52 protein-coding genes (2 of these 52 running past the window's edge) are annotated in these 56,833 nt (G+C 69.6%); 20 read left to right on the top strand and 32 right to left on the bottom strand.

Annotated elements, in window-relative coordinates:
- The 4 genes from OG504_RS12775 to OG504_RS12760 all read right to left on the bottom strand — a co-directional run.
- Window positions 1–194 carry the beginning of an ester cyclase gene (locus OG504_RS12775; protein ID WP_405989923.1) on the bottom strand. The gene continues 268 nt to the left of window position 1, outside the view, so 194 of the gene's 462 nt are visible here — the first part of the coding sequence; the start codon lies at window positions 192–194; the stop codon falls past the left edge of the window.
- A 3-nt stretch (window positions 195–197) separates the two neighbouring features.
- Window positions 198–998, bottom strand: coding sequence for an alpha/beta hydrolase (locus OG504_RS12770; protein ID WP_329260491.1), 801 nt, complete (start codon window positions 996–998; stop codon window positions 198–200).
- Between the two features lie 77 nt (window positions 999–1,075).
- Window positions 1,076–3,772, bottom strand: a complete 2,697-nt coding sequence (locus tag OG504_RS12765; RefSeq protein ID WP_405989922.1) for an AAA family ATPase — start codon at window positions 3,770–3,772, stop codon at window positions 1,076–1,078.
- Between the two features lie 104 nt (window positions 3,773–3,876).
- On the bottom strand, window positions 3,877–4,833 hold the full coding sequence (locus tag OG504_RS12760) for a helix-turn-helix domain-containing protein (RefSeq protein ID WP_405989921.1): 957 nt from the start codon (window positions 4,831–4,833) through the stop codon (window positions 3,877–3,879).
- Between the two features lie 201 nt (window positions 4,834–5,034).
- Here OG504_RS12760 and OG504_RS12755 point away from each other — a divergent pair, with 201 nt between their 5' ends.
- Genes OG504_RS12755 through OG504_RS12745 form a run of 3 tightly spaced genes read left to right on the top strand, consistent with a single transcriptional unit; the run spans window position 5,035 to window position 9,109 of the window.
- Complete coding sequence (locus OG504_RS12755) at window positions 5,035–7,770, top strand: helix-turn-helix transcriptional regulator (RefSeq protein WP_405989920.1); 2,736 nt, start codon at window positions 5,035–5,037, stop codon at window positions 7,768–7,770.
- Complete coding sequence (locus OG504_RS12750; RefSeq protein ID WP_405989919.1) at window positions 7,767–8,717, top strand: carotenoid biosynthesis protein; 951 nt, start codon at window positions 7,767–7,769, stop codon at window positions 8,715–8,717. Before OG504_RS12755 ends, OG504_RS12750 begins: the two co-directional genes overlap by 4 nt.
- Window positions 8,702–9,109 carry a nuclear transport factor 2 family protein gene (locus OG504_RS12745; protein WP_329260504.1) on the top strand — a complete coding sequence of 136 codons (408 nt, stop codon included), beginning with the start codon at window positions 8,702–8,704 and terminating at the stop codon, window positions 9,107–9,109. The genes OG504_RS12750 and OG504_RS12745 overlap by 16 nt, the downstream gene beginning before the upstream one ends.
- Here the strand turns inward: OG504_RS12745 and OG504_RS12740 are convergent.
- The 4 genes from OG504_RS12740 to OG504_RS12725 are packed head-to-tail and all read right to left on the bottom strand — an operon-like array spanning window position 9,067 to window position 12,842.
- Window positions 9,067–10,095 (bottom strand): helix-turn-helix domain-containing protein, encoded by a 1,029-nt coding sequence (locus OG504_RS12740; RefSeq protein WP_405989918.1) that lies wholly within the window; start codon window positions 10,093–10,095, stop codon window positions 9,067–9,069. The two genes, OG504_RS12745 and OG504_RS12740, sit on opposite strands and share 43 nt — an antisense overlap.
- Before the next feature lie 55 nt (window positions 10,096–10,150).
- The gene (locus OG504_RS12735) at window positions 10,151–11,107 is read right to left on the bottom strand and encodes an NADP-dependent oxidoreductase (protein WP_405989917.1); all 957 of its coding nucleotides are present in this window, start codon (window positions 11,105–11,107) and stop codon (window positions 10,151–10,153) included.
- A 45-nt stretch (window positions 11,108–11,152) separates the two neighbouring features.
- Complete coding sequence (locus OG504_RS12730; RefSeq protein ID WP_405989916.1) at window positions 11,153–11,932, bottom strand: SDR family NAD(P)-dependent oxidoreductase; 780 nt, start codon at window positions 11,930–11,932, stop codon at window positions 11,153–11,155.
- Window positions 11,933–11,972: 40 nt separating this feature from the next.
- Entirely contained in the window at window positions 11,973–12,842 is an 870-nt protein-coding gene (locus OG504_RS12725; protein ID WP_405989915.1) for an alpha/beta fold hydrolase, read from the bottom strand.
- A gap of 269 nt (window positions 12,843–13,111) precedes the next feature.
- Here OG504_RS12725 and OG504_RS12720 point away from each other — a divergent pair, with 269 nt between their 5' ends.
- The 3 genes from OG504_RS12720 to OG504_RS12710 all read left to right on the top strand — a co-directional run bounded on the left by OG504_RS12720 (window position 13,112) and on the right by OG504_RS12710 (window position 19,087).
- Window positions 13,112–15,859 (top strand): AAA family ATPase, encoded by a 2,748-nt coding sequence (locus OG504_RS12720; protein WP_405989914.1) that lies wholly within the window; start codon window positions 13,112–13,114, stop codon window positions 15,857–15,859.
- A 567-nt stretch (window positions 15,860–16,426) separates the two neighbouring features.
- A complete protein-coding gene (locus tag OG504_RS12715; protein WP_398851170.1) occupies window positions 16,427–16,840 on the top strand; it encodes a hypothetical protein in 414 nt (137 codons plus the stop codon).
- Window positions 16,841–17,746: 906 nt separating this feature from the next.
- Window positions 17,747–19,087 (top strand): helix-turn-helix domain-containing protein, encoded by a 1,341-nt coding sequence (locus tag OG504_RS12710; protein WP_405989913.1) that lies wholly within the window; start codon window positions 17,747–17,749, stop codon window positions 19,085–19,087.
- Window positions 19,088–19,310: 223 nt separating this feature from the next.
- Here OG504_RS12710 and OG504_RS12705 read toward each other — a convergent pair whose 3' ends face one another.
- From OG504_RS12705 to OG504_RS12665, 9 genes are all read right to left on the bottom strand, one after another.
- Window positions 19,311–19,673 carry a glutamate ligase domain-containing protein gene (locus tag OG504_RS12705; RefSeq protein WP_398851168.1) on the bottom strand — a complete coding sequence of 121 codons (363 nt, stop codon included), beginning with the start codon at window positions 19,671–19,673 and terminating at the stop codon, window positions 19,311–19,313.
- Window positions 19,673–20,194 (bottom strand): C39 family peptidase, encoded by a 522-nt coding sequence (locus OG504_RS12700; RefSeq protein WP_405989912.1) that lies wholly within the window; start codon window positions 20,192–20,194, stop codon window positions 19,673–19,675. The genes OG504_RS12705 and OG504_RS12700 overlap by 1 nt, the downstream gene beginning before the upstream one ends.
- A 37-nt stretch (window positions 20,195–20,231) precedes the next feature.
- The gene (locus OG504_RS12695; RefSeq protein ID WP_405989911.1) at window positions 20,232–21,323 is read right to left on the bottom strand and encodes an ATP-grasp domain-containing protein; all 1,092 of its coding nucleotides are present in this window, start codon (window positions 21,321–21,323) and stop codon (window positions 20,232–20,234) included.
- Complete coding sequence (gene dapF, locus OG504_RS12690) at window positions 21,320–22,120, bottom strand: diaminopimelate epimerase (protein WP_405989910.1); 801 nt, start codon at window positions 22,118–22,120, stop codon at window positions 21,320–21,322. Before dapF ends, OG504_RS12695 begins: the two co-directional genes overlap by 4 nt.
- 386 nt (window positions 22,121–22,506) lie before the next feature.
- Window positions 22,507–23,049, bottom strand: a complete 543-nt coding sequence (locus OG504_RS12685) for an NUDIX hydrolase (RefSeq protein WP_398851164.1) — start codon at window positions 23,047–23,049, stop codon at window positions 22,507–22,509.
- Window positions 23,046–23,435: a hypothetical protein gene (locus OG504_RS12680; protein WP_398851163.1), complete on the bottom strand. Its 390-nt coding sequence runs from the start codon at window positions 23,433–23,435 to the stop codon at window positions 23,046–23,048. Before OG504_RS12680 ends, OG504_RS12685 begins: the two co-directional genes overlap by 4 nt.
- 96 nt (window positions 23,436–23,531) lie before the next feature.
- Window positions 23,532–24,377: a helix-turn-helix domain-containing protein gene (locus OG504_RS12675; RefSeq protein ID WP_398851162.1), complete on the bottom strand. Its 846-nt coding sequence runs from the start codon at window positions 24,375–24,377 to the stop codon at window positions 23,532–23,534.
- 27 nt (window positions 24,378–24,404) lie between these two features.
- On the bottom strand, window positions 24,405–24,926 hold the full coding sequence (locus tag OG504_RS12670) for a DUF6879 family protein (RefSeq protein ID WP_405989909.1): 522 nt from the start codon (window positions 24,924–24,926) through the stop codon (window positions 24,405–24,407).
- Window positions 24,904–25,134, bottom strand: coding sequence for a hypothetical protein (locus tag OG504_RS12665; protein WP_067022411.1), 231 nt, complete (start codon window positions 25,132–25,134; stop codon window positions 24,904–24,906). Before OG504_RS12665 ends, OG504_RS12670 begins: the two co-directional genes overlap by 23 nt.
- A gap of 542 nt (window positions 25,135–25,676) precedes the next feature.
- Here OG504_RS12665 and OG504_RS12660 point away from each other — a divergent pair.
- From OG504_RS12660 to OG504_RS12650, 3 genes are all read left to right on the top strand, one after another.
- Window positions 25,677–26,363, top strand: a complete 687-nt coding sequence (locus OG504_RS12660; RefSeq protein WP_405996319.1) for a DUF317 domain-containing protein — start codon at window positions 25,677–25,679, stop codon at window positions 26,361–26,363.
- 120 nt (window positions 26,364–26,483) lie between these two features.
- A complete protein-coding gene (locus OG504_RS12655) occupies window positions 26,484–26,936 on the top strand; it encodes a hypothetical protein (RefSeq protein WP_405989908.1) in 453 nt (150 codons plus the stop codon).
- A 107-nt stretch (window positions 26,937–27,043) separates the two neighbouring features.
- Window positions 27,044–27,715 carry a hypothetical protein gene (locus OG504_RS12650; protein WP_405989907.1) on the top strand — a complete coding sequence of 224 codons (672 nt, stop codon included), beginning with the start codon at window positions 27,044–27,046 and terminating at the stop codon, window positions 27,713–27,715.
- Window positions 27,716–27,775: 60 nt separating this feature from the next.
- On the opposite strand, the gene OG504_RS12645 is transcribed toward OG504_RS12650, so the two are convergent.
- The 5 genes from OG504_RS12645 to OG504_RS12625 form a co-directional block, all read right to left on the bottom strand.
- Entirely contained in the window at window positions 27,776–29,485 is a 1,710-nt protein-coding gene (locus tag OG504_RS12645) for a relaxase/mobilization nuclease domain-containing protein (RefSeq protein ID WP_405989906.1), read from the bottom strand.
- Entirely contained in the window at window positions 29,482–30,060 is a 579-nt protein-coding gene (locus OG504_RS12640; protein ID WP_405989905.1) for a mobilization protein, read from the bottom strand. Before OG504_RS12640 ends, OG504_RS12645 begins: the two co-directional genes overlap by 4 nt.
- 78 nt (window positions 30,061–30,138) lie before the next feature.
- Window positions 30,139–31,458, bottom strand: a complete 1,320-nt coding sequence (locus tag OG504_RS12635; protein WP_405989904.1) for a hypothetical protein — start codon at window positions 31,456–31,458, stop codon at window positions 30,139–30,141.
- A gap of 92 nt (window positions 31,459–31,550) precedes the next feature.
- Entirely contained in the window at window positions 31,551–32,246 is a 696-nt protein-coding gene (locus OG504_RS12630; protein ID WP_405996318.1) for an ATP-binding protein, read from the bottom strand.
- Window positions 32,243–33,172 carry a hypothetical protein gene (locus OG504_RS12625; RefSeq protein ID WP_405989903.1) on the bottom strand — a complete coding sequence of 310 codons (930 nt, stop codon included), beginning with the start codon at window positions 33,170–33,172 and terminating at the stop codon, window positions 32,243–32,245. The genes OG504_RS12630 and OG504_RS12625 overlap by 4 nt, the downstream gene beginning before the upstream one ends.
- A 513-nt stretch (window positions 33,173–33,685) precedes the next feature.
- Between OG504_RS12625 and OG504_RS12620 the strand changes: the two genes are divergently transcribed.
- From OG504_RS12620 to OG504_RS12610, 3 genes are all read left to right on the top strand, one after another.
- The gene (locus tag OG504_RS12620) at window positions 33,686–33,943 is read left to right on the top strand and encodes a helix-turn-helix domain-containing protein (RefSeq protein ID WP_405989902.1); all 258 of its coding nucleotides are present in this window, start codon (window positions 33,686–33,688) and stop codon (window positions 33,941–33,943) included.
- A gap of 234 nt (window positions 33,944–34,177) precedes the next feature.
- Window positions 34,178–34,501, top strand: coding sequence for a helix-turn-helix transcriptional regulator (locus OG504_RS12615; protein ID WP_405989901.1), 324 nt, complete (start codon window positions 34,178–34,180; stop codon window positions 34,499–34,501).
- A gap of 47 nt (window positions 34,502–34,548) precedes the next feature.
- Window positions 34,549–35,778: a tyrosine-type recombinase/integrase gene (locus OG504_RS12610; RefSeq protein ID WP_393758354.1), complete on the top strand. Its 1,230-nt coding sequence runs from the start codon at window positions 34,549–34,551 to the stop codon at window positions 35,776–35,778.
- Window positions 35,779–36,064: 286 nt separating this feature from the next.
- On the opposite strand, the gene OG504_RS12605 is transcribed toward OG504_RS12610, so the two are convergent.
- Window positions 36,065–37,234 carry a magnesium and cobalt transport protein CorA gene (locus OG504_RS12605; RefSeq protein ID WP_405989900.1) on the bottom strand — a complete coding sequence of 390 codons (1,170 nt, stop codon included), beginning with the start codon at window positions 37,232–37,234 and terminating at the stop codon, window positions 36,065–36,067.
- A gap of 159 nt (window positions 37,235–37,393) precedes the next feature.
- Between OG504_RS12605 and OG504_RS12600 the strand changes: the two genes are divergently transcribed.
- Window positions 37,394–38,506 carry a winged helix DNA-binding domain-containing protein gene (locus OG504_RS12600; RefSeq protein WP_405989899.1) on the top strand — a complete coding sequence of 371 codons (1,113 nt, stop codon included), beginning with the start codon at window positions 37,394–37,396 and terminating at the stop codon, window positions 38,504–38,506.
- Window positions 38,507–38,521: 15 nt separating this feature from the next.
- Here the strand turns inward: OG504_RS12600 and OG504_RS12595 are convergent, their stop codons facing one another.
- From OG504_RS12595 to OG504_RS12580, 4 genes are all read right to left on the bottom strand, one after another.
- Window positions 38,522–39,169 carry a LysE family translocator gene (locus OG504_RS12595; protein WP_405989898.1) on the bottom strand — a complete coding sequence of 216 codons (648 nt, stop codon included), beginning with the start codon at window positions 39,167–39,169 and terminating at the stop codon, window positions 38,522–38,524.
- Between the two features lie 160 nt (window positions 39,170–39,329).
- Complete coding sequence (locus OG504_RS12590; protein WP_405989897.1) at window positions 39,330–40,121, bottom strand: S1 family peptidase; 792 nt, start codon at window positions 40,119–40,121, stop codon at window positions 39,330–39,332.
- A gap of 201 nt (window positions 40,122–40,322) precedes the next feature.
- Window positions 40,323–43,139, bottom strand: a complete 2,817-nt coding sequence (locus tag OG504_RS12585) for an ATP-binding protein (protein WP_405989896.1) — start codon at window positions 43,137–43,139, stop codon at window positions 40,323–40,325.
- A gap of 183 nt (window positions 43,140–43,322) precedes the next feature.
- Window positions 43,323–44,156: a response regulator transcription factor gene (locus OG504_RS12580; protein ID WP_405989895.1), complete on the bottom strand. Its 834-nt coding sequence runs from the start codon at window positions 44,154–44,156 to the stop codon at window positions 43,323–43,325.
- Between the two features lie 125 nt (window positions 44,157–44,281).
- Here OG504_RS12580 and OG504_RS12575 point away from each other — a divergent pair, with 125 nt between their 5' ends.
- Complete coding sequence (locus tag OG504_RS12575; RefSeq protein ID WP_405989894.1) at window positions 44,282–45,952, top strand: AMP-binding protein; 1,671 nt, start codon at window positions 44,282–44,284, stop codon at window positions 45,950–45,952.
- A gap of 20 nt (window positions 45,953–45,972) precedes the next feature.
- Window positions 45,973–47,580: an AMP-binding protein gene (locus OG504_RS12570; RefSeq protein ID WP_405996317.1), complete on the top strand. Its 1,608-nt coding sequence runs from the start codon at window positions 45,973–45,975 to the stop codon at window positions 47,578–47,580.
- Window positions 47,581–48,294: 714 nt separating this feature from the next.
- Here OG504_RS12570 and OG504_RS12565 read toward each other — a convergent pair.
- Window positions 48,295–49,002, bottom strand: coding sequence for a hypothetical protein (locus OG504_RS12565; protein ID WP_405989893.1), 708 nt, complete (start codon window positions 49,000–49,002; stop codon window positions 48,295–48,297).
- Window positions 49,003–49,161: 159 nt separating this feature from the next.
- Here OG504_RS12565 and gcl point away from each other — a divergent pair, with 159 nt between their 5' ends.
- Window positions 49,162–50,946, top strand: coding sequence for a glyoxylate carboligase (gene gcl, locus OG504_RS12560; protein WP_405989892.1), 1,785 nt, complete (start codon window positions 49,162–49,164; stop codon window positions 50,944–50,946).
- A 327-nt stretch (window positions 50,947–51,273) separates the two neighbouring features.
- On the opposite strand, the gene OG504_RS12555 is transcribed toward gcl, so the two are convergent.
- The 4 genes from OG504_RS12555 to OG504_RS12540 form a co-directional block, all read right to left on the bottom strand.
- Window positions 51,274–51,510 (bottom strand): hypothetical protein, encoded by a 237-nt coding sequence (locus OG504_RS12555; protein WP_405989891.1) that lies wholly within the window; start codon window positions 51,508–51,510, stop codon window positions 51,274–51,276.
- 395 nt (window positions 51,511–51,905) lie between these two features.
- Window positions 51,906–53,396 carry a catalase gene (locus tag OG504_RS12550; protein ID WP_405989890.1) on the bottom strand — a complete coding sequence of 497 codons (1,491 nt, stop codon included), beginning with the start codon at window positions 53,394–53,396 and terminating at the stop codon, window positions 51,906–51,908.
- 116 nt (window positions 53,397–53,512) lie between these two features.
- Window positions 53,513–54,403: a 2-hydroxy-3-oxopropionate reductase gene (locus tag OG504_RS12545; RefSeq protein WP_405989889.1), complete on the bottom strand. Its 891-nt coding sequence runs from the start codon at window positions 54,401–54,403 to the stop codon at window positions 53,513–53,515.
- 39 nt (window positions 54,404–54,442) lie between these two features.
- On the bottom strand, window positions 54,443–55,273 hold the full coding sequence (locus tag OG504_RS12540) for a TIM barrel protein (protein WP_405989888.1): 831 nt from the start codon (window positions 55,271–55,273) through the stop codon (window positions 54,443–54,445).
- 148 nt (window positions 55,274–55,421) lie between these two features.
- Here OG504_RS12540 and OG504_RS12535 point away from each other — a divergent pair, with 148 nt between their 5' ends.
- From OG504_RS12535 to uraH, 4 genes are all read left to right on the top strand, one after another.
- On the top strand, window positions 55,422–55,673 hold the full coding sequence (locus OG504_RS12535) for a hypothetical protein (RefSeq protein ID WP_033279483.1): 252 nt from the start codon (window positions 55,422–55,424) through the stop codon (window positions 55,671–55,673).
- On the top strand, window positions 55,670–56,038 hold the full coding sequence (locus OG504_RS12530) for a helix-turn-helix domain-containing protein (protein ID WP_405989887.1): 369 nt from the start codon (window positions 55,670–55,672) through the stop codon (window positions 56,036–56,038). Before OG504_RS12535 ends, OG504_RS12530 begins: the two co-directional genes overlap by 4 nt.
- 122 nt (window positions 56,039–56,160) lie before the next feature.
- A complete protein-coding gene (gene uraD, locus OG504_RS12525) occupies window positions 56,161–56,679 on the top strand; it encodes a 2-oxo-4-hydroxy-4-carboxy-5-ureidoimidazoline decarboxylase (RefSeq protein ID WP_405989886.1) in 519 nt (172 codons plus the stop codon).
- Window positions 56,676–56,833 carry the start of a hydroxyisourate hydrolase gene (uraH, locus tag OG504_RS12520; RefSeq protein ID WP_405989885.1) on the top strand. The gene runs 244 nt beyond the window's last position, so the window shows 158 of its 402 coding nt (coding positions 1–158); it begins with the start codon at window positions 56,676–56,678; the stop codon falls past the right edge of the window. The genes uraD and uraH overlap by 4 nt, the downstream gene beginning before the upstream one ends.

The raw sequence follows: 56,833 nt of genomic DNA, 5'->3' as shown, positions 1-56,833 counted from the left end.
GGGAACCCGGTCAGCCGGTTGGCGACATTGCGCCTGGGGCCCTCGGTTCCCACTGTCCGCCCGTTGGTGCGGAAGTCGTGGGTGAAGATCTCGTCGGCGAGACCGACGTTCCCGGTGGCACCCTCCGTCAGCCAGCGCCGGGCGATCGCGGTGTTCCGTTCCTCCTCGCCGTGAGATTCCTCTGTGGGGGACATCGGCTACAGCCCCTGCTTGGCGAGCCAGCCGAGGCAGGTGTCCGCGACCGCGTGCCAGCCGTTGTCGACGGTGAGTGAGTGGCCCCGGTCGGGGAACTCGACGAGATCGGTCACCGCGGTCGAGTGGCGGTACTGCTTGAGCGTGGACTTGGTGATGGCCTCCGGAACCGTGTGGTCCTGGCCTCCCATGATCAGCAGCAGCGGCCCGCGGTCGTCGTTGCCGGTGTCGACCGCTGCGGGTGAGTGCGGGGCGAAGTTGGCGCCGGCGGCCTCGAATAGCGGCTTGCCCGGCGCCGGGATGGTCCACTGGTCGTAGAGCGCGTCCGACTCCTCGGCACCGACCGCGTTCCCGAAGGCGAACCGGAACTGGTCGGCCGTCAGGGACACCGCCCGGTGTTTGTTGGCCGGGTTGGCGAACACCGGGAAGGTCGCGCGCAGCGCGGACAGTGGGAGCGGCAGTACGCCCTTGATCTGGGCCGCGTCGATGGCGATCGCGGCGGCTGCGAGATTCCGGCCCAGGAGCTTCTCGGCGATCATGCCGCCGAAGGAATGGCCGATCAGGATCGGCGGCTCCGGAAGCTCGTCGATGATGTCCGCGTAGTGCTCCACCACGTCGTCGATACCGTGGTCGGCGATGCTGTCCGGATGCGCGCGGGCGAGTTCGACGGTGTCCGCCACACCCGGCCAGCCGGGTGCGACCGGGCGGTAACCCGCCTCCTCGAACAATTCCTCCCAGGGTGTCCAGGAGGAAGCGTGCAGCCAGAGGCCGTGGATGAAGACGACGGGTGTGCCGTTGCCGGTCATGGCGGGGTCCTTTCGCCGGGAGACGCGCCGGTATGTCGCTGTGCCTGCATGGTCACCGGCGGGGCGCGACCCCGGCTTCAGTCATGCGACTGTCCGTTCCTCCGGGCATCACGGAGCCGCTGCCGGTACATCGCCACGACGTCCGGCGGAAGGTGGAGCTGTTGCGCGATCTCCGTGTCCGGCAGACCGCCGGCGAGGAGCGCGCCGATCCGCCGCTCCCGCTCGGGTATGCCCGTCTGTCCGACCGTGGCGGGCCAGGCGGGCCGGGTGCCCACGGCCATCAGTTCCAGCCTGGTCCGGTCGCCCCAGGTGGCCGAACCCGCCCGGTCGAACGTGGCCTGCGCGGTGGCGAACAGCGCCGCCGCCTCGTCCGGACGGCCGTGACGGCGCAGCCAGGCACCGTAGGCGAGCTCGGTCCTCGCTCGAACCAGGGGCCATACGGAGAGGTCCTCGCGCAGTGCGGCCGAGTAGAGGTTCTCGGCGTCTTTCTCGGCGGCCAGTACGGCCCGCGCGTACGGCAGATGGGCGTGCAGGATCGGGGCAGGGGTCGTGAGCGCGATCTCCTCCATCTCCGCCAGCACCCGCCGGGCGTCCTCGCGGTCGCAGGCCCGGTCGGCTGCTTCGGCGAGGAACGTCAGACCGGTGAACCGCTCCCGCTGGTGGAAGCTCGGATCGGCCGGGTCGAACGCGCGGCGCAGCGCCCGGTAGGCGTCCTCGTTCCGACCGGCCGACAACCAGGCCACGCCCCGGGCCAACTGGACGCAGGACAGCAGGTCGTTGAGCCCGCGGCGGCCCGCCTCCAGTTCGGCTTCGGCCGCCAGCCGCAGGGCAACCTCCGCGTCGCCCCGCAGCGCGTGCAGGACCGAGCCGCACGCGAGAGTGCCGGTCCGCCAGGTCGGCTGCCCGGTCTCCTCCGACAGCCGCTCGCCCTCCCGCGCGCAGGCCGCCGCCCGGTCCAGGTCCCCCAGATCCAGATGGACCATGACCTGCATGCTGAGCACGTGGGAGAGCAGACCGAGCCTGCCCTGCTCGCGCAGCGCCGTCTCCGCCCGCCGCAGCAGCCCGGCGGACAGCGCCTCATGACCGACCGCGTGCGCGGCCATGCCCAGCAGGCGCAGCGCGTCGGCGTCCACGCGACCGTCCGGCGGCACCCGGGACAGCGCCTCGATCGACACCGCACAGCGAAGCACGGGTTCGGCCACGGCCAGGGCCGCGGTGCGGCGGGGGTCGTCGTCCACACCGTCGAGCCCTTCCGCTACGGCCACCACCCGGGCCCGTGCCGCCGGACCGGTGTCGCCCCACCAGCAACGCAGGGCCGCGCCGAGCAGGAGGTTCAGGGCCAGGTCGTGGTCGTCGGCCTCGGCGGACCGCAGCGCGATGTCGCACAGGTCGAAGACCCGCCGGGCGTCGCCGGGGACACCGTCGTCGAAGATCTCGCTGAGCCACTCCTTGCGGGCCAGGTCCAGTTCGGACAGGTCGGTGCGGGCCGCGGCCCGGAGCAACTGGTCGACGAGGTCGGCCCGCCCGAGCCCGAAGGCGTGCTCGGCCGCCGTCAGCAGCCGGTGGCCGCGCCGGGCGGATCCCCTCGTCAACCGCGCGGACCGTTCCAGGTCACCGATGGCCGACATGACCGCTCCCCGGCCAAGCGCCAGCGCGGCGTTGGCCTCCAACTCGTCGGCGATCTGGTCGTCGGGGCCGACGATCGACTGCGCGCGGTGCCGCGTACGCCGGTACGGCTCGTCGACCAGCGCCTCGGCGAGCGCCGCGTTGGCCGCCTGGAGCCGGGCCAGGCACTCGGCCTGCAGTACGCCGGAGCGCATCAGCGGGTGCCGGAACTCCACGGCGCCGTCGCGTACTTCGACCAGTCCCACCGTCTCCGCCGGGACAAGCACCGTCCGTGCGACACCGCTGCCCCGGAGCACCGAGGTGGCCGCCAGGATCTCGGCCAAGGCGCCGACCGAATCCACCGCGGCGACGAGCAGCGCGTCGCGGGTCGGCCCGGGCAGCTCGCGGACCCGGCCCGCGAACGCCCGCTCCAGCCGGTCGGGCAGGCTCAGCGGACGGAGCCCGTCGGTCGGCGACAGGCGGAGCGCGTCGGGGAGTTCCAGCAGCGCGAGCGGATTGCCGAGGGCCTCGCCCTGGATCCGCTGCCGTTCGGCCGGGCTCAGACCGGGGGCGTGGGCCGACAGGATGCGTGCGGCTGCCTCCCGGTCCACCCCGCCCACCGTGAGCCGCGGGAATCCGGCGGTCAGGAACGGGCCGGGGTGACCGGTGCGCATCGCGGCCACCACCACGACCGGGCCCACCGCACGGCGGCCGAGGAACGCCAGGACCTCGTGGGTCTGCGGGTCCAGCCACTGGATGTCGTCGGCCAGTACGACGACCGGCCGGTCCTCGGCCACGGAGGCCAGCAGGTTCACGACGGCCAGCGCGATGAGGTACGGCTCGGGTGGCGGCCCCTCGGCCAGCCCGAACGCCGGAAGCAGCGCCGCGCGCTCGGTCCTGGGCAGCAGGGGCACCAAGTCGATTACCGGGCGCAGCAGTTGGTGCAGCCCGGCGAAGGGCAGGGTGGCCTCGGACTCCACGCCGACCACGGTGAGCACCCGGAACTCCCTTGTGCGGGCCGTGTGTTGGGCGGCGCGCAGGAGAGCCGACTTGCCGATGCCGGGATCGCCGAGCAGCAGCAGGACCCCGGGCCGCAGTGGTGTCCCGTCGAGGAGCGCGTTCAGCACGTCCGTCTCGCGCCGCCTGCCGACAAGCACGCCGCTGCCCATGGGTCTCCTCGTCCGGTCGCCATTGACGGGACGAGGCTACGGACACCGCGCGGGTGCCAGCTTCAGTCATGCGACTGAAGCCGCCGACGGGTGGCCGCCCGCCCTCAGCCGGACAGGGCCGCGCGTCGCCACTCGCTCGGTGACAGCCCGTAGGCCGCGCGGAACCGGCGGCTGAAGTGGGCGGGATCGCGGAATCCCCACTGCCGGGCGATCGCGGAGACGCTTCGCCGGGAGCTGTCGGGACGGGCCAGTTCCTCCCGCGCGCCGTGGAGCCGCAGGCCGATGATCCACTGTTCGAGGCTGAGATCGGCCTGGGCACAGATCTTGTACAGGTGGCGTACGGAGATGTTGTGCGCGGCGGCGATGGAGACCGGTCCCAGCTCGGGATCGGTGAGGTGGCTCCGCGCGTGGGCGCGTATGCGGGTGAGGAGCGTTTCGGCGAGCACAGGGCGGGAGTACCGCTCGTCCTCCGCGGCCGAGGCGAGCAGCGCCATGGCCAGTTCGGTGACCGTGGTGCCCAGGGTCACCGCGGCCGGGTGGTCGCTGAGCCGCGCCGCGTCCTGGGTGATCTGGCTGATGTGGTCGGTGACCAGGCGGTACAGGGGACTCGTCGGGAGGTGCTGGGCAGCCCGCCGGACGACGTCGACCGGAAGGCCGAGCGCCTCGATGGGGACCTGCACGCAGCCCACGGCTCCCTCGCCGGACCAGCTGAAGTCGTAGGGCGCGGACAGGTCCATCACCAGCATCTCCCTGGGCGGGACGAGCCGCCGGCAGGCCAGTTGCTCCTGACGTCCGTCGGCGAGCTTCTGGACGGAGAGCGCCACGACGGGTGCGGCGTCCTGGCGGGCCTGTTTGGGCGTGCGGAGGAGCCGCAGGCCGGACGACCAGGTCGAGAAGATCTTGACGTCGCCGAGCTGCCACAGTTCCATCCGGGTGCGGATACCGAGATCGGCGTCCTCGTGGATCACATGGCAGGGGACAGCCGCGTACTTCATGGCCGCGCCGACCGCCTCCGCCCGGTCACGGGCGGGGAGCCGAGCCGTGTCGAGGATGATTCCCAACCGTTCCTCCAAGGCCGTCCAGGGCCGAACCCATGATTCCCGTGCCGAAGCGGAGATCGCGGCCGGTGCAGCCTCAGGCAAGACCTGTGCACAGACAGCCAATCCGCACGAACGCCTCGCTCCTAGTGTTCCAGGAGAGCGCGCGGACTGCGTCCGCATCGGACAGCAGGTGGGGGCCGTGCCCGGCAGGAAGGCGGCGTGATGACGACATTGGAACTCGTCGGGCGTCACAAGGAGCTGAGAGCACTGTCCGACGCCATCGACCGGGCCCCGGAACACGGCGCGGCGATCGTCGTCCGGGGCGAGGCGGGCATCGGCAAGTCGGCCCTGCTGGGCACGGCCGCCGACCACGCCCGCGGCGCCGGGCACCGCGTGGTGCGGGCCACCGGGACGGAGGCCGAGGCGCGGCTGCCGTTCGCCGGAATCCACCAGCTCCTCGGTCCGTTCCTCGACGACACGGACAAGCTGCCCGCGTTGCAGCGCCGGGCGCTGGCGTCGGCGTTCGGTGCCGAGGACGCGCCCTCTCCCGAGCCCTTCCTCATCGCGCTGGCCGCGCTGAACCTGCTCACGGAGATCTCGGCCCGGCGGCCGATGACCGTCCTGGTCGACGACATCCAGTGGCTGGACCGGCCCAGTCACGAGGTGCTGGCGTTCCTGGCCCGGCGGATCGGGAGCGACCCGATCGTCATCATCGCGGCGATGCGGGAAGAACACACCGGACCGTTCGCCGCCGTGGGCCTCCCGGAGCTGCGGCTCGGCGGGCTGGACGAGCGCGCCGCACGTGAACTGCTGGAGGCCACCGCCGCCGATCTGACCGCGGCCGACCGGACCAGGATCCTGCGGCAGGCGGACGGCAACCCGCTCGCACTCGTCGAGCTTCCCGCGGCCTCGCGCTCGGCGCGTGATCCCGTCGTCGAACCCGTCCTGTCGTTCCTGCCGCTGAGCGCACGGCTGGAGGAAGCCTTCGGCGGACGGATCGTGGAGTTGCCCGCCCCGACCCGGGACGCCCTGCTCATCGCGGCCGTCGACCACGAGAGCGTGGTGGCGGAGATCCTCGCGGCGGCCTCGTCGCTCTCGGGCCACCCGGTGACGGTCGGGGTGCTCGACGCCGCCGCGGCGGCCGGGTTGATCCGGTTCGACGAGGTGAGCCTCGCCTTCCGGCACCCGCTGGTCCGCTCCGCCGTCCTCCAGACGGAGTCGCTGCGCCGCCGCCTGGCCGCCAACGCCGCGCTCGCCGAGGCACTGGCCGACCAGCCGTACCGCCGCACCTGGCATCGCGCCGAGGCGATCGTGGGTCCGGACGACGAGGTCGCCGACGAACTCGACGCCCATCACGTGCTGAGCATGCAGCGCGGAGCGGTGGCCGCCGCGATCTCGGCACTCGAACGGTCGGCGCAACTGACCACCGACTCCGCGAGGCGCGGACGGCGGCTGCTGCTCGCGGCGGAGCACGCGTTCGGTCTCGGCCGCGCCGATCTGGTCGACCGACTGCTCGCCCTGGCCGACGGCAACGCCCTGTCCGAACTCGACCGCGCGCGCAGGGAGTGGCTGCGGGAGATCTTCCACGACGGGGTGCCCGGAGACGCCGCCAGGGTGGTCGAGCTGTGTGACATCGCGCAGCGGTCCGCGCGGGCCGGCGACGACGACCTGGCGCTCAACCTGCTGCTCGGGGCGGCCCTGCGCTGCTGGTGGGCCGACACCGGTCCGGCGGCACGGGCCCGCGTGGTGGCCGTGGCCGAAGGGCTCGACGACGTGGACGGCGACGCCCGGTACATCGCGACGCTCGCTCTCGCGGAGACCGTCCTTCGGTCGGCCCGCGTCACCGAACTCCTCTCCCGGGTCACCGTGGACACCGTCACCGACCCCGCCGCGATGCGACTCCTCGGCATGGCGGCCATGGCCATCGGCTCGCCGGTGGCCAGCCTGGACTTCCTCGACCGGGCGGAAGCGAGGCTGCGCGAACAGGGCCGCCTCGGGCTCCTCTCCCACGTACTCAACATGGGCCAGGTCAGCCGCATCGAACTGGGCGAATGGGAACAGGCCGAGATGGCCGCCGCCGAGGGCGGCCAACTCGCCGACGAAACGGGCCAGTTGATCTGGAACACCGGGACGCTCGCCTACCGCGCGGTCACCGCGGCACTGCGCGCCGACAACGAGACCGCCCAACGACTCGCCGACGAGGCCGAGGAAACCGCCGCAGAAAGACGCCTGAACTGCGTGCTGTCGGTCGTTCAACGCGCCCGCGGCACAGGCTGGTTGACCGCGGGAGAGTACGGACGGGCCTACGACAGTCTGCGCCGCCTCTTCGACCCCGGCGACCCCTGCCACCACAGCACCGCCTCCTTCCACGGGGTGATGGACCTCGCCGAGGCGTCCGTGCACGCCGACCGCCGCGACGACGCCCGTTCAGTGATCGCCGGTCTGGAGGAGCTGACCTCCCGTTCGTCGTCGACGACCCTGCGCGTCCAACTCTCGTACGCCCAGGCGATCCTGGCGGACGACGACCATGCCGAGGCCCTCTTCACGGCCGCGCTGAACCAGGACCTCAACCGCTGGCCCTGGCCGGCCGCCCGCCTCCAACTCGCCTACGGGTGCTGGCTGCGACGGCACCGGCGGGGGACGGAGTCACGGATACCGCTGCGGTCGGCGCTGACGACGTTCGACCAGATCGGTGCCAGGTCCTGGGCGGACCAGGCACGGGCGGAATTGCGCGCGGCCGGAGAACGGACCTCCGCGAAGGGACCTTCCGCGCTGGGTCTTCTCTCAGCCCAGGAACTGCAGATCGCCCGCCTCGCCGCCGAGGGACTGTCCAACCGGGAGATAGGCGACAGGCTCTACCTCTCCCCCCGGACGATCGGCTCGTACCTCTACCGGATCTTTCCCAAGCTGGCCATCACCTCCCGGTCCCAACTCGCGGGCCGACTGGAGGCGGTGTGAGCAATGACGGCCGGGGCAGGGGCAGTTGGCTCGCAGCCCGGTGGCTGCTGGTCGCCGTCGCGGTCACGCTGGCCCTCGCCGTACCGCTGACCGGGCGGGAAGCCGCGCTCCCGGTACTGCTGGTACTGGTCCCGTTCTCGCTTGTCCACGGTGTCCGGCGCTACGGCGCGAAAGTGCTCCTCTTCTTCCTCGCCGAGACGCTCGTCGTGAGCAACTTCTTCGAGGACCTCAGCATCTCCACCGGGTTCCCCTTCGGCCACTACCACTACACCGGTGGACCCCAGTTGATCCACGTCCCGATCCAGATCGGCCCGATCTACTTCGGGCTGGGGTACGCGTGCTGGCTGGTGGCCAGTGCCCTGCTCGACGAGGCCGACGCGGACCTTGGCACCCGCACCCGAACGGGCCGGCGGCGCATCGACGCGGTGGCGCTGCCGATGCTCGCCGCGGCGCTGATGACGATGTTCGACGTCGGCAGCGACTCGATCGCCTCCACCGTCGGCGGGATCTGGGTCTGGGAGCGCGGCGGCGGCCTGTTCGGCGTTCCGTACACCAACTACCTGGGCTGGTGGCTCGTCACCTACGTCTTCTTCCAGATCTTCGCCGTCCACCTGACCCGCTCGCGTGTGCCCGTGCACACCGAGGACCGGGGCGCCCTGCTCCAACCCGTCCTGGTCTACGGGGCACTCGGCCTCAGCTCCGTGCCGTACTTCGTCGCCGCCCCGGACGGAGCCGTCACTGACCCGACCGGGACCGTCTGGAGCGGGCACGCCATCGACGAGAGCATGATGATCATCAACCTGTTCTCGGTGGTCCTCGTCGCGCTCCTCGCCGTGGTGAAGCTGGCGGGCCGCGACAGTCGGGTGACTGAAGCGCGGCCCAACCTGCCGACCGATCCTGGTGGTACCGCACCCATCGAAGGAGAACCGTCGTGCCGACACCCCTGACCGACCAGCCGCAGGACGACCTCGCCGTGGTCCGCGCGGTCTACGACTTCATCAACGGGGTCAACCCGGAGGGAGCTGCCCTGGCGGATCCGGAGATCACCGTCCACCAGTCCGAGGAGCTGCCCTGGGGCGGCTCGTACGAGGGGCTCGCTGGATTCCAGCGGTTCTACGAAGCCGTGTCGAGCGCGATCCACAGCGAGGTCGAGACCGAGACGCTCTACCAGGCCGGCGACCGGGTCGTGCAGAGCGGCCGGTCCCGGGGTTTCGCCCGCGCCACCGGCAAGCCGTTCGACGTCCCCGAGACGCACATCTGGCGCGTCCGGAACGGCCGGATCACCGACCTCGAAATCTACGTCGACACGCCGGCCCTGCTGGAGGTGCTCAAGCCGTAGCCGCCGCCTGAGTCCCGCCACTCGCGCGGGGACATCCCGTAGGCCGCCTGGAACACCCGGCTGAAGTGGGCGGCGCTGGTGAAACCCCAGCGGCGTGCCACGGCAGCCACGGTGCGGCGTGCCGCTTCCGGGCGGGCCAGCTCACGTCGGCACTCCTCCAGTCGGCGGCGCTGGATCCACCGGCCCACCGTGACGTCCTCCTGCTGGAAGAGCTTGTAGACGTAGCGCACGGAGATGTGATGGGCGCGGGCGATGACCTCGGGGGTCAGATCGGGATCGGCGAGGTGCCGGTCGATGAACGCCCGCATCCGCAGCAACATGACCCGGTCGGCACCAGGGGTGGCGACCGGCTCCCACCCCAGTTGCTCGTGTGCCAGGCCGGTGATGAGGTCCACCGCGTTACGGGCCAGCAGGTCACCGATGTGCGGCGGACACGACCCAGCGGCATCCGCGAGCCTGGACAGGAAGGGCGACACCAGCGCGCCCAGCGCCGTGTCGGTGCGGATCGGGGTGGCCGTGATCCGTTGCAGATCGGACTCCTTCAGTCCCAGGAGCCGCCAGGGGAGGAGCACGGACTTCGTCTGGTGTCGCTCGGGGAAGTCCATCCGGTGGGGGCGCGTCATGTCGTAGAAGACGATCTCCCCGGCTTGCAAGTACGCCTCGCGGGCGTCCTGTTCGAGTCTGGCGACGCCCTTGCCCTGGAGTCGCACGATCAGGTTCTCGGTGGTGCCCCGGGCGATCAGGCGCGGGGTGCGGACGGCTCGCAGGGAGTCGCATTCCACCGTGACGACCTGAAGCCGTCCGAGCCGGGCGGTGCGGATGGTGCCCGAGTACACGTCGTCGGGGACGACGATGTCGACATCGGTGAACGTCCGGGACAGTGCCTCGCGCCAGTACGCCCGCCTTCGGCCGGCCGGCGCCGAATCCGTGGAGTAGCCACTGCTGGGAAGGCCGCCGTGTTCCGGCACCTCTGAACCAGACGTCATGTTCTCGACCCCTCGACCGGTGTCGTCACTCGTCCCTGCCGTATCCCCACGCGAGTCAGCCGCCGTCTCCCACGTGCAGCACGATCTTGCCGCGCCGGTGCTCCTTGCCGAGCGCCTCGTACGCGGCCGGTGTCTCCGCCAGCGGTACGACCCGGTCCACTGCCGGGGCGAGCCGGCCGTCGTCGATCAGCTCGGTGATGGCATCGAGGCCGGCGCGGTCCGGCTCGACGACGAAGAAGACGCCCTGGCCCTTGGCGGCCGAGGCCGCTTCCGGGTTCGGCGGCTGGACGATGCTGACGAGGGTGCCGCCGGGGCGCAGTACGGCCCAGGAGCGGGCCTGGGTCTCGCCGCCGACCGCGTCGAACACGACGTCGACATCGGCGAGTTGGTCCTCGAAACGTTCGGTGCTGTAGTCGACGACGTGGTCGGCGCCGAGTTGAGTGACGAACTCCCGGTCCTGCGGCAGGGCGGTGGTCGTCACCCGGGCGCCCCGGGCCCTGGCGATCTGGACGGCGAAGGAACCGACGCCTCCGGCGCCACCGTGGATCAACACGTGCTGGCCAGGCGCCAGTTCGGCGTGCCCGACCAGTCCCTGCCAGGCCGTGAGTGCCGCGAGGGGGACGGCCGCCGCGCTGTCGTGGTCCAACCGGGTGGGTTTGGCGGCGAGGACGTCCGCGGGGACGGTGACGTACTCGGCGGCTGCTCCGTCGCGGGTGAAGGGGATCAGGCCGTAGACCTCGTCACCCACAGCGAGGCCGGTCACCCCGGTGCCGAGCGCGGACACGACTCCCGAGACCTCGTGGGAGGGGACGACCGGCGTGCGGTCGCGCCCCGTCCCGTCGAAGCTGTCGGTCCAGCTGGCGTCCCAGTCGAGTTCGCCGGAGGTGATGGACGCGGCGCGCACCGCGACCAGGACCTCGCCGGGGGCCGGTTCGGGACGCGGAGCCGACTCGTACGTCAACTGCTCGGGTCCGCCTCGTTCGTGGGCTCGTACGGCACGCATGGCGTTCATGGTTCGATCACTCCTCGGGTGGGGTGGGGGCGCCCGCCGGTGTGCTCACCAGGTGGGGATGAAGCCTCCGTCGACGGTGATGTCGGCGCCGGTGACGTTCGCCGTCCGGTCGGCGGCCAGCAGCAGGACCACGTCGGCGATCTCGGCGGGCCGGGAGAAGCGGCCGGTCACCGTGGTCCGCGCGGCGTTGTCGATGACGTCCTGGGGTTTCATGCCGGTCGCCTCGGAGACCGTCGCGGCGACCCCGCCCTCCCCGAACCAGAGATCGGTCTCGACCGGTCCCGGGCTGACGGTGTTGACGCGGATCCCCTTCGGGCCGACCTCTTTGGACAGGGCCTTGGAGAAGCCCGCGAGGGCCGCCTTGGAGGCGCTGTAGTCGATGACCGCCGGGTCGGGGAGCGCCGCGTTGACGGAGCAGATGTTCACGATCGATCCGCGTCCCTGGGCGAGCATTACCGGCAGGGCGCTGCGGGTCGTACGGACGGCCGCCATCAGGTTGAGGTTGAGGGTGGTGAGCCATTCCTCGTCGGTGACCGAGAGGAATCCTCCGGTACGGGCCGGGGCCGATCCCACGTTGTTGACGAGGATGTCGATCCGGTCACCCGCGGCCTCGACGAGCCGCGCGGGTCCTGACGCCTCGCCCAGGTCGACCGGTACGACCCGCACGTTCCCCGTCGCGGCCAGTTCCTCCAGTTCGGGCGAGGAGTGCCGGGCCCCGGCGTGGACCGTGACCCCCTCAGCGATCAGCGCCCGTACGACCGCCAGCCCGATCCCCCTGCTGGCACCGGTGACCACGGCCACCTGTCCGTTCAGTCCGAGATCCATCGTGTGCTCTCCTCTCCCTCTCGCACATCACACATGCCGGTCAGCCGGAGTGCCTGGCGGCGTCGAGCACGATGCTGACCACCGCGTCGGGATGCGACACCATCACCGCGTGTGACGAGCCGACGGTCTCGACATGAGCATGCGCTCGCCGCGCCATGAATCGCTGCCCGGCCGGCGGAATGGCCTTGTCGTTGAGCGTGATCAGGTCCCAGCTCGGGATCGTCTTCCACGCGGGTGCTCCCGAGACCTGGGTCTCGGCGGTCAGCGACAGCGGGCGCTGGGTCGCGGCCATCTGCGCGGCCGTACGCGCGGACACATCGGCGGCGAACACCGACCGGAAGTCGGCGGGCTTGATGTAGATGTCGGCGTCCGTGCCGCCCGGCGCCGCCGGGTTCGGGAACGGCCGTACGTCCGTCGTGTCCTTCCCGAGCAGGGATCCGGGGTAGGTGGCCGGGTCGAGCACCGTGGCGATGCTCTCGCCCTGGTCCGGGACGTACGCGCCGACGTACACGAGCGCCCGGACGTCCGGGACGCCGCGAGCGGCATTGGTGACGACGGCTCCGCCGTACGAGTGGCCGACCAGCACGATGGGGCCGTTGATCGTCTTCAGGATCGAGCGGACGTAGTCGGCGTCGCTGGTCAGGCCGCGCAGCGGGTCTGCCGCGGCGATCACCGGATAGCCCAGCCGCTGTAGCGCCGAGACCTCGGCGTTCCATCCGCTGGAGTCGGCGAAGGCGCCGTGGACGAACACGATCGTCGGTTTGCTGCCGGCGGCGGCGCTGTCCGCGTTCGTGTGTGTGGCGGAGGCCGTGGCGGTGCCGGCAAACACCAGCACGAGGGCGCCCGCGGCGGCGGTCACGGCGCGACGCTTCCGGATCACGGCGACGGATCGCCGCAGGTGAGGAGACATGGTCTTCCTTCCGTCGGATGTACCGACGCTAGGACCGGCGCGTGGCAGTCGGCTTCAGTCACGTGACTGCGCCTTCGGGGTCGTCCGGACCACCGGGGGGAGCCGCGGGTGATCGGCGTGAGCCGGGCCGATGCAGTAATTTGAGACCAGCCGGGGTCCGGTGGCGTCCGGCGTGCCGTGGGTGCGACAGACGGCGGGAAGTCGGACGTGCGGACGGGAAGCAGGCCATGGTCGTCCATGCCTGACGGGTAGGTCTGAGGACTCGTGCCATGTCGACAGAGATGACCGCGGCGGAACTGTTCGGCCGCCGTGCCGAGCTGGATGCGCTGTCGGGCCTGATCTCCCGGGCTCCCGAGCAGGGTGACGCGATCGTTCTGGTCGGCGAGGCGGGCATCGGCAAGTCGAGCCTGCTGCGTGCCACGGCCGCCCACGCCCGCGGTCGCGGGTTCGAGGTACTCCAGGTCACGGGCATGGAGGTCGAGGCACAACTGCCCTTCGCCGCCCTCCACCAACTACTGAGACCCGTCCTGGGCCATGCCGACAACCTGCCTCCCGTGCAGCGCAGAGCACTTCTGTCGGCGTTCGGTGTCGAGGAGGGACCGCCCCCAGATGCCTTTCTGATCGCCCTGGCCGTACTGAACCTGCTCGCCGAGGTGGCGACCGGGCACCCCGTGGCAGTCCTCGTCGACGACGTCCAGTGGCTGGACCGACCCAGCCACGAGGGCCTGGCGTTCGTGGCCCGCCGTGTCGGCAGCGACCCGATCGTCATCGTCGGAGGAATACGCAAAGGGCACACCGGCCCATTGACCGCCATGGGCCTGCCCGAGCTGAACCTCGGCGGCCTGGACGACAGCGCGGCACGTCGACTCCTCGACGTCACCGCCACCGGCCTGAGCGCGGCCGACCGGATCAGGATCCTGCGGCAGGCGGACGGAAACCCGCTGGCCCTCGTCGAGCTGCCGTCGGCCCTGCGCTCGGCCTCGACTCCGGCGGTGGAGTCGGTCCCGGCGCACCTGCCGCTGAACGCACGGCTGGAGAAAGCCTTCGTCGGACGGCTGACCGAGCTGCCCCAGCTCACCCGAGACGTGCTGCTCATCGCCTCCGTCGACTACGAGAACACCCTCCCGGAAATCCTGGCGGCGGCCTCGGTCATGTCCGGCCGTCGTGTGACGGTCGACGCCCTCGACGCCGCCGCCGGGGCCGGGCTGATCCGCCTCGACGAGACGAGCGTCGCCTTCCGGCATCCTCTGGTGCGCTCGGGGGTCCTTCAGACCGAGCCGGTGCAACGCCGGCTCGCGGCCAACGCCGCGCTCGCCGAGGTACTCACTGACCAGCCCTACCGCCGTACCTGGCACCGGGCCCAGGCGGTCGTGGGCCCCGACGACGAGGTGGCCGACGAACTCGAAGAGAACCACGTGATCAGCGTGCGCCGCGGCTCGGTCACAGCCGCGATCTCGGCGCTCGAACGGTCGGCCCAACTGACCGGCGACTCCTCGGTCCGAGGCCGCCGCCTCCTGCTGGCGGCCGAGTACGCCTTCGAACTCGGCCGCGCCGACCTCGTGGACCGGCTGCTCGGGGTGGCGGCCCGCAACGCGCTGTCCGCGCTGGACCGGGCACGGATGGAGTGGCTGCGCGAGATCTTCGACGACGGTGTACCGGGCGATGCCGCCAGGGTGCTGGAGCTGTGCGACATCGCCCAACGCTCCGCGCAGGCCGGTGACAACGACCTCGCACTCAACCTGCTGCTGGGCGCGGCGCTGCGCTGCTGGTGGGCCGACACCGGCCCGGCCGCACGGGCTCGGGTCGTGACGGTGGCCGAGGGGCTCGACGGCGTCGGCCACGACCCACGCCTCATCGCGACTCTCGCCGTCGCGGAACCGGTTCTACGGTCGTCCCGAGTAGCGGAGATGCTCTCGAACGCCACCGTGGCAACGGTCACTGCCCCCGACTCCCTACGGCTGCTGGGTATGGCCGCCCATGCGATCGGGTCGCCGGTCGTCAGCCTGGAGTTCCTCGACCGGGCCGAGACGAAACTGCGCGGACAAGGCCGCCTCGGGCTGCTGTCCCACGTACTCACCATGGGGCTGGTGAGCCGCCTCGAACTGGGCGAATGGGACCGGGCCGTGTCCGCCGCCGAGGAGGGCTCCCATCTCGCCCGCGAGACCGGCCAACTCATCTGGGACACAGGCACCCTGTCCCTCCGCGCGATCACCGCGGCACTGCACGGCGACAACGAACGGGCCCAGCGGCTCGCCGGACAGGCCGAGGAGACCGCCGGCGGCCGACGGCTGAACAACCTCCTGGCCTGTGTCCAACTGGCGCGCGGCATCGGCTGGTTGAGCGCCGGCCAGCCCGCCAGGGCCTACGACGAGCTGCGGCGGCTGTTCGACCCGCGCGACCCCTGCTACCACGCCACCGAGCGGTTCCACGGCGTGATGTTCCTGGCCGAGGCCGCCGCACGCGCCGAACGCGGCGAGGACGCCGCGGCGGTTGTCGCCGGCCTCGAAGAAGAGGCCGCCGTGACCTCGTCGACCACCCTGCACGTCCAACTCTCCTATGCCAGAGCAGTGTTGGCCGAGGACGACCAGGCCGAGGTGTTGTACACGACAGCACTCGCCCAGGATCTGATCCGCTGGCCGTGGACGAAGGCGCGCATCGAACTCGCCTATGGGATGTGGCTGCGCAGACAGCGGCGCGTGGCCGAATCACGCGTCCCGCTCCGAACGGCTCTGACGACCTTCGACCTGATCGGAGCGCGTACTTGGGGAGACCAGGCTCGCACCGAACTTCGGGCGGCCGGCGAACGCACCGCGTCGAGGGAGCAGTCGGCGGGGATCGTGCTCTCGCCGCAGGAACTCCAGATCGCCCGACTCGCGGCGGACGGCCTGTCCAACCGCGAGATCGGCGAACGGCTCTACCTGTCCCCGCGCACGGTGGCATCGCACCTCTACCGGATCTTCCCCAAACTCGACATCACCGCCAGAGCGCAGCTCGCTGCGCGGCTGAACGCGGTGTGAGGCGGGCCGAGCAGTGCGCTCCCGCCTCGCCCCTCCTCCGGGAGATTCAAAACCGGATCAGCCGTTGTGGTCGACGGCCAACGCCGGCAGCCCGATCGGCGTTACGTCATGAACAAGGTCAGTGAATCTGGAGTCGTCAAGAAGGACCGGAAGCAGGACAAGGACCGTGATTCCGGGAAGGTCCGCAGGCTGAGCGTCCACGTAGTTGTACGCGTTGATCGTCTGAGTTCGTGAGGGGTTACCCCCCAACACGCTTTCCAAGTCTTCGTCGGGGGGTTCGGTGGGGGCGGGGGTGTTCTGACCTGGGGTGGAGCGGGTGTTGGTCGCGCTCCTGGACGGCGCCGGACGGGGGTGAATGAGACCAGAACTGAGACCAAAGTACCCATGTTCTACCTGGTCAGACGCTATATCCGAGCCCATGCGACGTGCCGATCGGGAGCCGGTGTCGCCCGGCTGGCTGCGTGGCCGTGTCGGAGTCTGCGTATGCGGATTGTCCCCTCGGAGTGTCAGTGGTGCCCGGTAGGTTCTCCTGGGGCAAGTCACCACGAACGGGGAGACATCTCGATCATGTACGACGCCGAATTAATGGCTGTTGCCACTGGCGCAGCCGGCACGCTTGTCGCGGCCATAGCCACGTCGGGCGCCGAGAAGATGCGTCTGAAGGTCGCGCACTTCTTCCGCCGGGCCACTCCGGAGCAGCAGAGGGCGGCTACTCAGGCAGTGGATGACACTGCTGCGCAGCTCACTTCGCCCGCTCCAGAGACTCGGGCCCTCGCAGAGACCGTCTGGGCGCAGCTCATCGCTCGATACCTTGCCCAGCACCGGGACGCCCTGAGCGAGGTGGACGAACTCGCGGTGCCCACCCCGTCGGTCTCGAAGGTCTGGAACCAGCACAACACCGGAACAGGAACGTTCATCGGTGGCGACGTCCACGGTGGCATGACCTTCAACTACGGCGGGGCGTCAGATGGCGGACGCTGAGCACCGGGAACAGCACAATCATGGCCCGGGCACGTTTGTAGGCGGTGACGTTCACGGTGGCCTTTGGCAGGTCGTTCTCCCGCCCTACGGGAAGAAGACGTCCGGCGATCCGGCGCCGACTAAACGCCGGCCCCAGCAGGATGACGAGGAGGATGAGGATGACTACGAGGGTGTCCTAGAGGCTCTGATCGGGTCTGCGTGGATTGCCGCTTCGGCTGGTCTGGCCGTCGTCTATGCGGTCATGGGTTGGCCTTGGACCGACCATGAACCTAATCCGGGCGTTGCTGCACGCATCGGAGTAGGGCTTGGCGCCTTCTATATTGGTCTGGCCATGGCAGCCGCCTTCTTCGCCCGTCTCGCCCAGGTCTTCGAGCTCTGGTCGGAACAATGTGCCATCACGGCTACACAAAGCCGAGGCCGGTTGGTTGCCAGGCCCCCTGCGTCCATGTCCCGGGGCATGGCTGGCTTGACGGCAGCGGCAGCTGTCACAGCCGAACTGCTTGCGTCTCTGTACGGCTGGTCCTCTTTCGGCGGCGAAGTCTCCCAGCGCGCGCATCTGGCCCGGCTTAACGCGACTGCCAACGCGGATTCGGCTCGTGCAGCAACGAAGAGGTCCAAGGCTTAAGTCGCGGGCCGAGGGCTCGCCCTCGACATCCGCTAGAGATCAGGGAGGCTGGCCAGGGAAGCGGTACGACCGCGATTCGCCGCAGCAGCTAAGCGAGGCTGGACTGTTGCTGCGGTGAAGGGCGACGCGGTTGCCCATGCCAATTCGCCTTCCGTGTGGGGTGGCTGTAACGGCAGGGAGGGCCATCCTGGGCTCTGGCCGCGGTGCTTGCAAAGCACGGCTAAGGGCGAAAGCTATGAACTCGCGGGCACTCCGGCCGCTTTGGGAGCTACGGTCTGGGAATGTTTGATGCACGTCTGCGGACTCTGCTCGGCACGACTCCAGGTGCCGCCACCTACGCGCAGTACCTGACGCTGGTCAGAAACCCGAGCGCTGCGGAGAGCACAGACGTCGACTACAAGGGCAAGCAGTACGAGAGGAAGCCGGAGTGGCAGGCTGAGTTGGCCAAGGATGTGGCGGCCCTGGCCAACGCATCCGGAGGCACGTTGATCCTCGGCCTGCAGGAGGACCGTGCCACCTCGGTCCCTGTCCGTGCCAACCCTGAGCCGCTGACCGATCAGCTCCGCAAGAACTACCGCGAAGCGCTGGTATGGCGCCTGGACCCGCTAGTGGAGTGCGACATCCACTTCATTCCCGAAGATCCATCAGCGCCCTCGCCGCAGGGACTGGTGGTCATATCGGTGCCGCCTAGTGCCAGGGGCCCGCATGCCGTCATGGGCCTCAAGGATGCCCGTGATCACACCCTGCGTTTTCCGTACCGCAACGACAACAACACCGCCTACATGAATCTCACTCAGGTCAAACGTGCCATCGCCGCCTCCATCAGCCTGGCCGCCGGCCGTCAGGGGATCCTGATGGCCAACCACGAAGCCATCGCCACCGATAGCCGTTCGCGGCCCGGCCCCAGGATGGCCCTGACCCTCGTCCCCGATCTTCCTGGCGCGTTCCCCATCGACAGCGCCACCTTCCATGCCTTCCGCCGTGAACTGGCCCAGGCCGAGATGCCCTTCTACGGCCGGGACGTGTTCTTGTCCTTCGGCGTGGGGCCGCGCCGCTTCATCGCCTCGACCGGTGAGTCCCGCTCCCGCCACGTGGCGCACTTCCACGGGGACGGCTCAGCGGCCTGGGCTACCGAAGGGCCACTCGTGGGTGCTTTCGGCGGCGGCGATGAAGCACTCCCCAACCTCGCTCAGAGCTGGCACAGCGACCACGTGGTGATGAACGTCTTGGCCATCCTGCAGTACCTGACCCGGCACAGTGCAACCCGTGCAGGAGCCTCTGGTACTGCAACTGCCCGTCTGACCTTGAGCGTCGGCAACAGCCGGGCTTGCGGACTGGCCAGCGATCGCGGCAGCACGGCACACATGGTCTTCAGCTCCACCGAGCAACAACTGGCCGCCGGCCAGACCGGTCTCCTGCTCGGTGCCGCCGACGACGCAAGCCTTCTGGTGCAGGCCGCCGCCAGCCTGCTCGCCGACTGTTATCAGCGCTTCGGGGTTGTCGAGGCCGAACAGCTCACCCACGACGGCAAGATCAACCTGCCAGGTTGGGGACGCCGGTTTCACGACATGATCAGTGCATGGGCGAAACGTGAGGGCGTCGACATTCAAACCAACCCCTGAGGGGCGCTCGTGAGTCTGCGAGTGTTGCTGTCGTCGACCGATGGGTCGTGGCCTTGGCGCTCGGCCTCCGCCAAGCGGAGGTGCTCGGGCTCCACTGGGCAGACGTCGACCTGGATGCGGGCTACGTCCACATCCGCAAGAACCGGCTTCGTTCCAAGCACGCCCACGACAGTGGAGATAATCCGTGCGACCAGCGCTGGCGAGCCAGGAGGCTGACGGCTGTTCATAGGCCGGTGACGGGTTGTCCGGTGAGTGCTTGGGCGATCTGCCAGAGCTGGCCGCCGCGGGACGCCTTCACGAGCACGACGTCGCCGGGGCGGAGGATGGACGCCAGGTAGGCGGCGGCGGTGCCGTTGTCGCCGACCATCGCGATGTCCGGCACGCCTGCCGCGCCCGCCGCGAGGGCGAGTTGCTTGGCGAGTGTGTCGCCGACCGCTACGAGGAGATCGACACCGTTCTCGGCTGCCATGCGCCCGACCGCGCGGTGAGCTTCCACGGCTTCGTCGCCCAGCTCCAGCATTTCTCCGAGTACGGCGATCCTCCGGCCGCCTGCGGCCTCGGTCGTCTCGCCGTCTGTCTCGGGCATCAGGATTCTCCGTTGTTCAGGGGCGCGAAGGTGATCGCGCGGCCAGCGTAGGAAGGGGACAGACGACTCAGGGGAACTCGATCGTGAGTCTGGCCCCAGGCCGATGGGTCCCGGATGAAGACCGTCGGGTCGGGGCCGTCCTCGTAGCCGCGAAGGATGACGAGGTGGCCTCCGGAGCGTCCGTCGTCAGGGAGTTGCTCGGTGACGGACACGATGACGGGTGCGTCATCAAGGCGGCCGAGTAGCTCTTCGACCGGTACGGGCTCCGCAATCGCAGGGACGCCGAGGTCGGTGGCCAGGCTCGCGATCCCCGCGTGGAGCGCCCCACGCGGGGTCAGAACCTCGTTCTTGACCGCGAGTTTCAGCAGTTCCGTCACCGTGGGTGCCTCGTGCCCGTAAGCGAGCAGGATCATCCTCAGAGATGCCAGGCCGCACGCCCGGTTGGACCATTCCACTCTGTCCCCGAGTGCCCAGCCTCCGTGCAGATCCCATTCCGTGGGGTCGATGAGCTGTCGGCACATGGGGACATCGTGGACGCGCGACACAGCGGGCGGGCTCCTACGGTGAGACGGCAGCCTCCCGGGTCAGCGTGGTGCTGGAGAACGCGGGAGTGGGCAGGGGAACATCGTAGGGCGGGCGGGTCAACGCCTCGTGCAGCATGGCCACTACGACATCCGTGTGCGTGAGTCCGACCATCGCGGCGCCCACCACGAAGTTGCTGTTACGGGACATGCCCGGAGTGCTGTTGACCTCCAGCACGTACGGCTCGTCGTCCTCGGCGAGGATGAAGTCGACGCGCGCCGAACCACGCAACCCGAGTCCGTCCCACAGCGTCGTGGCGCACTCGGTGACTTTGGCCAGCACCTCCGGCGACAACTCGGCGGCCCGCACGGCCACGGTGCCCCTGGAGTCCACGTCGAGCTTGGTGTCGGCGTCGTAGAACTCCGCGTCAGTCGTCTCGGTGGCCAGCGGAGGGAACACCACGACCGCGCTTTCAGGGAGTTCGAGGAGCCCCAGGGTCAGCGGTACGCCGGTCAGATAGTCCTCGACCAATACGGCATCGCCTTCTTCGCTGGCCGCGTCCGCCAACGCCTGGGGAAGCTCTGCCTGTTCGCGCACAAGGCTCATGCCCACGCTGGAGCCACCGAAGGGTGGTTTGACCATCGCGGCCCGCCCGTTCCACTGCATCGGCCCGCCGGACCACACCCACCACCCGGGCGTGGGGACGCCGAGGCTCAGCATCACCCGCTTGCAGAGGATCTTGTCGGCGGCCACCGCGGATGCTGCGACTCCGCTGCCGCAGTACGGCACGCGAAGATAGTCGAGCAGGCCCTGGAGCCTCCCGTCCTCTCCGTACGGTCCGTGAAGGTTCGAGAGGGCCACGTCGTAACCGGCCAACTCCGTGATGAAGTCCGGCTCGCAGGGGTTCAGTACTTTCCAGCGGGCGCCGATGTCGTCGAGGGCCTCGGACAGGGCGGTCACGGAACGCTGGTCCACGGGGCACTTCGCGTGGTACAGCCGGTCTTCCGCTGACACCGGCCCGTAGACGAGGGCTACACCGAGCCCCTCTTGGTCGCGCTGCCAGTCGCGAAGGTTCTGGGCGGCCTCGCGCACCGCGAGGTCAGAGCTGGAGGTGAGGAACTGAGTCATGCGAGGACCCCTTCGAAGGTGTTGGTGACCGGTCCGCCGACCCAGTGCGTTCGCTTTGGTCGGTCGGGATGTGGCCGGACCGTGAGCGGTTCCCCGGCGCGGTTGTGGACGGTGACGGTTCGCGGCGACACGAGTCCGCGCAGGGCGGCGATGACGACGGCCGCGACGGCTCCGCTTCCGCACGAGAGGGTTTCCGCCTCGACGCCGCGCTCGTAGGTGCGGATCTTCAACGCCTGGCGGCCGGCGGCCTGTACGAAGTTGACGTTCGTCCCCAGCGGGGCCAGGTCGGTGTGGTGGCGGATGAGGCGTCCGACGAGTACCGCGTCGATGGCATCCACGTCGTCTACGACGGCGACGACGTGTTCGGTGCCGGTGTGGGCGCTGTCGAACCAGGTCGGCTTGCCGTTGATGACGGTCTGAACTCGTCGGGGATGGACCGCGCCGATCTCGGCGGTGACCCACACGGAGTCGTTGCTCACGATCGCCTTGTGCATCACCCCCGCCATGCGGAGGCTCATCTCGCGGAAGCCGTGGTCGTGGTGGGCGGCCCAGGCGGTACACCGCAGAGCGTTGCCGCACATCGTCGCGATCGAGCCGTCGGCGTTGAAGCAGCCGACTTCGAGGACGACCGGGCTGATGCTGATCAGGCTGCTGATGACGAGGCCGTCTGCGCCTACGCCGGTTCGTCTGGCGCAGAGGCGCTCGGCCTCCTTTGGCCAGTCCTTCTCGCTGGCCGGCGCGGGGTCGGACAGCAGGACGAAGTCGTTCCCCGCTCCGTGGATCTTGCGGAAGCGCATGGCGAAGCTCCTCGCTGGCGTGAGGTGACAGTTCTCGTGATGGCTGAATGGGGGCCGGGATCAGAGGAGTTCGACGGGCCGATACGTGGTCGCCGACTCCTTCATGACCCACGGGGAGTGCCCGTCGAAGATCAGAACCCGGCGCCCCGCGGTGCCAGCGGACCTCATGTCGCGGACCCGCAGGTACAACCCGTCGAGGAACACGAAATCGCCTACGTGGACATCGCTTGGTTGCCTGTAACCGGGGATGGTGCCGAGGGGAGGAGACACAAGGGTTGGTCCGGTGGTGCGGCGCTCGTACATTCAGCCTCTCCAGATGGCCAGGAGGATCGAACCGCCGAGTGCCAAGAGGCTTGCCACGTAGCAGAGTTGTTGGTTCCGAGGGCTCAAGGGGCACCGACCAGGTGGCCGTGAAGGCGGTCGCGGACCGACGGGATACCGATCTCCCCAAGGGGCATCCAGGCCGCCGCGCCGGCTTCGATCACCATCGGAGCGATGGCGCCGGAGTGGGCCCGGAAGAGGTATCTGAAGCCGATCCGGAGGCGGGGGCCGTACCTGTGTTGCCCCGCTCTGGTCACGTCGATCAGGAAGGGGCCATCGCTGTCGGGTTCCGTCCACACGTCCCGGATGCCGACCGCCTCGGCCAGCAGACGCAGGGCCGCCCCTCCGAGCGAGTCGTCCTGCTCCTCCGGCTCCGCTTCTGCCAGGGCGAAGGCACCGTTGTGCCGCAGGGACAGGACGCGATTGTGTTCGTCGACGATGACCGCGCCCGTCGTCACGAGGGGGCAGCGCCGGCTGTGGGTGCAGGTCCCGCGCTGTGCGTGGTCGCGGGCGGCGTCGTAGACCGGCATCAGCGCCATCTGCTCGTCAGGGTGCGCGTAGATGTAGTGGGACAGCTCCCGGACGATCTGGTCCTCCCGGATACTCACGGGGCACCGAGCCCGTGGCGCTGTGTGTAGATCCACAGGAGCCTTCGCGTGACGTCGGCGGCGTCCCGGAGGTAGATGAAGGCGCCGAACGACGGGGTCTCCGCGGTCGGACGGTTCTGCAGGTCGAGGAGCCGATATCCCTTGCGGAACAGCTCTCGTACGTCGTCGTCCTCGTCCGCCCCCAGGTCCTCACCGAGTAGAAGGTTGAGGTGTCCGACGATCTTCGGCAGGGCGGTGTCCATGTCCTTGCGGGTGGAGGTGGCCATCTGCATGGAGAGGGCTGCCTCGGTGCTTTCCGAAATCGTCTCGACGTCGACGGGGAGAACTTCGGTTCCCGCGCTGTCGGTTGCTCTCGATGCCTTGCCGCTACTTGCCACAGTGATCACCGTCTCGCCCCTTCAGTACGCGTTTCCGGCCGTGTCAGTAACGCTAAGAAGGGTGATGGGAAGGGCTCTACGAGTGTGCCGGAACTTGCCCGGCATTCACCCCAGGGATTCGATGGCCGCCGTGATGATTTCGCGTGCCGCCGAGCCGTAGACGGCAAGTTCGGCCAGTTCCGTGAACGTCTGGGCATACATGGCAAGTTCGTGCTTCTGCGTGACGGCGAGGTGAGCCGAGACGAGTTCGACGTGGACCGTGTGGTCGTCGTACAGGAAGAAGCCTTCGACGGGCCAGAGGCCGGAACGGTCGGCGTCCTCAGGAATGATGCCGATGCTCACCGAAGGCAGCGCCATAACGCTGAGCAGATAGCCGAGTTGCCCGGCCATCACCTCCGTTCCGCCTATGCGTTTTCGGAGTGCTCCCTCTTCCAGGAGGATCGCGAACGTGTGGTTGCCGTAGACGATCTGCTGCTTCTCCACGCGTACCTTGACGGCGGCCGGTACGTCATCAATGAGGCCGCGGCGGTTGCGAATTGAGGTGAGCAGTGCGGTGATGTAGGAGGCCGTCTGCACGGGGCCGGGAATGAGCCACGGGGAGTAGAAGCGGAAGCGCTGGGTGCGTTCCCACAGGGGGAGGACGGACTCCTGGGCCTGCTTCAGGCCGGTGCGCTCCAACCTGCGCCACTCGACGTACATGCCCTCGATGCCGCGGGCTGTCGAGATGAGATCCTCGGCCGCGCTCTCCGCACCGCAGGCAGCGGCCCACGCACGAAGGTCGCGCTCCGAGGGCGGACGTGTGCCGCTCTCGAAGCGCGAACACTTCGACTCGTGCCAGCCGAGACTGTTGGCCAACGCCCGTTTGGTGAGCCCGGCTTCGAGCCGGATTTCGCTCAGGCGTTTACCAAGAGCCCTGCGGGCTTCCTGGACGCTCGAAGATGGCGATGTCATGTCGCTGCGGCGGTGCTGTTCGAGCTATCAGGCCGACTCGGCCGGCTGGAACTCCGCGTGCGGTGTTGCCCGCGCCCACACGGCCTCGAAGGCCGACTCGCAGAGCTTCGCCACCTCCGGGTCGTCCGTGAGTTCCACCTCCATGTTCTCGCCTTCGCCGTCGAAGTGGTTGACGAGGACAAGGCTGGAGTCGAAGAGCCAGAAGTCGTTGCCCGGGAGCGCGAGGCCCGTTGCGTTTCGCCGGGAGAGCCAGCGCACGTGCTCGCCGGCGGCGATGTTGAGTCCGTCCGTCACGTCGTATTCGAAGCGGATGTACTCGCTGACGGGGGTCGAGACGACGCGGGCTCGGCGGACCTCGACGCCTCGTGAGGACGCCTCCGTGACGATGCCGTGCCAGTCGCCCCAGCGCTCGGCCGGGTCTAGCGTGATGCCGGCCTTCCAATCGATGAAGGCCGGGTCCGACTTCATGTACGCGTCGCGCATCTCCAGATGGACAGCCGTCCTCTGGCAGTCACGGAACAGCTCCTCAAACGTCGGGGTCCTCGTCAACCTTCTTCACCTCCAGGAAGAACTGCACCATGCGCCGGGGGATCTCCACCACCGACTCATGGCCGGGGATGTCCATCTGCCCGAGGCGCTCGATGTCCTCCACCTTCAGCCCCTGCACGAGGTAACTGTCCTTCTCCTCGTCGAGGTAGATGGTGGGGGAGCCGCCACTGGGACTCTCCGGGTCCTTACCGAGCTTACGCAGGGCCATGATGTCCTCCTCGGATGCCGGTAACGATCTCTGTGCCAGAGCTTGCCCGCAGCTGGGCCTTGAAGCGAGGAACTTGCCGAAACTTGCCAGGCGCGTATGGAAGTTGACCTTACGCGGCCGAGTCAGGGCAACGGAGAGCGGACGGGCTGCAGCACCCCCAGGGACGGCCGGATTCGATCGCTGTACGCCCTCCCTGGCACCGGACATCGTTCCTTTAGGGAACGCACCGTCCGTTCCTTGGGGGAACGTTCGGTCTGTTCCCTCGGGGAACACCTGTGACGCACTTACGCCCCCAGCTAGGGTCCCTCACACGGCTAGGTTCGCTGTCAATCGCCTCGATTGGATGGCGACGGATGCTAGTTCGCCGGAGGCAGACAGGGAAGATCCCGAAACCACTGGTGCTCTGTGGATTGGCATGTCAACGTGGACGACCGTCCGAAACCCCAGGTCAACGACGGTCAGTAACCCATCCCGAGGGCACGGAGGCGCCCCTGTATCCGCACTATCCCAGTGATTCTTCCCGTACTGACTTGCCGGACCCGGTGTACTGGGTGACCCCACGTCACCTGGCGGGTGACGACGGCGTGCTCGCCGAGCGGATCGGCGACGCCTTGGTCAGTCTCGGCTGGAGCATGTGGCCCACCTCGCGCCACACCTTGCTGTATGTGAGCCCGGACAGCCTGCGCGGCGCCGAGTGGATCCTCGCGGCCTACCCGTTCGAGCTGGGCGGACTGCCTGTTGCCTGGCAGTTGAGCGCCCGTCCGCACGCCAACTCTGCGATGACGGAGTGGAACGCGTACTTCACCACTGGCGTCCCGTACGAGGCGCTCGCCGATTTCCTCGTGGCGATTGATGCCTGCGAGGCACCCGACACCGACTTCGGCGGGGCCGAGACGGTGCTCAATGCGCTCAGTGCCCAAGGCTGGATCCGTGACGTGGATCGCCCCTACACCACCGCCACGGACCTCGGGCTCTCCGGCTGGGTTTCCCTGGAGCTGATGCCACCGCTCATCCAGGACGCCGACCCGCGTCCTGACCTGTCGGGATGGCAGGCGTGGGGGGAGCCTGTTCTCGGCGCTCCGTACCTGTGGTGTGCCAGCTTCAGCGCCGGCGTTCCGAACGGCCTGGTGGCCGCGTTCATGTCATCGCTTGCCTCACCAGTCCCGGTGCCCCGCCACAGCGTGCCCAAGAGCGCCGAGGGGCGGCTCACAGTCGTCCGCCGTAGCTGACGATCCACGCCCTGGCGGAAGCGTAGGTGTGCTGCTTGTCGCAGATTTCCCGGCGCAGCAGCAGGTCAGACGTATGAGGCACGTTCCCTGCGCTCGCCCGATGACCGAGAGGAAGAGATCTTGTTCTTTCGACGCGCTCGCGAGGACCGCGCGTTCCGCGAAGCCCAGCGTGCCAGCCACGCGCTGCTCCTGCAGTTGCAGGCCACACAGCCGTGGGGCGACTTCCCCGAGTCGACCCAACTGTTTCCAGCACCGGCTGCGGAGGGACCGGCGGTGAGTGACCTCCCACCGCCAGAGTTGCGGGTGCCGTCCCGCCAGGAGGTGGCTGGGCTGATGATGCGCTGGGAGCAGCCGCTCGTCATCGGCGGCGAGGTTCGTACGTGCCCCGAGTGCGGCGTGTACCGGGACTGGATCGTCTTCTGCATGCGCGACGACTCGATATGGCTGCGTTGCCGGGCCGGGCACGAGACGAAGGAGCCCGGCCTGGATGCGGCCTGGTACAACCGCAACTCCGGTCCTGTCGACCGGTTCCACCCGACCCTCGAAGAGGGCCTGCGCCACCTCGGCCACTGAACCCCCGGATCCCCTGCGCCCCTTCTCGCTGCCGGTGCCCGGAGGCCCGGCTTGGTCAACCCATCCGTTTCGCAGGCCACTTAGGGGTTCACTTGCGTCTTCACACCATGACCGTCCTCAGCCTGAGCGCCCTCGCCGTCCTGGCCCTGGAGGGCTGCTCGATCGGCAGCACCTCCTCCACCGACCCGTCGTCCGCCGCGACCGCCGCGTCCAAGGACGCCTCGGCGCCAGCCCCGCTGTCTTCGGCCCAGCTGGACAAGCGGCTTCTGGACGAAGGCGACTTGGGCGAGGGGTACGACCGCACGCCGCAGCGCCCCGCCGCACACGACGACGTGAGCGTGATCGGCTGCCCGGCGCTGGAGAAGCTCGGCGCTGACGCGGCGACCGGTGCCGGACTCGACTTCTCACGCAAGGCGAAAGCGTCCTTCGCCTACGTTGGCGGCGGCGGTTCCGAGGTCTCCGAGGAGTTGTACAGCGACAGCGCCGCGAAGCTGTCGAAGGGCATCGGGCAGATCTTCGATGCGATGGTCTCCTGCCGGACGTACCAGGTGATGTCGGGCAGCACCGTCATCGACATGGGCACCCGGGTGACGGCCGCGCCTGATCTGGGTGACGAGCAGTGGAGCCAACTGCTCACCTATTCGATCGGCGAGCAACGCACCGTCGTCAAGCAGACGGCGATACTTGTAAGCAACGTGTTGGTGATCGTCTCCGGCTTGCCGGGACTTGTGGACGCCAACCTGGAGAAGGCGGTTACCAAGGTCCAAGTCGCCTTCTGATTACTCGGCTTGCCGGTGCCCTTTGTCTTTTTGGCAGAGGGCACCGGCGTATGTGCTGAATCACCGTGTCTGGCTGGACCGGTTATCCCGGCTTGGGGCGGGCGGGACAGCGCGCCTGCTGCGCTTGGCGGCATAGGGGGTGTGGTCGGGCATTGTGGTGGCGTCGGCGGGCAGGTCGGCCATGCGGCGCAGCCGCCACACCAGCACATCGCTGATCGAGTCTGCGGTGCCCAACTCCCGTCGTCCGGCAGCTTCCGTGAGCAGCGTGGCCGGGTCGTGGCCGGCGCTCTCGGTGTCGGCGAGGGTGGCTGCGAGGGCGTGCCAGCCAGGCTCGGCCAGGATCTGTTCGGCCAACTCGGGTACCGCCGCGCGGAGATGGGCGGCTTGCTTGTGTCGCAGGGGCTGAGACAGGCGCCGGCCTCGCTGGTACAGCACGCTCAACGGGACGTCGGCGGCGGCCCGGTAGGCGGTGCGCAGATGTTCTGCGGCCTGGCGGGCTGCGGCTGCCTGTTGAGCGTGCTCCTTCTTGGCGTGCCAGTGGGCGGCAGCGGTGACGAGGAAGAACAGCATGTCGATCGCCATCGCGGTGGTGGCTCCGTCTTCCCCGCGGCCAAGCGCGGGGCCGCTGTAGGTGAGATCGCGGGCGGCCTGGCGCAGGGCACGGTCGTGCCCGTGTTCGGCCCTTACGTGGGAGCGGGTGGCCCGCTCGAATACGGCGGCGGCCTGACGCAGTTCGGTGCGGGTGTGGGCGGCGGAGGTCTTGGCGAGCGCGTCCAGGATCTCCCCGGCCGCCGAGATGCGCGCGGCCACCTGGCCGTCCTCACCATTGTCGATGACCAGCACCGCCTGCCACGCAGCCGTGGCTGTCCGACGCCGCGCGGTCGCGGGGCCATTCGGGGCTTCGGCGAAGGGTGCGTCCGTGCCCCGGTTCGGGGTGTCGACGGTGAACCGTTTGCGGATGCGGGGCAGGGACAGGTCGGGGGAGAGCGTGGAGCCCGCGTAGAACACTGGCTCCTTGTCACCGTTGCGGTTGTCCGGGAGGGCGACCTTGTAGCCGAGCAGGTCGCCGGAGGGCGCGGCGCGCTTCCGGATCAGCAGGCCGGCGGCAGCCAGCCGGTCGAAGAACTCCCCCTCGCTCGTGGCTCCTGCCACTGCCCGCCGTACGGTCTCGCGCAGTTCGTCGCGTGCCGGTTGCTGCCTGCCTTCGCGTTCGGCCTTGTGGCGTTCGGCGCTGGTGGTCCGCTTGGCGGCCGTGCCGTCACCGGGCGAGACCTGGTGCAGACCCAACTCCTTTTCGATGAGGCGGCATTCGGCCTGGGCGCGTTTGCCGGAGCGGTGGTGGTCGGGGCGGCGGCCGTCTTCGCGGACGAGGGTGGCGATGATGTGGATGTGGTCGTCGGAGTGGCGGACGGCGGCCCAGCGGCAGCCGGCGCCGTCGCCGGGGTCGATGCCGGTGGCGGCGACCACGCGGCGGGCGATGTCGCCCCACTGCTCGTCGCTGAGGATCGGGTCGTCGGGAGCGGCGCGCACGGAGCAGTGCCAGACGTGCTCGTCGGGACGTTGGTCTGGTTCGAGGAGTGCCAGGGGCTGGTCGAGGAGGTGCTGGAGGTCTTCCTTCGTCACCGAGGGGTCGCGGCCGGGGTCGGGGGCCATGCCGTCGAAGGAAGCGACCAGGTGTGGGTCGATGTGTTCCTCGTGGGTGCCCTTGCCGTAGAGGTAGTTGAGGAGTCCGAGGGTTTTGCTTCCCTGCTGGTGGATCCGGGGGATCAAGCTGCCTGCTCCTCCTGCCCGTTGGTGACCCTGTCGGCCGCCCGCTGGACGGCCTGTGCGGCGCGCTGTAGATCTGCGAGGGCCGCGGCGAAGTGAGGTGCGTCGGCACCGGAGTTGAGGGCCTTGGCGGCTTGGTTGACGTTGCTGCCGGCCCAGCCGAGCTGACGGCGTACACCGAACAGGGCGGTCAGGATGTCCCGTTCGGTGGCGATGGCTGCCGCGGTGCGGGACTGGTCGCGGGCGGAGGCCAGGGCGGAATGGGCGAGGAATCCGGCCACGCTCATGCCGACGTGGTCGGCGCCGGACTGGATGATGGCGAGTTCTTGTTCGTTGAGGCGGACGCTGTGGGCGGGGCGCTGCTTCTTGTCGCGCGGGCGGGATTTCCCCTTCCTGGCCCTGCCCTTGCGGCTGGCCCTGCCTGGCTGCGGTCCGCCCTCGGCCGCAGCCTTCCCGTCCGGCGCCCCCTGGTGCTGGACGGACCCCGTCGCCCCTGGGGCGGGGTCGGGTTCGGGCGCTCCCCCTGCGGGGGAGTGTCCGAACCTCCAACTTGCTCCCGATGGCGCTGAGATGGTCATCTTCCTTTGGACTGTGGGCAGTTCGTGGTTCGAGCCGTGCATTGAGTGTTCTTCCTTGGGTGTTGAGGTCGGAGCGGGTCAGTGGGGATGGTCGGCGTGAGCGGCCCTCAGCTCGGCCTTGACGGTGCGGACGACCTCCCCGGCGGTGTCGCTGGCGACGCTGTAGCCGTCCTCGCGCACGGTGTTTTCCAGCAGATCGCGGGAGAGACGTCCGGTCTCGCCTTGGATGCGGTGGGCGTAGGAGGTGAGAACTTCCCGGGTAGCGCGCGGTTTGGGGCCTGGGCGGTTCGGCTTCGCCCGCGTGGCCTTGCCCGGATCGGTATCTGGTGGTTCCTCGCCCGGATTTGGTTCTGGGCTCGTGGTGGTGTGGGCGGGCTGGTGCGGGCGGTTTTCGGGCTCCCGGCGGGCGGTGTCATCGCCCGCGTCGCTCTCGGACGGGCGGCCCGGATTCTCGGTCCGCTTCGTCGCTACGGCGCGCGGGCGGGCAGCTGTGGAGCTGACCGTCCTGCCCGTGGCGAGGGCGGGCCAACGCCGGGGCAGCGGAATGGAGGCCAGGGCGAGGGCCTGTTGGCGGGTGGCGAGCTTGCGCAGCAGCAACTCGTCCTGCCGCTCGTCGCGGTCGACATTGGCCTGCTCCAGCGCCTGGTGCAGGCGGCGGGTGAGGCGCCGACCTCGCCACTTGGAGCGCTTGGCGGGTGGCATGGTCTCTGCCCGGAGGATCAGGGTGACGGCTCGGTCGAGGGCGCGCTCGCGGATGATCCGGGCGGCGTCCGCGTCCCGGTCGGCGATTCCCAGGCGGGCCAGTAGCCGTTCGCGTGCCTGTCGGGCGATGACCGCGGTCAGGCTGCGGGAGTCGGTGTGCGGGACGCGGTTGCGTAGTTCGATGCCCATGGCCAGATGCCAGAGCAGGGCCGCCAGGACCGGGCCGACGAAGGCCCGCACGGTTCCGCCGACCAGCCCGGACTCGGCGTAGGCGGGCACGATCTGCACGCCCGTGATCACCCAGGTGAGGGTGCCGGGCAGACCGGGTGCCTGTTTCGGGCCGTTGAGGTTCGCCCGGGCGAGCAGGGCGGTGGAGAACAGGGCGAGTTCGGCGGCGGCGAACATCGCCGCCCGTTCGATGCTGCTGCCCATGTCGAGGTAGTCGGCGGCGAACCGCCAACTGGTGTCCGCGCTGTAGGCGGTACAGCCGATCGCGGCGATGGCAGCGACCCGGACCGCGGCGGTGCTACGCCGCTGCTCGGAGTCCCGCTTCCGTAGGCGCCGCCGTAGGGACCATGCGACGGACAGGGCGACGGCGACCAGGACCGCGACGGCCACAGCCGCAGGGATCCAGTCCGGCAAGGCGGGTATGCCGATGCCGTTGGCGCTGATGAGTGTGGTGGTGCCAGGAGTCATGCAGAGGCTCTCCATGGGCCCACGCGAGCGAGGGCATGCCTCTTGCGTGGGCGGGGTGAGGTGAGGGCGAGGAGGGAGACGCGCGGTTGCCGTCAGGCAGCGGGCGCGGTGCGGCGTCGGTCCGATCCGGTGAGGATGACGCGCTCGGTCATCTCGGCCAAGCGGGAGGCGACGCGGTCGCCGAGTGCGGTGCGCAGCTCGGGGATCGGCAGGTTCGTGGTGATGAGGGTGGGGAGCATGTGCTCGTACCGGTGGTTGATGAGCCGGTAGGTCAGCTCCTCGGTCCACTCGCTGGTCTTGGCCGCGCCGAGATCGTCCAGGAGCAGCAACGGGCAGCGGGCCAGCGTCTGCAGCTCCCGTTCGCCGTCGTGGCCGGCGCGGGGGCGGAGTCGCGCGTGCAGGTCAGCGCTGGTGGTGGCCTCCCAGCGCAGGCGCACCCCTCGCGAGAGGAGGGCGCGGACGGCGCCGTATCCCTGGTAGGTCTTGCCAGTGCCGGTGGGGCCGGCGATCAGCAGCGACGGTCCTTCGGCGATACCCGGTCCGCCGGGACCAGGGCGTCCGGTACGCGCGATCCGGTCGGCCCAGGCGGTGATCTGCGGGTGGTCGGCCAGGGCGTGGCGGTAGCGGGCGGGGATGCGGGCGTCCGCAAGCTCCAGGGCGGTGACCGGTTCGGCCGGCGGTTCCTGGGCTGTGACCGCGGGGTCGATGCCGCGCGTGGCCAGGATGCCGTTGAGCCGGTCGACGATCGGGCCGACCCGGTGGGGCTCGCGGGTGAGGGTGGCGGTCAGAGGTCACCTCCGTAGGCGGCGTCGAGGTCGGCGGGGTTCGTCCATGCCCTGTGGGTGGTAGGCATGGGCGCCGCGTTCATGACCTCGTGGACGAGACTCGGCAGGACTCTTGGCGAGAGGCCCTTGGCCCGATGGCGTTCCAGGGCGGTCCGGAGGTGGGCAGGGGCGATGTCCTCGTCGAGCAGCCTGCGCACCTGTTCGCCGAGCTGGCTCAGGAAGACTTTCGGCGGGCGGTGGTTGCACGCGCTGACGTACTCGGCAAGGAGCTCCCTGGCCGAGAGGGTGTCGGGCGCGTGGGCGCTTGCGCCCCCCGAAGGGGTATTTCCTAGATCCACGGTCCTAGGTCCTAGATCCGGACGGTGAGGCGTCACCGCCGAAACGGGGAGGATTCCTGACTCCCTCACGGACGGCTCCGTGAAATCGCTCTGACCTGCCGGTTTCCTATCAGATCCCGAATGCGGCGCAGACTCGCGCGCTTCACGGGAGGTCTCACGGAGGGTTCCGTGAGGCGAGGGTGCGAACTCCGTGACGCTCGCCTCCGCCACCGGCGCGTCGACGATTGACCGGGTGCCGGACGAGCCGATGTGGCGAGGGCAGCCGGGCAGACGGCTCATGCTCGGCCGGTTGATCTTCTGATGCCGGTGCCACGTGACGACGTGCAGGTACCGCTTGTCGTCCGGGCCCTTGTAGCGGCAGATCAGACCGGCGTCGGCGAGCTGCGCGAGGTCCGTCTCGACGTCGGAGGGCGTGTGGTCAGGGCGCAGGACCCACAGCTGCCCGGCAATGATCGCGGCGTGGTCGCGGTGGCGGCCCTGGTCGTCGGCCTGGGTGAGCAGGCCGAAGAAGGTGCGCTCGGCGGTCAGGGAGACGGCGGCCAGGGACTCGGAGACGAAGGCTTCGGGCTTGATGGTGCGGATTCGAGCCAAGAGGGGCGGGTCCTCACTCGGTTGCAGGTGGGCAGGAGCCCACGGCTCACCGTCGATCGGCGGTACGGGCGTACGGGTTGGGGGAGTTGACCGGCCGGCGGCGCAGGGCGCGTTGATGGCCGCTCGCGCTTTCCGGGGGTGTCGTCAACATAGCCACACCCAAGTCGCACAAGTCCAGCCCCATCCCGCGCAATCTCTTACGGCAGAAAGGCAGCTGTAAAAGCAGGCGGTAGAGGGCGGTGGCAAAACGGTAAGGCACGATCGCCGGTTGACCAAATAGTTGTGCCGGTTTCCGAGCCAGAAGCATCACGTCGGGAAGCCGTTGACGTGTCGGCGACGGGCAAGCTACAACACAACACCCCATGTCGCAGCAGTCGCTGAGCGGCGATCGGCGCGGCGGCTCTCGGGTCATGTCAGCCCGGGGAACCGCTCCGCATGCGGACAACGCAGGGGGGAACATAGACCACGATCGCCGGTTAACCAAACCGGCGAATGGACGCTACAACTGGAGCCATGCCCGCACGCTCATTGGAAATCGGCCCCGCAGGAATACGGGCGGCCCGCACCATCGAAATCCTCCGCACCGAACGCGGCTTGTCGCAACGCCAACTCGCCCGCCACGTCACGGCACTTGGCCACCCGATGTCAAACACCATGCTCTCCCGCATCGAACGCGCTCAGCGGCGGTGCGACATCGACGACCTTGTGGCTCTCGCTGAGGCACTGCACGTCCCACCTCCAGTGCTCCTCGGAGATCCCACACTCGTCTGACCTGCCTCCGGAGCTGGATTCACAGTCCGGGGACCGTCGGTGAGTGCTTGCTTCGGGCCGTACGGCTCGTACTCGCTGGGGCGTATAGCACGAGATCCCCGGTTACCGAAACCGGGGATCCTCCGCACCATTGATGGTGTTCGCCAACCGCGCTCGGCAGAGAGCGCCCCTTTCCAATGTCGCGCCGCCTGGCAGACCACACCCACCCCCGCGCCACACCCACGGAGGCCAACCATGCCTGCACGTCCGCCTTCTGCTCCGAAGCCGAGTTCTATCCAAGTTCCGGATGCCACCCCCACAACACGCCAGGCATTCCTGAGCGTGAAAGATGCCGCCGAATACCTCGGCCTGTCCCCGCACACCCTCTATGTCTGGCGGCATCGCCGAAACGGCCCGCCCAGTTTCCGGATGGGGTCGCGTGGTCGCGTCATGTACCGGATAGAAGCGCTCGACGCCTGGATCCGCGAACAGGAGCAGGCCGACTCACGTTCCAATACAACCCTGAGCCCATTGGGTGCCGCACCGCAGAAACGCTCGGACTACGCCACGGGCGCCTGACCCCGGGCTGACTCCTACCGCACGCAACCTGCCATCGAGGGAAGTATTTGGCCGGCTACATAGAAGACCGTTGGATCAAGAAGAAGAAGGACCCCGACACCGGCAAGCGGGAACGCACCACCCGCTACGGCAAGGGCTCCCGGTACCGAGTTGCCGGTATCCCTGGTGTCCGGGACAAGTCCTTCGACGTGCTCGAAGACGCCAAGGCGTGGCTGCGCAGGGCCGGCACCGACAGCGAACGTGGCGAGTTCGTCGATCCCCGCGACGGCTCCATCACGCTGGACGACTACGTAACACGCTTCTGGCAGACGGGAGTTCGCGGTGCGCCCGGCACGATCAAACGCATCGACGAACGCGTCCGCCTCCACATCCAGCCTCAACTGGGCACCGTCGCCCTGCGGGACATCAGCCCGGCGGTACTGCGCGGATACATCGCCGCGCTGGAGAAGGAACTGTCACCGCGATACGCCCGGCAGATCCTCGGCTCGCTCTCGAACATCTTCGAGACCGCCATCGACGACAAGCGCCTGGTGCGCAACCCGATGCGGGCCAAGTCCGTGCGGTGGCCCAAGGCGCCGGAGGACCAGAGGGAAGCCTGGCCCCTGGAGACCGCGCAGCGCGTACGGGACGCGATCAACGCGCGCTACCGCATTGCCGTCGTGCTCGCGCTGGGCTGTGGGCTGCGGCAGGGTGAGGTCTTCGGTTTGTCGCCGGAGGACGTTGACTTCGCCCGTGGAGTGCTGCGCATCCGCCGACAGGTCCAACTCCTCGGCGGGCGGCTGTACTTCACCCTGCCGAAGGGCGGCAAGACCCGCGTCGTCGACATGCCTCCGTCGGTCGCGGCGGCCCTGGCCCAGTACTTCATGGAGTACCCGGCGGTCGAGGTGGAACTGCCGTGGGGCGGCCCGGAGCCCGACCGGGAGACGAAGAAGTTCCCGCTCGTCATCACCACGACGTACGGCAACGCCCTTCGCGCGAACATCTTCAACGTAGAGGTGTGGAAGCCTGCCCTGGCCGCCGCCGGCGTCATCCCCATGCGGCAGAAGAAGGGAGAGCGGTGGAAGGCGTCGCGCAAGGACGGCTTCCACGTGCTCCGGCACACATACGCCTCGGTCATCCTCGAAGCGGGCGAGTCCGTCGTCACCCTGGCCCGCTGGCTCGGCCATTCGAGCCCGACGATCACCCTGGACTACTACGCCCACTTCATGCCGGAGGCCGGCGGCAAGGGGCGAGGCGCCATCGACGCCCTGATCGGCCAGCCTGCACTGGCCGCGTAGACGTCCTCTCCGCACAACCCACGAAACGGGTGGGCACAGCGATCTGCTGTGCCCACCCGTTTCGGCGTTCCACAAGGGAAGTCGGCTACTCTCCGTGCCGATCAATGCTGCCAGCCTGCGCTTCAGCGGCGAGGCAACCGCAGGTCAACGCCCGCGATCGCAGGAGACCGCGCAGATTGGAGCGCGGCCCATTCTCCCCAGATTCTCCCCAGCGGCCTCGGAAGCGCCGTCGGAGCCCGCGATCCGGGCCGCAGCCACTCCCGGGAGCGCCTCCGAGGGCGATTACTCAGAGCCAGTCTTTCCGCTTGAAGATGACGTACAAACTGGTGCATACGACCGCCATCAGGATGATCGCGAAGGGGTACCCAAGCACCCAGTGCAACTCCGGCATCCGATCGAAGTTCATCCCATAGATCGTCCCGACGAGCGTCGGTGCGAAGAGGATGGCCGCCCAAGAAGAAATCTTCTTGATCTCCTCGTTCTGCTCGAACCCCGCCTCCGCCAACGCCCGCATCTCCGCGTTCTGTTGCTGGGTGACCAGGGTGGCGTTCACCGTGAGGATGTCCGTGAGGGCCTGGCGGAAGCCGTCCACTCGTTCGCTGGTGTGGGTGACGTGGTCGGCCACGTCGCGGAGGTAGCGCTGGAGTTCCTCGTCCGTGCCGTACTTCGCGAAGCCCGCCATCAGGCTGTGCAGCATGCCGACCAGGGGGCGGGTGGCGCGCTGGAACTCGACCATTTCGCGGGAGAGTTCGTAGATGCGGCGGGAGACCTGCGGTTCGCTGCGGAAGACCTCCGTCTCGATCTCGTCGATGTCGGTCTGGACGCCGGCGACCACCGGCGCGTAGCCGTCGACGACCGCGTCGAGGATGGCGTACAGCACCGCCTCGGGGCCGAGTTTCAGCAACTCCGGGGATTCCTCCATGCGTTGGCGGACCGCGGAGAGGTCGGGGGCCGCGCCGTGCCGGACCGTGATCACGAAGTCCGGGCCGACGAACACGTGCAGCTCGCCGAAGTCGACCTCCTCCGTCGTGTCCAAGTAGCGGGCCGCGCTCAGGACCACGAACAGCGTCTCGCCGTAGCGCTCCAGTTTGGGCCGCTGATGTGCCTCCATCGCGTCCTCGACCGCCAGCGGGTGGAGGTCGAACTCCGCTGCCAGGGAAAGGAGTTCACTCTCGGTGGGGCGGGCGAGGCCGATCCAGGCCATGCCGGACGGCTGTTCGCGCAGTTCGCGGAAGGTGTCGGCGAGGGTGTCCGGCGCCGAGACGCGCACGCCGTCCCGGTACAGGGCGGCCTGGACGACGCTGCCCGCGTCGGACGGTTCCGGGGGCGGCGCGGCGGTCGTGGACGCCGGAGTTTCGGGTGCCGGCTCCGGAGGCGGGGCGGGTGTGCGGCGCCAGCCGGGGCGTCGGCCGGTCCTGCCGTTCTTCGAGGTGGGGCGGGCGCGTCGCTGGGGCATTCGCGGCTGCCTCTCGGTCGAACCTACGTCTCCGTGATCACGGAGCAGGAGCAGCAGCAGGATATACGGGGCAAACGACCTGGGCGTATGAACCGGGGTCCCGGATTCGGTGAGAGTTGCGGACAGAGGGTGTCCGCAATCGCCCGTAGCGTGGTGAGCGTGACCAAGGCGAAGACCTCGACCACCGCTCCCGTACTCGACCCGCGCGCCCTCAACCGCGCCACGCTCGACCGGCAACTCCTCCTGCGCCGCTCCCCGCTCTCCGCCGGCGCCGCCGTCGAGCATCTCCTCGGCCTCCAGGCCCAGAACGTCAAGCCGCCGTACTACGCTCTCGCCGCCCGCCTCGAGGGATTCGCCCCCGAGGAACTGTCCGGGCTGATGGCCGAGCGCGAGGTCGTCCGGATCGTCACCATGCGTTCCACCATCCACACCCACACCGCCGCCGACTGCCTCACCCTCCGCCCCCTCGTACAGGCCGCCCGTGATCGCGAACTCGGCAATTTCCGCAAGGGCCTCGTCGGCGTCGACCTGGACCGGCTCGCCGTACTCGCCCGCGAACTCGTCGAGGCCGAGCCACGCACCATGAAGGCGTTGCGCGAGGCGCTCCTCGTCGAGTGGCCCGACGCCGATCCGCAGGCCCTCGGGATCGCCGCCCGCTGCAAGCTCCCGCTCGTCCAGGTCACCCCGCGCGGGCTGTGGGGCCGTAGCGGACAGGTGGCGCTGACCACCGCCGAGCACTGGCTCGGGCGGTCCGCCGAACCCGCACCCACCCCCGACGCGACCGTCCTCCGCTACCTCGCCGCCTTCGGCCCCGCCTCCGTCAAGGACATGCAGACCTGGGCCGGCCTGACCCGGCTCCGCGAAGCCTTCGAGCGGCTCCGGCCGCAGCTCGTCACTTTCTACGACTCGAACGGCGTCGAACTCTTCGATCTTCCGGACGCGCCCCGGCCCGACGCGGACACCCCGGCCCCGCCGCGTTTCCTGCCGGAGTTCGACAACCTGCTGCTCTCCCACGCCGACCGCACCCGCGTCGTACCGCCCGAGTACTGGGGCCGCGCATGGTGGGGCAACGTCGCCCATCGCACGTTCCTCGTCGACGGATTCCTCGCCGGGGTCTGGAAACTCGACGGCGACCACCTCGTCGTCGAGCCCTTCGGCAAGCTGACCAAGGCCCAGCGGGGTGAGGTGGTCGCCGAGGGGGCGCGGATGCTCGACACCCTGCACAAGGGGACGTCGTACGACATCCGGTTCGGGACGGTCGTACAGCCGTAGAACCCGCGAACCGTGTCAGTCCGCTCGGCCCGTCACCGCGACCGTCACGCCCAGGCCGATCATCGTGCAGCCGCCCGCGCCGCCGATCAGGGAGAGGCGGCGGTCGGAGCCGGCGAACCAGGTGCGGGCGGCCGAGGCGGTCAGGCCCCACAGGGTGTCCGTGACCAGGCCGATGGAGATGGGGATCAGGCCGAGCAGGAGCATCTGGAGCGGGACGTGGCCCGCGGAGTGGTTGACGAACTGGGGGAGTACGGCGGCGAAGAACACCACGCCCTTGGGGTTGGTGACGCCGACCAGGGCTCCGTCGAGGACCGTGCGCAGGTCGCCCCGGGGCTCTTTCCCAGGAGCTGTCCGCATCGCGGACGCCTTCAGGTCCTTGCGGTGGCGGAACGCCTGGACGCCCAGGTAGATCAGGTAGGCCGCGCCTGCCAGCTTCACCGTCAGGTAGATCGTGACCGACCGTTCCACCAGCGCGCCGATGCCGAACGCCACCGCCGTCACCAGCAGATACGAGCCGATGACATTGCCGAGCGCCGTCTCCACCGCCGTACGACGGCCGTGGGCCAGTGCGCGGCCGATGACGAACAGGACGCTCGGGCCCGGGATCACGATCACCAGCAACGACATCGCGGCGAAGGTGAGGAAACGGTCCGTGGACACCATGCGATCACTCCCATCCGGCGCTCATTGAAGCAGGCGGATGCGAGTCCCCTCTAGGACCGGGACCGGGCGCGCACATGGATAGGGTGCGTTGCGGGCTGCTCGTGGAAGCCCGCAACGCACCCTGGTATTTCCCTGAGGGATGCTCAGGAGTTCTTCCGGGTCACGAGTTGACCTGTGTGGTCACCAGGCTGGAGAACTTGGTCAGCCGGGAGTAGACCCCCGGATAACCCGCCTCGGCACAGCCCTCGCCCCAAGAAGTGATCCCTGCCAGGACGCCCCCGATGAGCAGGGGACCGCCGCTGTCGCCCTGGCAGGTGTCTACGCCGCCGGATGTGTATCCGGCGCAAACCATGTCGGTCGCGATGAAGTCCGAACCGTAGGAGCTCTTGCAGCTGGAGTCGGACACGATCGGGACGGTCGCGGTCCGCAGCTGGTTGGAGGAGCTGCCGTTCTCCGAGGTGGTGCCCCAGCCGAGGATGCGGGCCGTGGCGCCGGTCGCGTACACGGAGGTGTCCGTGGAGGCGACGTACTTCGCCGTGGTGTACGGCATCGACGTCGACAGTGTCAGCACGGCCACGTCGTTGCCGTTGGTGGCGTCCGTGTAGCTGGGGTTGATCCAGATCTTGCTGACCTTGCTGACGGTGCCGTTCGTACCGTTGAGATAGGTACGGCCGCCGACCACGCGGACGCTGCTGGTGGTCTCGCCGACCATACAGTGGGCGGCGGTGACCACCTTGGTCGCGGAGACGAGTGTGCCGCCGCAGAACTGGTTCTGCGAGGCGTCCGTGATCTGCATGACGAACGGGTACGTCGTCGTCGTGGTCGTGGAACCGCCGACGATGGGCTGGGGGGCTGCCACAGCGGTGGGGGCGCTGAGCAGTGCGGTCGCTGCGGCAGCGGCAGCTGCTGCGACGACTGCGGTGGTTCTCTTGGCGCGGTTGAGCCCGAACATGAGTCTCCTCATTGGGTTGCCGGTGGGGGTCGCGCGGGTGTGGGGGGTGCAACGGGGGTCGCGGGACCGACCCCCGTATGCCCGGGCGAGCGGCACACCCATAAGCTAGAACCCGGAACACCCAGCTCCCAATGAGGGAACCCCCTAGGGGAGTTGGGCAGGGAAAACCCTCGGTCGCCGCACAGTAAACCCGTAGGGTCCTCAGTTCGGACGGCGCCCCGCCGCCAGTCGGACGATATCCACCCGCGAGCGGATCCCCAGCTTGCGGTAGACCCGGGTCAGGGTCGCCTCGACCGTCTTGACGCTAATGAACAGCCGCGCGGCGATCTCCCGGTTGGTGGCGCCCTCCATGACCAGCGCGGCGACCTGACGCTCCATCGAGGCCAGCCCGTCGAGCCCCTCCAGAGTGGGCGCGGGTGTGGGCACGGGCGCCGGCTCCGGCGGCCTGACGACGGCCGCCTCGTCCACCTGCCGCAGCCAGGGCAGCGCCCGGCAGCGCCGGAACAGCCGGGTCGCCTCGTCGTACGACGTCGGCCCGGGCTGTCCGGTGCGCAGCGACGCCAGCGCGAAGGCGGCGCGGGCCTCCTCCAGGCCGTAGCCGAGTTTGGCCAGGCGGTCCTGGACGGACGTCAGTTGGGCGACGGCCTCGTCGTGTTCGCCGCGGGCCGCCCGGACGAGTGCCTCGGCGCGGTCGAGTACGGCGAGGACGCTCTCGCGGCCGAGGCGCAGCGCGCGTTCACGGGTCACGTCGATGACGTCCTGGGCCTCGGCGCTCTCGCCGATGCGGACGAGGGCCTCGGCGAGGTCGCCGTGCCAGCGCCCGCGCGCCGGGTCCGTCACCCCGAGGGCCTGCTCCAGTTCGCGGACCCGGCGCAGCGAGCGGACGGTCCCGTGGGCGTCCCCGGCGACCAACTGGGCGTATCCCAGGGCCCCGAGGGCACGGGACAGGTACATCTGGTCACCGTCCTCCTCGGCGTGCTCGACTGCCTCCCGGGCCAGCGCCAGCCCCTCCTCGACGTCACCGCCGGAGGCCTCGGCGAGCGCGGTCAGCATCGCGGACGCCGTCTGGCCGATCCCGGAGTCGCGGGCCAGCCGCAGGCCCTCGCGGGCCAGGTCGAGGGCGCGGCCGCAGTGCCCGGAGCGCAGTTCGGTCTCGGCGAACCCGCGCAGGAAGTGCACCTCGCTCTCCACCGACCCGCGCCGCCGCACCTCACGCAGCAGCGCGGTGATGGTCGCGCGCGCCTCGGGCAGCTGATCGCTCATCACCAGCCAGCGGAACCGGGCCGAGCCCGCGCCGTTGTGATGGCACGCCACCCTCGGGTCCTGGGGCTCCTTCAGCGCGCGCTTGATGGTGAGCGGGGCGTCCGGATGACCCATCAGGGTCTCCGTCTGTGCCTGGAAGGAGAGCGCGAGGAGTTCGGTGCGCCGGTCACCGGCGAGTGCGGCGAGTTCCGCCGAGCGCGCGGTCTCCGCGCGTGCCTCCGCGAAGTCGCCCTCAACGAGCAAGGCGCGCCAGGCCAGTTGGTAGCGGACCAGGGCGAGCAGCCGGGGGTCGTCGCCCGCGTCGGCGAGGGCCTGCGGGAAGACGGCGTCGACGTCCGCCATCGAGTGACCGGCGGTGTCGATCACGATGATCCAGGCCCGCACGCGCTCGGCGGCCACCGAGGTCCGGGTCAGCACCTCGCGCGCGATGTCCCGGGCGAGGTCCAGTTCGCCGGCGGTGATCGCGTCCTCGGAGGCCTGCAACCGGCGCTCGTCCGGGCCCGGCACGCTGTCACCCGGTGTGTGCCGGGCGGCGAGCAGTCCGAGCGACGCGGCGACGGAGGGTGCCCCGCGGTCGCGGGCCAGGGTCGCGGCCTCGGCGAGCCGGGCGGCGACCTCGGGGTCGGTGCCGGTGGTCGCGAGGGCGAGGTGCCGGGCGCGCTCGATGGGGTCGGAGGCCGCGGTCGACAGCGCCGCGTGCGCGGCCCGCCGTTCCTGCGCGGGTGCCTCCGCGTACAGCGCGGCCGAGATCAGCGGATGCGCGAACCGGACGGCGGGAGCCTCGGACTCCGTTGCCAGCAGGCCGAGTTCGGCCGCCTGGGCGGTCTCCGCCTCCGCGTTCTCCCGCCCGGCGGTCTGGAGCAGGGCCACCGTGGGACGGGCGCCCGCGCTCGCGACCAACAGCGTGCGGCGTGCCTCGGCGGGCAGCATGTCGAGCCGGCTCAGCACCAACGCGCGTAGCGACGTCGGCACGGGCAGCGGCTCGCCCGGTCTCGGCGGGGTCGGGTTCTCGGCCAGCGCACGCCCCAACTCCAGCGCGAACAAAGGGTTTCCGCCACTCGTACGGTGGATCTCACGGACCGTGGAACGCGGCAGCCCGGTGTACCCGCGGTGGTCGAGCAGCGCCGACACCTGCGCCCGGGACAGCGGACTGAGCCGGAACGCGAGCGTGTCCGGCGGCGAGGCGCTCAGGTACCGGTCGTACTCCTGACCCTCGGTCCGCACCGCGAACACCATCTGCACCTGGGTGTCCCCGAGCCGCCGCGCGGCGAACCCGAGCAGCTCCGCGCTGGCCGGGTCCAGCCACTGCAGATCATCGGCTACGACGAGGACGGGACCGTCGGTGGCGAGGGCGCGCAGCGCGGACAGGACGGCCAGGCGCAGGGCGAGGCCGTCGCGTTGGAGGGAGGATTCGCCGCGGCCGGTGAGCGCGGATTCGAGCGCGGTGCGCTGGGCGACGGGCAGTCGCTCGGACACCTCGTCCAGGACCAGACCAAGGAGGTCGGCGAGGGCCAGGAAGGGGAGATGGGATTCGGACTCCGTGGCCGAGCAGCGCAACACGGTCCGCGCCGTCTCGCCGTATTCCGCGGCCAACGCCCGCAGGAGGGTCGACTTTCCTATTCCGGCGGGGCCGTGGAGCAGCACACTGCCACCCTCGGCGAGCTGGTCACGGGCGGCGTTGAACATCTCCTCCCGGCCGATGACCAGGTCGGGGCGCGTTCTGGCAGGCTCCTTGAAGTCCCGTCGCACGGTCACCGCTCCCCTCGTGTGTCGTGTCCGGGCCAATATTAGGCAATCAGTCCTTGAAATTCGGATGGATGGGGTCGTGAGGGAAATAACAACTGTGCAGCATGAGGAAATTCAAAGCTCCGATGAATGAATAGACGGACGTCGTAGGAGCCCCCTCAGAGGTCGCCGCTCGGGGTACCACCGCCCCTCTCACGGCAGCACCCCCGCCCGCCGCGCCGCCACCACGGCCTCCCCGCGGGTGTGCGCCCCGAGCCTCCGCATCGCCGAGCGCAGATACCCCTTCACCGTCTCCGGCCGCAGCCCGAGCCGCTCCGCCGCCACCGCGTTCGTCGCCCCCGCCGCCACACAGGCCAGGACGTCCAGCTCCCGGGGCGCGAGTTCTACGTCCCCGGTGGCCGCCTCGCCCGTCAACAGGCCGCAGGCGTCGAGGAGTTCGGCCCGCAGCGCCGGGTCCGGGATGCGCGGGGCCAGCGCCCGCAGCGCCGCGTGCGCCTCCCGCACCTGCTCCCACACCGCGCTCGCCGCCGGGTCGGGGGCCAGCGCCGGACGAGCCGCGCTCAGCAGCTCCCGCACCTCCTCCCGTACGACCAGCGCCTGTTCCACGTCCCGCGCGGCCTCCATCGCCGCGCTCAGCATCCGGTCGCCCAACGGCTGGGCGGTGCGCAGCGCGCCGTAGAGGACACCGCGGACGCGGCGGCGTACGACGACCGGGACCGCGAGGATCGCGCGGAGGCCCTCGGTGGCGACCGGGGCGTCGTACTCGTGGCTGATCTGGCGCGAGGCGGAGTAGTCGAGGACGACGCACGGGCGGGCGAGGGCTACCGCCTTGCCGCCGAGACCGTTGCCCGAGGACACCGCGAGGGCGCGCAGGGACGGGGTCAACGTGCCGCTCAGTTCGCTGATGCGCATCTGCTGCCGGCCGGTCTCCACCAGGCCGCCGAAGGCGACGGGCAGCCCCGTACCGCGCCGGAGCCGTACCAGCGCCGACTGAATCTCCACCATCCCTGCCGCGTCCGTCGCCACCCGCTTGCCCCTTCATTGCGGCCGCCCTGCTGCACACACCCCCGTACGGGGGTAGTGAGACCCACATCACGGATTACACGATGTCAGAGAGCCGCCCGGCAATGGTCCGGTACTTAGGAGGACAGATGACGACGGCGAGTGAGTCGTTCCGTAGCGCGAGGGATTTTCTGCTGGCGCACCGTACGGACTATGCCACGGCCTACGAGGGTTTCTCCTGGCCCAGGCCCGAGCACTTCAACTGGGCGCTCGACTGGTTCGACGTCATCGCGGCCGGCAACGACCGCACCGCGCTGCACATCGTCGAGGAGGACGGCACCGAGGCCGCCCTGTCCTTCGCGGAGATGTCCGAGCGCTCCGACCGGGTCGCCAACTGGCTGCGCGCCCAGGGCGTCCGTGCCGAGGACCGGATCCTCGTCATGCTCGGCAACCAGACCGAGCTGTGGGAGACGGCCCTGGCCGCGATGAAGCTCGGCGCCGTCGTCATCCCGGCCACCCCGCTGCTGGGCCCCGCCGACCTGCGCGACCGCGTCGAGCGCGGCCGGGTCCGGCAGGTGATCGTGCGCTCCGAGGACACCGCCAAGTTCGACGAGGTGCCCGGGACGTACACGCGGATCGCGGTCGGCGGTGGGGTCGAGGGCTGGCGGACGTACGAGGACGCGTACGCCGCTTCCGCGGAGTTCACGGCGGACGGCCCGACCCTGGCCGACGACCCGCTGATGCTGTACTTCACCTCGGGCACGACCGCCCACCCCAAGCTGGTCGAGCACACCCACACCTCGTACCCGATCGGCCATCTGGCCACCATGTACTGGATCGGCCTCCAGCCCGGCGACGTGCACCTCAACATCTCCTCGCCCGGCTGGGCCAAGCACGCCTGGTCGAACCTCTTCGCGCCCTGGAACGCCGAGGCGACCGTCTTCATCCACAACTACACGCGCTTCGACGCGACCCGGCTGATGGCGGAGATGGACCGCGCGGGTGTGACGACGTTCTGTGCCCCGCCGACCGTGTGGCGGATGCTCATCCAGGCCGACCTGACCCAGCTGCGTACCCCGCCCCGCGAGGCGCTGGCGGCGGGGGAGCCCTTGAACCCCGAGGTCATCGAGCAGGTCCGGCGCGCCTGGGGCGTCACCATCCGGGACGGCTTCGGGCAGACGGAGACGGCCGTGCAGGTGTCGAACAGCCCCGGTCAGCCGTTGAAGACGGGTTCGATGGGACGACCGAGCCCCGGCTACCGCGTCGAACTCCTCGACCCGGTGTCGGGTGCGCCCGGCGCTGCCGAGGGCGAGATCGCGCTCGACCTGTCCGACCCGCCGGTCGGCCTGATGACCGGCTACCACGGCGACCCGGACCGTACGGCGGAGGCGATGGCCGGAGGCTACTACCGCACCGGCGACATCGGCTCCCGCGACGAGGACGGCTACATCACCTACGTCGGCCGGTCCGACGACGTCTTCAAGGCCTCCGACTACAAGATCTCCCCGTTCGAGCTGGAGAGCGCCCTGCTGGAGCACGAGGCGGTGGCCGAGGCCGCCGTGGTGCCCGCGCCGGACGAACTGCGGCTCGCCGTACCGAAGGCGTACGTCGTGCTCGCGGCGGGCTGGGAGCCGGGGCCCGACACCGCGAAGGTGCTGTTCGAGCACTCGCGGGACGTCCTCGCCCCCTACAAGCGCATCCGGCGGCTGGAGTTCGCGGACCTGCCCAAGACCGTCTCCGGCAAGATCCGCCGGATCGAACTGCGGGAGGCGACGGCCGCGGGGTCGGCTGCCGAGTACCGCGAGGAGGACTTCCGATGAACGCGCTGACGAACTCGCCGATGAACTCGTACAGCCATGGAACCAGCGGGACTTCACTCCTCGGCGACACCATCGGGGCGAACCTCGACCGGGCGGTCGCTGCGTGGCCCGACCGCGAGGCGCTCGTCGACGTACCGTCCGGGCGGCGCTGGACGTACGGCCAATTCGCCGCCGACATCGAGCAGTTGGCGTACGCGCTGCTCGCGAGCGGGGTCGCCAAGGGTGACCGGGTGGGGATCTGGGCGATCAACTGCCCCGAGTGGGTGCTCGTCCAGTACGCCACTGCCCGCATCGGCGCGATCATGGTGAACATCAACCCGGCGTACCGGACCCACGAGGTCGAGTTCGTCCTCAACCAGGCGGGGATCTCGGTCCTGTTCGCCTCGGCCGGACACAAGGGCAGCGACTACCGGGCGATGGTCGAGCAAGTCCGGCCCAAGTGCCCGGAGTTGCGGGAGGCTGTGTACATCGGCGACCCGAGCTGGGAGGCGCTGGTCGCCCGGGGCGCGGCCGACCGTGCGGAGGAACTGCGGTCCCGCGAGGCCGAGTTGTCCTGCGACGACCCCATCAACATCCAGTACACCTCGGGCACGACGGGCTTCCCCAAGGGCGCGACCCTCTCCCACCACAACATCCTCAACAACGGGTATTTCGTCGGTGAGTTGATCGCCTACACCGAGCAGGACCGGGTCTGCATCCCGGTGCCCTTCTACCACTGCTTCGGCATGGTCATGGGCAACCTGGCGGCGACCTCGCACGGCGCGTGCATCGTGATCCCGGCCCCGTCCTTCGACCCGGCGGCGACCCTGAAGGCCGTACAGCAGGAGCGCTGCACGTCCCTCTACGGCGTACCGACCATGTTCATCGCGGAGTTGAACCTCCCCGACTTCGCGTCCTACGACCTCTCCTCACTCCGCACCGGCATCATGGCGGGCTCGCCCTGCCCGGTCGAGGTGATGAAACGGGTGGTCGCCGAGATGCACATGGCGGAGGTGTCCATCTGTTACGGCATGACGGAGACGTCTCCGGTGTCGCTGCAGACGCGGATGGACGACGACCTCGAACACCGCACCGGTACGGTCGGCCGCGTCCTCCCGCACCTGGAGGTCAAGGTCGTGGACCCGGCGACGGGGGTCACTCAACCCCGGGGCGCGGCGGGGGAGTTGTGCACCCGCGGCTACAGCGTGATGCTCGGCTACTGGAACGAGCCCGAGAAGACCGCCGAGTCGATCGACGCGGGGCGCTGGATGCACACGGGTGACCTCGCGATGATGCGCGAGGACGGTTACGTCGAGATCGTCGGCCGCATCAAGGACATGATCATCCGGGGCGGCGAGAACATCTACCCGCGCGAGATCGAGGAGTTCCTCTACACCCACCCGAAGATCGCGGACGTCCAGGTGGTGGGGGTGCCGCACGAGCGCTACGGGGAGGAGGTGCTGGCGTGCGTGATCCTCCGGGACCCGGGGGAGCCGTTGACGTTGGAGGAGGTGCGGGGGTTCTGTGAGGGGAGGCTGGCGCACTACAAGATTCCCAGCCTGCTTCAGGTCATGGATGCCTTTCCGATGACGGTGTCGGGGAAGGTACGGAAGATCGAGCTACGGGAGCGGGCTGTTCGGGGGCGGTGAGGTGGGGGTGCCGGAGCGGGAGGTGGCAGGTGCGGTGGTGGTCCCGGGTTCGGGGGCGGGGGTGTGAGTGTCGCCGGGGTGCAGGGGTGCCGGAGTGCCGGGGGTGCTGTCGTGCGGGGGTGCCGAGGCGAGGGGTGACCTGGGTGCCCGGCCGGCCGGTGGTGCGTACGGGGCGCTCAGTTGCGGGGTGTCGGCGCTGGGAGGCCAGGCTGCTGTGACTCGGCGCGTTCGACGGCCTGGGGTGCATCTTGCGGGACGGTCTGCGACGCGTTCGACGTGACGGTCTGGGGCGAGTCCGGTGAGTCTGGTGAGTACGGCGACTTGCGGCGCGGCCTCGTGGCAACGTCCCGTGGCCGGGAGCCGGGAGCCGGGAGCCGGGAGCCGGGAGCCGGGAGCCGGGAGCCGGGAGCCGGGGTCGGGGTCGGGGTCGGGGTCGGGGTCGGCGGACGGCGTCGGCGGACGGCCTCCGTGGGCCGGCGCCCTCGTCCCGCGGACCGGCAGTCGGCCCGCCGCCCGGCGTTAGCCGTCACGAACCCGGCCGTCGTCGCCACGCACCGGTCCCAGCCGCCCGACTAGCTCCCTGCCGCGTCGAGTTGCGGTGTGTCCTCGCCGTACCGTCAGGTAGTCGTCGTCCGCGGCCACCCGGCGTCTGTCGTGTGCCGTGTGCCGTCATGAACCGGCCGTGGTTTCCGCGAACCAACCCCGGCCGCCCAACTAACTTCCTGCGGCGTCGAGTTGATCAGCCAGTTCGTTCACCGGCTGGGGCGTGCCCGTGAGGTCGAGGACGAACAGGGGGACGCGGAGGGCGTCCGCGCGGGCGCGGGCGCCGTCGGCGTAACCGGCGAGGGAGAAGTAGACGCACTCCGTGGACTCCGTCATGGCCGTCAGCCACAGGCACTCCACGTCGCGCAGTGAGGCCGGCCGTACGGTCGGGTCCACCTGGGCCAGGATGCCGCGGGCGGCGAGGCCGATGCCGGACGGGGGCCGCTGGTCGGCGCGGCGGATGTCCCGGTAGCCGAGCCAGCGCAGATACAGCGCGGCGGCGGTGACCGCGTCGCGCGCGGTGCGGATCGTGACGGGCTGGAAGGCGGGGCGCCCCTCGACGTCGGCGCCGGCCTTGGGCGTCCTCGCGGCGGGTTCCGATGTCGGTTCCGCGCCCGCGACCGGTATCCGCAGCAGGGTCCCGCACGGGCAGCCCAGCTCCGGGTACGGCCACTCGTCCAGTCGGCCGCAGGCCGCGCAGCGGACCGCGATCCAGTCCTCGTCCCACACGCGGTGGTTCACGACCGTGGCCACGCCGCGCTGGTCCAGCGGCGGGGCCACGGGGGCCCCGCACACACAGGGATACGACGGCGCGGCGTAGACGTGTTCTCGTCGGCACGCCGGACAGCGCACCGGCACGCTCTCGGACATGAGCCCCATAGTCCTCCTGAAAACCCCTGCTTGTCCGTCTCTTGACTGCCTTGGTCACCCCACTTACATTACTTCCAGATAGTAGAAGTTAGATTCCGCAATACGGAAAACGATGCACCGCGGGGCGCGCCGGTGATGTGATTCCGACAGCCGAAGCAGGAGTACTCCATGGCTCGTATGACCGCTGCCCGCGCGGCAGTCGAGATCCTCAAGCGCGAAGGTGTCGGCGACGCGTTCGGCGTCCCGGGTGCGGCGATCAACCCCTTCTACGCCGCGCTCAAGGCCTCCGGCGGCATCAACCACACCCTCGCCCGCCATGTCGAGGGCGCCTCGCACATGGCCGAGGGCTACACCCGTACCAGCCCGGGCAACATCGGCGTCTGCATCGGCACCTCGGGCCCGGCCGGCACCGACATGATCACCGGCCTCTACTCCGCGATCGGCGACTCGATCCCGATCCTGTGCATCACGGGCCAGGCCCCGACCGCCGTGATCCACAAAGAGGACTTCCAGGCCGTCGACATCGCGTCGATCGCGGCCCCGGTGACGAAGATGGCGATCACGGTCCTGGAGGCGGCCCAGGTCCCCGGCGTTTTCCAGCAGGCCTTCCACCTCATGCGTTCCGGCCGCCCGGGCCCGGTCCTGATCGACCTCCCGATCGACGTGCAGCTCACGGAGATCGAGTTCGACCCGGAGACGTACGAGCCGCTGGCGGTGTACAAGCCGACGGCGACCCGGGCCCAGATCGAGAAGGCGATCGGGATGCTGAACGCCTCCGAGCGCCCCCTGCTCGTCGCGGGCGGCGGTGTCATCAACGCCGACGCGTCCGAACTCCTCGTCGAATTCGCCGAGTTGACCGGTGTTCCGGTCGTCCCGACCCTGATGGGCTGGGGCGTCCTGCCCGACGACCACGAACTGAACGCCGGCATGGTCGGCCTCCAGACCTCGCACCGCTACGGCAACGCGACCTTCCTGGAGTCCGACTTCGTCCTCGGCATCGGCAACCGCTGGGCCAACCGCCACACCGGCAAACTGGACGTCTACACGGCGGGCCGCACGTTCGTGCACGTCGACATCGAGCCCACCCAGATCGGCAAGATCTTCGCCCCGGACTACGGCATCGCGTCCGACGCGAAGGCGGCGCTGGAGCTGTTCGTCGAGGTGGCAAGGGAGTTGAAGGCGGAGGGCACCCTCCCCGACCGCTCGACGTGGGCGGCATCGGCCCAGGAGCGGAAGTCAACTCTCCAGCGCCGTACGCACTTCGACGACATCCCGATCAAACCGCAGCGCGTCTACGAGGAGATGAACAAGGCCTTCGGCCCGGAGACCCGGTACGTCTCCACCATCGGGCTCTCCCAGATCGCCGGCGCCCAGATGCTGCACGTCTACCGCCCCCGCCACTGGATCAACTGCGGCCAGGCGGGCCCCCTGGGTTGGACGATCCCGGCCGCGCTGGGCGTGGCGAAGGCCGACCCCGAGGCGTCGGTGGTCGCCCTCTCCGGCGACTACGACTTCCAGTTCATGCTCGAAGAGCTGGCGGTCGGCGCACAACACCGCATCCCGTACGTCCATGTCCTCGTGAACAACGCCTACTTGGGCCTCATCCGCCAGGCCCAGCTCGGCCTGGACATCAACTTCCAGGTCAACCTGGAATTCGAGAACATCAACTCGCCCGAGCTGGGCGTCTACGGCGTCGACCACATCAAGGTCGTAGAAGGCCTCGGCTGCAAGGCCATCCGCGTCACCGACCCCGCCGAACTGGGCACGGCCTTCGAGCAGGCCAAGAAGCTCGCGGCGGAGTTCAGGGTCCCGGTCGTCGTGGAAGCCATCCTCGAACGAGTCACCAACATCGCCATGAGCAAGACGAACGACATCAGCAACGTGGTGGAGTTCGAGGAGCTGGCGACAGAACCGGGCCACGCACCGACGTCGATCAAGACGCTGAAGGTGTAGGACACGGGATCACAAGGCGGGGCGGCTCATCCGGGGGGATGGGCCGCCCCGCCTTGTTTTCGTAGGCGCAAGGCGCCACAAAAGAAGGGGGCGCGGGGCTGTGTCGATTTGCGGCTCCGCCGCGTGGGCGCGACCAGCCCCACACAACCCGCACTCCGCGACGAACAGCCCCATGCAGTCCCTGCCCGGCTCCGCAAGCGCCCCCAGCCCGACCGCCCCAGATGCGAGGCCCCCCGCCCCCGTGCCGGCGGGCCTCGCGTGTCGAATGTGCCCGTGTTCAGGGGCGGTTGAAGCCTCGGGACGGGGGTTCGGGGGTTCATCCGAGGTTCACTGGTCGGGGGGTTCCGAGAGGCCCGGCCAGTGCTCCGGGCCGCCGCCCTGCCAGTCGATCAGGTCACTCTCCTCGACCTCGATCCGGTCCAGGTCGGCCAGGCGCAGGATCTCGACGACATCGTCCAGGTGCGAGGCGATGCCGAGGGTCTCGTCGCCGCTGGTGACCCGGCGGGAGCCGTCCAGCGCCGGGGGGTGGACCACGATGTGCGGGTGTTCCGGTGGGTGTGCCATGCCTTCAGGCTGCTGCGCGTACGCCCGATCCGCACCCGGAAACGCCGAAGAGCGCCGGATACGGAACTGTCCGTATCCGGCGCTCGTCGTGGTGGCCGTCCGACGGCGCGAGGCTGGGCGCGACAGGACGTTCGCGCCGCCGGACGGAGTCTGGGGGAGGGGGGATCCACGAGACGTGGAGGGAAGCAATTGGCTGGGACCGCGGCGGTCGCGACGGGACCGGGGTGCTCCTTCCCTCAGGTCGAGAAGGAGGCCTCGGTGCCTTCACCACCGCACTGGCTCGCATTCCGCCGCGGTCCTGGCCCTGCCCGCGCGGTGCCGGTGACCACCCCTCATCCGGGTCGTCCGGCACACACGGGCCGTCTGTTGGATCTGTCGGTTCTCCGGTCCCCGGTTCAGTCCTCGCGCAGGGCGTGGACCGCCTCCTCCACGCGCCGGCCGTACTCGGGGTCGGCTGCGTGGAAGTGGGCGAGGTTCTTCTCGATCACGTCGTCGCGGGAGACCTGCGCGAGGCCGCCGGCGATGTTCGCGACGAGACGGGACCGCTCCTCGGGCGACATCAGGCGGTACAACCCGCCCGCCTGGTAGAAGTCGTCGTCCTTGGTGTGCTGCGGAGCCTCGTGCGTGCCCGTGTAGCCGGTGACCGATAGGGGCGCCGACAGAGCGCGGCCGGTCTCGGTCGGGCCGTCGTAGGAGTTCGGTTCGTAGTTCCTCGCCGCCCGGCCCTGGGAGTTGGACGCCATGAAGCCGTCCCGGCCGTAGTTCTGCGCCGTCGTCGCCTTCGGGGCGTTCACCGCGAGCAGGGTGTGGTTGACGCCCAGGCGGTAACGGTGCGCGTCCGCGTAGGCGAACAGGCGGCCCTGGAGCATCTTGTCGGGTGAGGGGCCGATGCCCGGCACGAAGTTGTTCGGGGAGAACGCGGCCTGCTCGACCTCGGCGAACACGTTGTCCGGGTTGCGGTCCAGGACCAGGCGGCCCACCCGCTGGAGCGGGTAATCGCGGTGCGGCCAGACCTTGGTGACGTCGAACGGGTTGAAGCGGTACTCCGCCGCGTCGGCCGCCGGCATGAGCTGGACGTGCAGGGTCCAGGACGGGTTCACGCCCCGCTCGATGGCCTGGAGCAGGTCCGTCTGATGCGAGTTGGGGTTCTTGCCCGCGAGTTCCGCCGCCTGGTCGGAAGACAGGCTGCGCACACCCTGGTTCGTCTTGAAGTGGTACTTGACGAAGAAGGCCTCGCCCTCCGCGTTCGTCCACTGATAGGTGTGCGAGCCGTAGCCGTTCATGTGGCGGTACGACGCCGGGATGCCGCGGTCGCCCATCAGCCAGGTCACCTGGTGCGTGGCCTCGGGGCTGTGCGCCCAGAAGTCCCATACGTTGTCCGGCTCTTGGCGGCCCGTGAAGGGGTCGCGCTTCTGCGAGTGGATGAAGTCCGGGAATTTGACGGGGTCCTTGATGAAGAACACCGGGGTGTTGTTCCCGACCAGGTCGTAATTCCCCTGCTCCGTATAGAACTTGACCGCGAAGCCGCGCGGGTCGCGCACCGCGTCCGCGCCGCCGAGCGAGTCGGCGACCGTGGAGAAGCGCAGGAACACCTCGGTGCGTTTGCCGACCGTGTTCAGGAAGTCGGCGTGGGTGAAGCCGGTGACGTCGTCGGTGACCTCGAAGTAGCCGTACGCGCCGGAGCCCCTGGCGTGCACCACGCTCCCCCACTGCCTTAAGGGCGTGGGAGGTGCCCCCACCGGGATGCGCTCGCGGTTGAACCGGGCGAGCTTCTCCAGCAGGTGCTGGTCCTGGAGGAGGAGCGGGCCGCCGATGCCGGCGGAGGCGGAGTTCTGGTTGTCGGCGACCGGGGCGCCGGACTCGGTCGTGAGCACGCGCTTCGACATGGAGAGCATTCCTCGACATTTTGTTGAGCTGGTGGGCATGGTGCCGGGCGGCGCCAACGCCTGGGCGCGACAGGACAGTTGTCAGCGACGGCGCCGCCCGGGGTCTGAGGGGTGTGCTAGAGCTGCGCGCCCGACAGGCGTTCCACTGCGCGCAGCAGCGCCGAGTGGTCGAGGCCGCCGTCGCCCTGGGCGCGCAGCGACGCCACCAGCTGGGCCACCACGGCGCCCACGGGCAGCGCGGCGCCGACGTTGCGGGCCGCGTCCGTGACGATGCCCATGTCCTTGTGGTGCAGGTCGATCCGGAAGCCCGGCTTGAAGTCGCGGTTGAGGAAGTTGTCCTTCTTCCGCGTCAGCACGGTGGAGCCCGCGAGCCCGCCGTTGAGGACGTCGAGCGCCGCTGCCAGGTCCACGCCCGACTTCTCCAGGAAGACCACGGCCTCGGCGCACGCCTGGATGTTCACGGCGACGATCAGCTGGTTGGCGGCCTTCACGGTCTGGCCCGAGCCGTGCGGACCGCACAGCACGATCGTCCGGCCGAGCGCGTCGAAGATCGGCTCGGCCTCCTCGAAGTCGGACTGTCCGCCGCCGACCATGATGGACAGCACGGCCTCGATCGCCCCGGCCTCACCGCCGGAGACCGGGGCATCCAGAACCCGGATTCCCTTGTCCACGGCGGCCTTTGCCAGGTCGACCGAGGTCTGCGGGGTGATCGAGGACATGTCGATCAGGAGGGTGCCGGCGCGGGCGTTCTCCAGGATGCCGTCCGGGCCGTAGGCGATGGCCTCGACCTGCGGGGACGCGGGGACCATCGTGACCACCACGTCGGCGTCCCGTACGGCCTCGGCGATCGAGCCGGCCGCGGTGCCGCCGGCGGCGGTCAGGCGGTCCAACTTGTCCTGTTCCAGGGTGAATCCGGTGACGTCGTAACCCGCCTTGATCAGGTTCTCGGACATGGGGGAGCCCATGATGCCGAGGCCTATCCAGGCGACCTTGGGGAGCTTGCTCATGCGGGTGCCTCTCTAACTGCTCAGCAAAGTCGGGGGAGTTCAGCGCGCCTCGCGCGGGAGCCAGTCGAAGGCCTCGGCGCTCGGGCGGTCGCCGGGCTTGTACTCCAGGCCCACCCAGCCGTCGTAACCGGCCTTCCTCAACTGGTCGAGGAGGTCCTCCAGTTGGAGCGTGCCGGTGCCGGGGGCGCCGCGGCCCGGGTTGTCCGCGATCTGCACATGGCCGGTCTTCGCCGCGAACTGCTCGATCACCGGCGGGAGTTCCTCGCCATTCATGGACAGGTGGTACAGGTCCATGAGGAAGCGCGCGTTGCCGAGGCCGGACGCGGCGTTCACCTTGTCGACTACTTCTACGGCGGCGGGCGCGCTGACGAGCGGGTACAGCGGCGACTCGGGCTTGTTCAGGGCCTCGATCAGCAGGACCGCGCCGATCCGGTCGGCGGCGCGGGCCGCGAGGACCAGGTTCTCCAGCGCGAGCGCGTCCTGCTCGGCCGGGTCCACGCCGGCGACGCGGTTGCCGTAGAGCGCGTTGAGGGCCGTGGCGCCGAGCGAGTGGGCGAAGTCGGCGGCCACGTCGATGTTCGCGCGGAACCTCTCCGACTCCTCGCCGGGGATCGACAGGGCGCCTCGGTCCGGGCCCGGGAGCTGGCCTGCGTAGAAGTTCAGGCCGGTCAGCTGGACGCCCGCGTCCTCCAACGCCCGCTTGAGCGCGCCCAGTTGGGACTGCTCGGGGGTGGGGGAGTCGACCCAGGGCCACCACAGCTCGACCGCGCCGAAGCCGGCCGCGGCGGCTGCCGCGGGGCGCTCCAGGAGCGGGAGTTCGGTGAAGAGGATCGACAGGTTGACGTTGAAGCGCTGGTCTGCGAATCCCATCTGGGTCGCGCTCCCTTCCGTGTCGAGAGTCAGTGTCATAATTCCGTATTGCGGAAGTTCGTTTCTGCTTAATGGAAGATTGCCGTCGGGTGTCGGAGCTTGTCAAGAGGGCTCGGCGGAAAACGGCACCGCGCGTTAGGTTGTGCGCGTGCGATTGCGAGTGGAGTTCACGACAGAGCCCTTCGATCTCGACGAGGCGCCCGCGCATGCGCTGGTGGCCCGGGAGGTCATCGAGGCTGCGGAGCTGGACGCCGTGGACGTCGGGCCGTTCGGCAACACGGCCGAGGGCGGTACCGACGCGGTGCTCACCGCCGTCGACGCGCTGCTGCGCCGGACCCTGGAGGCCGGCGCCACCCGGGTCTCGCTCCAGCTCAACGTGATCGGCGAGGGCGACCGGTGACCGGTATCGGGGACGAGCCGTTCATCACGGCCGTGAAACCGCTGGTCGACGCGATGGGCGGCGAGATGCTCCCGCCCGACGAGGCCGGGTCCGACGACGTCGTGCTCGCCTGGGAGGGCGCCGACGTGGTCGCCGTACGTCTGCCGCAGCTCGCGGACTCGCTGGACCACATCCTGGCCGCCATGGAACGCAAGAAGGGCAAGCCCCTCGCGGACCTCGACCGCAAGGCCAAACAGGAGGTCGTACGGATCCTGGAGGCGCGCGGCGCCTTCTCGGTACGGCACGGGGTCGAGACCGTGGCGAGCGCCCTCGGGGTCAGCCGGTTCACCGTGTACAACTACCTGAACCGGGAGAAAGACGCCTAAAAGGGTCTTCGAGGGGCTCCGGGAGCTTTGTTACCCGGAATTTTCAACAAAGTGTTGACGTGGTGTTCCGCGGGGCGTTAGCTACTGGGCAGCCCGTTCAGCACAAGGCCACGGAGGCCCCCGTGACTTCGACTTCCATGCCGCCGGGGCTCGTCCGGTTCAACGTCCTGGAGGAGCACGCGGCGTTCGCCGCGCTCCTCGACGCGTGTGCCTCCACGGCGTGGGCACGGCGGCTGCTCGCCGCCCGTCCGTACGCCGGCCCCGAGGACCTGTACGCCGCGAGCGACTCCGCGATGGCGGAGCTGACCGCCGACGACCTGGCCGAGGCGATGGCCGGTCACCCGCCGATCGGCCGGCCCAAGCCCGGCGACCCCACCTCCGCCCGCGAACAGCGCGGCATGGCGGGCGCCTCCGAGGACCTCAGGGCGGAGATGCTCGACCTGAACCTGGCGTACCAGGAGAGGTTCGGCCATGTCTTCCTGATCTGCGCCACCGGCCGCACCGGCGAGCAGATGCGCGACGCGGTCAAGGAACGGATCGGCAACGCGCCGGAGCGGGAACGCGAGATCGTCCGCACTGAGCTGGGCAAGATCAACCGCATCCGGCTCGCCCGCATCGTCGAAGAGGAAGCCCGCGCATGAGCACCAGCACCACCGCCTCGGTGTCCACGCACATCCTGGACACCAGCGTCGGCCGCCCCGCCGAGGGCGTCGCCGTCCAACTCGCCGCCCGCAGCGGCACGTTGGGGGAGTGGCAGCCGCTCGGAGGTTCGGCCACCGACGCGGACGGCCGGTG

Origin of the sequence: Streptomyces sp. NBC_00986 (assembly GCF_045162565.1) — a bacterium.
Lineage (GTDB): Bacteria > Actinomycetota > Actinomycetes > Streptomycetales > Streptomycetaceae > Streptomyces.
Note: the sequence above shows the minus strand (reverse complement) of the source record. Positions and strands in the feature narration are given on the sequence as shown.

Bases quoted from the DNA above. Each gene is read 5' to 3' on its own strand.
- OG504_RS12770 (WP_329260491.1), bottom strand. From the start codon at position 998: ATGACCGGCAACGGCACACCCGTCGTCTTCATCCACGGCCTCTGGCTG.
- OG504_RS12765 (WP_405989922.1), bottom strand. From the start codon at position 3,772: ATGGGCAGCGGCGTGCTTGTCGGCAGGCGGCGCGAGACGGACGTGCTG.
- OG504_RS12755 (WP_405989920.1), top strand. From the start codon at position 5,035: ATGACGACATTGGAACTCGTCGGGCGTCACAAGGAGCTGAGAGCACTG.
- OG504_RS12740 (WP_405989918.1), bottom strand. From the start codon at position 10,095: ATGACGTCTGGTTCAGAGGTGCCGGAACACGGCGGCCTTCCCAGCAGT.
- OG504_RS12735 (WP_405989917.1), bottom strand. From the start codon at position 11,107: ATGAACGCCATGCGTGCCGTACGAGCCCACGAACGAGGCGGACCCGAG.
- OG504_RS12730 (WP_405989916.1), bottom strand. From the start codon at position 11,932: ATGGATCTCGGACTGAACGGACAGGTGGCCGTGGTCACCGGTGCCAGC.
- OG504_RS12725 (WP_405989915.1), bottom strand. From the start codon at position 12,842: ATGTCTCCTCACCTGCGGCGATCCGTCGCCGTGATCCGGAAGCGTCGC.
- OG504_RS12720 (WP_405989914.1), top strand. From the start codon at position 13,112: ATGTCGACAGAGATGACCGCGGCGGAACTGTTCGGCCGCCGTGCCGAG.
- OG504_RS12715 (WP_398851170.1), top strand. From the start codon at position 16,427: ATGTACGACGCCGAATTAATGGCTGTTGCCACTGGCGCAGCCGGCACG.
- OG504_RS12710 (WP_405989913.1), top strand. From the start codon at position 17,747: ATGTTTGATGCACGTCTGCGGACTCTGCTCGGCACGACTCCAGGTGCC.
- OG504_RS12705 (WP_398851168.1), bottom strand. From the start codon at position 19,673: ATGCCCGAGACAGACGGCGAGACGACCGAGGCCGCAGGCGGCCGGAGG.
- OG504_RS12700 (WP_405989912.1), bottom strand. From the start codon at position 20,194: ATGTGCCGACAGCTCATCGACCCCACGGAATGGGATCTGCACGGAGGC.
- OG504_RS12695 (WP_405989911.1), bottom strand. From the start codon at position 21,323: ATGACTCAGTTCCTCACCTCCAGCTCTGACCTCGCGGTGCGCGAGGCC.
- dapF (WP_405989910.1), bottom strand. From the start codon at position 22,120: ATGCGCTTCCGCAAGATCCACGGAGCGGGGAACGACTTCGTCCTGCTG.
- OG504_RS12675 (WP_398851162.1), bottom strand. From the start codon at position 24,377: ATGACATCGCCATCTTCGAGCGTCCAGGAAGCCCGCAGGGCTCTTGGT.
- OG504_RS12665 (WP_067022411.1), bottom strand. From the start codon at position 25,134: ATGGCCCTGCGTAAGCTCGGTAAGGACCCGGAGAGTCCCAGTGGCGGC.
- OG504_RS12650 (WP_405989907.1), top strand. From the start codon at position 27,044: ATGACCGTCCTCAGCCTGAGCGCCCTCGCCGTCCTGGCCCTGGAGGGC.
- OG504_RS12640 (WP_405989905.1), bottom strand. From the start codon at position 30,060: ATGACCATCTCAGCGCCATCGGGAGCAAGTTGGAGGTTCGGACACTCC.
- OG504_RS12635 (WP_405989904.1), bottom strand. From the start codon at position 31,458: ATGACTCCTGGCACCACCACACTCATCAGCGCCAACGGCATCGGCATA.
- OG504_RS12620 (WP_405989902.1), top strand. From the start codon at position 33,686: ATGCCCGCACGCTCATTGGAAATCGGCCCCGCAGGAATACGGGCGGCC.
- OG504_RS12615 (WP_405989901.1), top strand. From the start codon at position 34,178: ATGCCTGCACGTCCGCCTTCTGCTCCGAAGCCGAGTTCTATCCAAGTT.
- OG504_RS12605 (WP_405989900.1), bottom strand. From the start codon at position 37,234: ATGCCCCAGCGACGCGCCCGCCCCACCTCGAAGAACGGCAGGACCGGC.
- OG504_RS12595 (WP_405989898.1), bottom strand. From the start codon at position 39,169: ATGGTGTCCACGGACCGTTTCCTCACCTTCGCCGCGATGTCGTTGCTG.
- OG504_RS12590 (WP_405989897.1), bottom strand. From the start codon at position 40,121: ATGTTCGGGCTCAACCGCGCCAAGAGAACCACCGCAGTCGTCGCAGCA.
- OG504_RS12575 (WP_405989894.1), top strand. From the start codon at position 44,282: ATGACGACGGCGAGTGAGTCGTTCCGTAGCGCGAGGGATTTTCTGCTG.
- OG504_RS12570 (WP_405996317.1), top strand. From the start codon at position 45,973: ATGAACTCGTACAGCCATGGAACCAGCGGGACTTCACTCCTCGGCGAC.
- OG504_RS12565 (WP_405989893.1), bottom strand. From the start codon at position 49,002: ATGGGGCTCATGTCCGAGAGCGTGCCGGTGCGCTGTCCGGCGTGCCGA.
- gcl (WP_405989892.1), top strand. From the start codon at position 49,162: ATGGCTCGTATGACCGCTGCCCGCGCGGCAGTCGAGATCCTCAAGCGC.
- OG504_RS12555 (WP_405989891.1), bottom strand. From the start codon at position 51,510: ATGGCACACCCACCGGAACACCCGCACATCGTGGTCCACCCCCCGGCG.
- OG504_RS12550 (WP_405989890.1), bottom strand. From the start codon at position 53,396: ATGTCGAAGCGCGTGCTCACGACCGAGTCCGGCGCCCCGGTCGCCGAC.
- OG504_RS12545 (WP_405989889.1), bottom strand. From the start codon at position 54,403: ATGAGCAAGCTCCCCAAGGTCGCCTGGATAGGCCTCGGCATCATGGGC.
- OG504_RS12540 (WP_405989888.1), bottom strand. From the start codon at position 55,273: ATGGGATTCGCAGACCAGCGCTTCAACGTCAACCTGTCGATCCTCTTC.